36 protein-coding genes and 1 pseudogene are annotated in these 41,804 nt (G+C 73.0%); 24 read left to right on the top strand and 13 right to left on the bottom strand.

Annotated elements, in window-relative coordinates; genetic code table 11:
• Window positions 1-206: 206 nt before the first annotated feature.
• The 15 genes from ACZ6ZR_RS33340 (at window position 207) to ACZ6ZR_RS33410 (ending at window position 15,960) form a co-directional block, all read left to right on the top strand.
• On the top strand, window positions 207-1,154 hold the full coding sequence (locus ACZ6ZR_RS33340) for a Rossmann-like and DUF2520 domain-containing protein (protein ID WP_465648848.1): 948 nt from the start codon (window positions 207-209) through the stop codon (window positions 1,152-1,154).
• Window positions 1,154-2,050: a pantoate--beta-alanine ligase gene (panC, locus tag ACZ6ZR_RS33345; RefSeq protein WP_465648850.1), complete on the top strand. Its 897-nt coding sequence runs from the start codon at window positions 1,154-1,156 to the stop codon at window positions 2,048-2,050. The genes ACZ6ZR_RS33340 and panC overlap by 1 nt, the downstream gene beginning before the upstream one ends.
• Window positions 2,051-2,099: 49 nt before the next feature.
• The gene (gene panD, locus ACZ6ZR_RS33350) at window positions 2,100-2,549 is read left to right on the top strand and encodes an aspartate 1-decarboxylase (RefSeq protein ID WP_465648917.1); all 450 of its coding nucleotides are present in this window, start codon (window positions 2,100-2,102) and stop codon (window positions 2,547-2,549) included.
• A gap of 15 nt (window positions 2,550-2,564) precedes the next feature.
• A complete protein-coding gene (locus ACZ6ZR_RS33355; RefSeq protein WP_465648852.1) occupies window positions 2,565-4,226 on the top strand; it encodes an L-aspartate oxidase in 1,662 nt (553 codons plus the stop codon).
• A gap of 32 nt (window positions 4,227-4,258) precedes the next feature.
• A complete protein-coding gene (nadC, locus tag ACZ6ZR_RS33360; protein WP_465648854.1) occupies window positions 4,259-5,239 on the top strand; it encodes a carboxylating nicotinate-nucleotide diphosphorylase in 981 nt (326 codons plus the stop codon).
• 24 nt (window positions 5,240-5,263) lie between these two features.
• Window positions 5,264-6,085 (top strand): type III pantothenate kinase, encoded by an 822-nt coding sequence (locus tag ACZ6ZR_RS33365; protein ID WP_465648855.1) that lies wholly within the window; start codon window positions 5,264-5,266, stop codon window positions 6,083-6,085.
• Between the two features lie 103 nt (window positions 6,086-6,188).
• Window positions 6,189-6,863, top strand: a complete 675-nt coding sequence (locus ACZ6ZR_RS33370) for a hypothetical protein (protein ID WP_465648857.1) — start codon at window positions 6,189-6,191, stop codon at window positions 6,861-6,863.
• Between the two features lie 171 nt (window positions 6,864-7,034).
• Window positions 7,035-8,777, top strand: coding sequence for a hypothetical protein (locus ACZ6ZR_RS33375; protein WP_465648859.1), 1,743 nt, complete (start codon window positions 7,035-7,037; stop codon window positions 8,775-8,777).
• A gap of 187 nt (window positions 8,778-8,964) precedes the next feature.
• Window positions 8,965-10,695, top strand: a complete 1,731-nt coding sequence (locus ACZ6ZR_RS33380; protein WP_465648860.1) for an LPXTG cell wall anchor domain-containing protein — start codon at window positions 8,965-8,967, stop codon at window positions 10,693-10,695.
• Window positions 10,696-10,881: 186 nt separating this feature from the next.
• Window positions 10,882-12,582, top strand: coding sequence for a hypothetical protein (locus ACZ6ZR_RS33385; RefSeq protein WP_465648862.1), 1,701 nt, complete (start codon window positions 10,882-10,884; stop codon window positions 12,580-12,582).
• Between the two features lie 117 nt (window positions 12,583-12,699).
• Window positions 12,700-14,280, top strand: coding sequence for a bifunctional lysylphosphatidylglycerol synthetase/lysine--tRNA ligase LysX (lysX, locus tag ACZ6ZR_RS33390; RefSeq protein WP_465648864.1), 1,581 nt, complete (start codon window positions 12,700-12,702; stop codon window positions 14,278-14,280).
• A 4-nt stretch (window positions 14,281-14,284) separates the two neighbouring features.
• A complete protein-coding gene (locus tag ACZ6ZR_RS33395; protein WP_345289208.1) occupies window positions 14,285-14,434 on the top strand; it encodes a hypothetical protein in 150 nt (49 codons plus the stop codon).
• Window positions 14,435-14,537: 103 nt separating this feature from the next.
• Window positions 14,538-14,957, top strand: a complete 420-nt coding sequence (locus tag ACZ6ZR_RS33400; RefSeq protein WP_465648866.1) for a BlaI/MecI/CopY family transcriptional regulator — start codon at window positions 14,538-14,540, stop codon at window positions 14,955-14,957.
• A gap of 9 nt (window positions 14,958-14,966) precedes the next feature.
• On the top strand, window positions 14,967-15,494 hold the full coding sequence (locus ACZ6ZR_RS33405; RefSeq protein WP_465648867.1) for an amino-acid N-acetyltransferase: 528 nt from the start codon (window positions 14,967-14,969) through the stop codon (window positions 15,492-15,494).
• 115 nt (window positions 15,495-15,609) lie between these two features.
• Window positions 15,610-15,960 (top strand): histone-like nucleoid-structuring protein Lsr2, encoded by a 351-nt coding sequence (locus ACZ6ZR_RS33410; RefSeq protein WP_465648869.1) that lies wholly within the window; start codon window positions 15,610-15,612, stop codon window positions 15,958-15,960.
• Window positions 15,961-15,967: 7 nt separating this feature from the next.
• Here ACZ6ZR_RS33410 and ACZ6ZR_RS33415 read toward each other — a convergent pair whose 3' ends face one another.
• Complete coding sequence (locus ACZ6ZR_RS33415; protein ID WP_465648871.1) at window positions 15,968-16,447, bottom strand: hypothetical protein; 480 nt, start codon at window positions 16,445-16,447, stop codon at window positions 15,968-15,970.
• 450 nt (window positions 16,448-16,897) lie between these two features.
• Here ACZ6ZR_RS33415 and ACZ6ZR_RS33420 point away from each other — a divergent pair, with 450 nt between their 5' ends.
• Both ACZ6ZR_RS33420 and ACZ6ZR_RS33425 read left to right on the top strand, forming a co-directional pair.
• A complete protein-coding gene (locus tag ACZ6ZR_RS33420; RefSeq protein WP_465648873.1) occupies window positions 16,898-19,411 on the top strand; it encodes an ATP-dependent Clp protease ATP-binding subunit in 2,514 nt (837 codons plus the stop codon).
• Between the two features lie 361 nt (window positions 19,412-19,772).
• On the top strand, window positions 19,773-22,130 hold the full coding sequence (locus tag ACZ6ZR_RS33425) for an immune inhibitor A domain-containing protein (protein ID WP_465648875.1): 2,358 nt from the start codon (window positions 19,773-19,775) through the stop codon (window positions 22,128-22,130).
• A gap of 85 nt (window positions 22,131-22,215) precedes the next feature.
• Here ACZ6ZR_RS33425 and ACZ6ZR_RS33430 read toward each other — a convergent pair whose 3' ends face one another.
• Both ACZ6ZR_RS33430 and ACZ6ZR_RS33435 read right to left on the bottom strand, forming a co-directional pair.
• A complete protein-coding gene (locus ACZ6ZR_RS33430) occupies window positions 22,216-23,334 on the bottom strand; it encodes a threonine aldolase family protein (RefSeq protein WP_465648877.1) in 1,119 nt (372 codons plus the stop codon).
• Between the two features lie 58 nt (window positions 23,335-23,392).
• Entirely contained in the window at window positions 23,393-23,935 is a 543-nt protein-coding gene (locus ACZ6ZR_RS33435) for a hypothetical protein (protein ID WP_465648879.1), read from the bottom strand.
• A 379-nt stretch (window positions 23,936-24,314) separates the two neighbouring features.
• Between ACZ6ZR_RS33435 and ACZ6ZR_RS33440 the strand changes: the two genes are divergently transcribed.
• Entirely contained in the window at window positions 24,315-25,142 is an 828-nt protein-coding gene (locus ACZ6ZR_RS33440; protein WP_465648881.1) for a M23 family metallopeptidase, read from the top strand.
• Between the two features lie 51 nt (window positions 25,143-25,193).
• On the opposite strand, the gene ACZ6ZR_RS33445 is transcribed toward ACZ6ZR_RS33440, so the two are convergent.
• Window positions 25,194-25,808, bottom strand: a complete 615-nt coding sequence (locus tag ACZ6ZR_RS33445) for a TetR/AcrR family transcriptional regulator (RefSeq protein WP_465648883.1) — start codon at window positions 25,806-25,808, stop codon at window positions 25,194-25,196.
• Between the two features lie 133 nt (window positions 25,809-25,941).
• Here ACZ6ZR_RS33445 and ACZ6ZR_RS33450 point away from each other — a divergent pair, with 133 nt between their 5' ends.
• Complete coding sequence (locus tag ACZ6ZR_RS33450; RefSeq protein WP_465648884.1) at window positions 25,942-27,501, top strand: MDR family MFS transporter; 1,560 nt, start codon at window positions 25,942-25,944, stop codon at window positions 27,499-27,501.
• A gap of 61 nt (window positions 27,502-27,562) precedes the next feature.
• Here ACZ6ZR_RS33450 and ACZ6ZR_RS33455 read toward each other — a convergent pair whose 3' ends face one another.
• Entirely contained in the window at window positions 27,563-28,459 is an 897-nt protein-coding gene (locus ACZ6ZR_RS33455) for an HhH-GPD family protein (RefSeq protein WP_465648886.1), read from the bottom strand.
• A gap of 216 nt (window positions 28,460-28,675) precedes the next feature.
• Between ACZ6ZR_RS33455 and ACZ6ZR_RS33460 the strand changes: the two genes are divergently transcribed.
• Both ACZ6ZR_RS33460 and ACZ6ZR_RS33465 read left to right on the top strand, forming a co-directional pair.
• Entirely contained in the window at window positions 28,676-29,560 is an 885-nt protein-coding gene (locus ACZ6ZR_RS33460) for a hypothetical protein (protein ID WP_465648888.1), read from the top strand.
• A 346-nt stretch (window positions 29,561-29,906) separates the two neighbouring features.
• Window positions 29,907-31,115, top strand: a complete 1,209-nt coding sequence (locus ACZ6ZR_RS33465) for a S8 family peptidase (protein ID WP_465648890.1) — start codon at window positions 29,907-29,909, stop codon at window positions 31,113-31,115.
• Between the two features lie 56 nt (window positions 31,116-31,171).
• Here ACZ6ZR_RS33465 and ACZ6ZR_RS33470 read toward each other — a convergent pair whose 3' ends face one another.
• Window positions 31,172-31,765, bottom strand: a complete 594-nt coding sequence (locus ACZ6ZR_RS33470) for an MBL fold metallo-hydrolase (protein ID WP_465648892.1) — start codon at window positions 31,763-31,765, stop codon at window positions 31,172-31,174.
• Window positions 31,766-31,847: 82 nt separating this feature from the next.
• On the opposite strand from ACZ6ZR_RS33470, the gene ACZ6ZR_RS33475 reads away from it, so the two are divergent.
• Window positions 31,848-32,828: a GlxA family transcriptional regulator gene (locus ACZ6ZR_RS33475; protein ID WP_465648893.1), complete on the top strand. Its 981-nt coding sequence runs from the start codon at window positions 31,848-31,850 to the stop codon at window positions 32,826-32,828.
• On the opposite strand, the gene ACZ6ZR_RS33480 is transcribed toward ACZ6ZR_RS33475, so the two are convergent.
• Together ACZ6ZR_RS33480 and ACZ6ZR_RS33485 are read right to left on the bottom strand one after the other, a co-directional pair.
• Complete coding sequence (locus tag ACZ6ZR_RS33480) at window positions 32,815-33,006, bottom strand: hypothetical protein (RefSeq protein ID WP_465648895.1); 192 nt, start codon at window positions 33,004-33,006, stop codon at window positions 32,815-32,817. The two genes, ACZ6ZR_RS33475 and ACZ6ZR_RS33480, sit on opposite strands and share 14 nt — an antisense overlap.
• 207 nt (window positions 33,007-33,213) lie before the next feature.
• On the bottom strand, window positions 33,214-34,464 hold the full coding sequence (locus tag ACZ6ZR_RS33485) for an MFS transporter (protein ID WP_465648897.1): 1,251 nt from the start codon (window positions 34,462-34,464) through the stop codon (window positions 33,214-33,216).
• 121 nt (window positions 34,465-34,585) lie between these two features.
• On the opposite strand from ACZ6ZR_RS33485, the gene ACZ6ZR_RS33490 reads away from it, so the two are divergent.
• Window positions 34,586-35,203 carry a helix-turn-helix domain-containing protein gene (locus ACZ6ZR_RS33490; protein WP_465648899.1) on the top strand — a complete coding sequence of 206 codons (618 nt, stop codon included), beginning with the start codon at window positions 34,586-34,588 and terminating at the stop codon, window positions 35,201-35,203.
• Window positions 35,204-35,210: 7 nt separating this feature from the next.
• Here the strand turns inward: ACZ6ZR_RS33490 and disA are convergent, their stop codons facing one another.
• Both disA and radA read right to left on the bottom strand, forming a co-directional pair.
• On the bottom strand, window positions 35,211-36,317 hold the full coding sequence (gene disA, locus ACZ6ZR_RS33495) for a DNA integrity scanning diadenylate cyclase DisA (RefSeq protein ID WP_465648901.1): 1,107 nt from the start codon (window positions 36,315-36,317) through the stop codon (window positions 35,211-35,213).
• Window positions 36,318-36,454: 137 nt separating this feature from the next.
• Window positions 36,455-37,996: a DNA repair protein RadA gene (gene radA, locus ACZ6ZR_RS33500; RefSeq protein WP_465648903.1), complete on the bottom strand. Its 1,542-nt coding sequence runs from the start codon at window positions 37,994-37,996 to the stop codon at window positions 36,455-36,457.
• A 156-nt stretch (window positions 37,997-38,152) separates the two neighbouring features.
• Between radA and ACZ6ZR_RS33505 the strand changes: the two genes are divergently transcribed.
• Window positions 38,153-39,916: a BACON domain-containing protein gene (locus ACZ6ZR_RS33505; protein ID WP_465648905.1), complete on the top strand. Its 1,764-nt coding sequence runs from the start codon at window positions 38,153-38,155 to the stop codon at window positions 39,914-39,916.
• A gap of 16 nt (window positions 39,917-39,932) precedes the next feature.
• On the opposite strand, the gene ACZ6ZR_RS33510 is transcribed toward ACZ6ZR_RS33505, so the two are convergent.
• The 3 genes and pseudogenes from ACZ6ZR_RS33510 to ACZ6ZR_RS33520 all read right to left on the bottom strand — a co-directional run.
• Entirely contained in the window at window positions 39,933-40,598 is a 666-nt protein-coding gene (locus tag ACZ6ZR_RS33510) for a GAP family protein (protein ID WP_465648907.1), read from the bottom strand.
• A gap of 22 nt (window positions 40,599-40,620) precedes the next feature.
• Window positions 40,621-41,475 carry a DUF1254 domain-containing protein gene (locus ACZ6ZR_RS33515; protein WP_465648909.1) on the bottom strand — a complete coding sequence of 285 codons (855 nt, stop codon included), beginning with the start codon at window positions 41,473-41,475 and terminating at the stop codon, window positions 40,621-40,623.
• Window positions 41,476-41,573: 98 nt separating this feature from the next.
• Window positions 41,574-41,804 (bottom strand): annotated as a pseudogene (locus ACZ6ZR_RS33520) (polyprenyl synthetase family protein); the annotation flags it as partial.

Genomic DNA, 41,804 nt, shown 5'->3' on the forward strand with positions numbered 1-41,804 from the left:
ACCGGTTGTGCGCTCATGTCCGTCACGGCAGTCCTCCTGTCGACGCCCCGGGAAGAAGTGTCAGTCATTTGAGCAATCGAGTGTGCACTTGTCCGATTCCCGTCCGCTCACCGCCGCACACCCGCTACGGCCCCGGGGCCGTAGAATGACGCGGTACGTCTGGTACCGGCAGCGGACTGGAACGGAATCAGGGACGAGGGCGAGCCGTGAGCAGCTCCGAGGGCGACGGGTTCGGGGTGTTGGCCGATCCGTTCGGGGATCCGGCCGACCCGGGGAACCGGCCGGCCAGGTTGGCCGTGGGTGTGGTCGGGACGGGGCGGGTGGGGCCCGCGATGGGGGCCGCGCTGCAGTTGGCCGGGCACCGGGTGGTGGCCGCGTCCGGGGTGTCGGCGGTTTCGAGGCGACGGGCCGAGGCGCTGCTGCCGGGGGTGAAGCTGGTCAGCCCGCCGCAGGTGCTGGCGGCGGCGGACCTGGTGCTGCTGACCGTGCCGGACGACGTGCTGCCGGAGCTGGTGGCCGGGCTGGCGAAGACCGGGGCGGTGCGGCCGGGGCAGATCGTGGTGCACACCTCGGGTGCGCACGGCGTCGCGGTGCTGGAGCCCGCCACCCGCGCGGGTGCGCTGCCGCTGGCGCTGCACCCGGCGATGACCTTCACCGGGACGAGCGTCGACCTGGCCCGGCTGGCCGGCTGCCCGTTCGGGGTGACGGCCCCTCAGGAGCTGCGCCCGGTCGCCGAGGCGCTGGTGGTGGAGATGGGCGGCGAGCCGGAGTGGGTGCCGGAGGAGCGGCGGGCCCGCTACCACACGGCCCTCGCGCACGGCGCCAACCACCTGGTGACCCTGGTGTCCCAGTCCTTGGAACTGCTGCGCAGCGCCGGGGTCGCCGAGCCCGGCCGCCTGCTCGGCCCGCTGCTCGGCGCGGCCCTGGACAACAGCCTGCGCTCCGGCGACGCCGCGCTCACCGGCCCGGTGGCCCGGGGCGACGTCGGCACCGTCCACCGCCACCTGCGCGAACTCGGTACGGTGGCCCCCGACATCGGGCAGTCGTACCGGGCGATGGCCCGCGCCACGGCGCAGCGGGCGCTGAGGAACGGAACGATCGACGAGGCGTCGGCGGCCGCGCTGCTGGACGTACTGAACGAGGAGAACATCTGATGGCCCGTGGCAAGCAGCCGACCAAGACCCCCCAGGTCCGCAAGGCCGAGCTCACCCACTCCGTCTCCGACTTCGAGTCCGCCTTCTGGCCGGACGAGGAGCCGGTGGACAACGCCGTGGTGATGACCATGGGCGCCCTGCACGCGGGCCACGCCGGCCTGATCCGGGCCGCCCGCAAGCAGGTCGGCCAGGACGGCCGGGTCGCCGTCACCGTCTTCGTGAACCCGCTGCAGTTCGGCGCCGGCGAGGACCTGGACCGCTACCCGCGCACCCTGGCCGCCGACGTCCGGCTGGCCGAGGAGGCCGGCGCGGACGTGGTCTTCGCCCCGCTGCCGGAGGAGGTCTACCCCAACGGCACCCCGCAGGTGCGGATCACCGCGGGCCCGATGGGCGAGCGGTACGAGGGTGCCTCCCGCCCGGGCCACTTCGACGGCGTGCTGACCGTGGTGGCCAAGCTGCTCAACATCACCGACCCGGACTACGCCTTCTTCGGCGAGAAGGACGCCCAGCAGCTGGCGGTGATCCGCCGGATGGTGGCCGACCTGGACTTCGACGTCGAGGTGGTCGGCGTCCCGACCGTCCGCGAGGAGGACGGCCTGGCGCTGTCCTCCCGCAACCGCTTCCTCTCGGAGACCGAGCGGGAGCAGGCCCTCGCCCTGTCCAGGGCGCTGTTCGCCGGCCGCGAGGCGGCCGTGCGCGGTGCGAAGGCGGTCCGCGAGGCCGCCGCCACCGCCCTGGACGGCGCCGAGGGCGTCACCCTGGACTACCTCGCCCTGGTCGACCCGGACGACTTCACCGAAGCGGCCGACGACTTCCGGGGCGAGGCGGTGCTGGCGGTGGCCGCGAAGGTGGGCTCCACCCGCCTGATCGACAACGTCAGCATGCTCGTTCGCTAAGTACGGCAGGCAATCCCTCAGGCATGCACTCACAGGAGGCGTGACCCACATGCTCCGCACCATGCTCAAGTCCAAGATCCACCGGGCCACCGTGACCCAGGCCGACCTGCACTACGTCGGCTCGGTCACGGTGGACGAGGACCTGCTCGACGCCGCGGACCTGCTCCCCGGCGAGCTGGTCCACATCGTCGACATCAACAACGGCGCCCGGCTGGAGACCTACACCATCGCCGGCCCGCGCGGCACCGGCGTCATAGGCATCAACGGCGCCGCCGCCCGTCTGGTCCACCCCGGTGACCTGGTCATCCTGATCGCCTACGGGCAGATGGAGACCGCCGAGGCCAAGGCGTACGTCCCGAAGGTGGTCTTCGTGGACGGCGACAACCGGATCACCGGCTACGGCACCGACGCCGCCGACGCCCCCGAGGGCAGCGGGCTGCTGCGCGGGGACCGGGCGTACGGTGACGGGCACGGCGCGGCCACCGCCGCCGCGAGCTGAGGAGCAGTCAGAACCATGTCCGCCACGCACCGCCTCACCGCCCCCGCCCCGGGCTGGACCGCCACCACCGACGTGGTGGTGGTCGGCTCCGGCGTCGCCGGGCTGACCGTCGCGCTCAACGTCCGCAAGGCCGGCCTGCGGGCCACGGTGGTCACCAAGGCGATGCTGGACGACGGCTCGACCCGCTGGGCCCAGGGCGGCGTCGCCGCCGCCCTGGGCGAGGGCGACACCCCCGCCCAGCACCTGGACGACACCCTGGTGGCCGGGGCCGGGCTCTGCGACGAGGAGGCCGTCCGCACCCTGGTGACCGAGGGGCCGGACGCCGTCCGGCACCTGATCGCCACCGGTGCCTCCTTCGACAAGGACGCCGAGGGCGGCATCCTGCTGACCCGGGAGGGCGGCCACCACCGCCACCGGATCGCGCACGCCGGCGGCGACGCCACCGGGGCCGAGATATCGCGCGCCCTGGTGCAGGCCGTCCGCTCCGACCCGGGTCTCGAACTCATCGAGCACGCCCTGGTGCTGGACCTGCTGACCGACGCCGAGGGCCACGCGGCCGGGCTCACCCTGCACGTGATGGGCGAGGGCCAGCGGGACGGCGTCGGCGCGCTCCGGGCCCGCGCGGTGGTGCTCGCCACCGGCGGCCTGGGCCAGGTCTTCTCGGCCACCACCAACCCGGCGGTCTCCACCGGCGACGGCGTCGCGCTCGCGCTGCGGGCCGGTGCCGAGGTGACCGACCTGGAGTTCGTCCAGTTCCACCCCACCGTGCTCTGGCTCGGCCCGGAGGCCGAGGGCCAGCAGCCGCTGATCTCCGAGGCGGTCCGCGGCGAGGGCGCCCACCTGGTGGACGCCGACGGCGTGCGCTTCATGATCGGGCAGCACGAGCTGGCCGATCTGGCCCCCCGGGACATCGTCGCCAAGGCGATCACCCGGCGGATGCAGGAGCACGGCGCCGAGCACATGTACCTGGACGGGCGGCACTTCGGCGCCGAGATGTGGGCCGAGCGCTTCCCGACCATCCTGGCCTCCTGCCGGTCCCACGGGATCGACCCGGTCACCGAGTTGATCCCGATCGCGCCCGCCTCGCACCACGCCGCCGGCGGCGTCCGCACCGACCTGGCCGGCCGTTCCACGGTGCCCGGCCTGTACGCCTGTGGCGAGGTCGCCTGCACCGGCGTGCACGGCGCCAACCGGCTGGCCTCCAACTCCCTGCTGGAGGGCCTGGTCTTCGCCGAGCGGATCGCCGCCGACCTGACGGAACGTCACGCCGCCGGCGCCCTGCCCGAGCGCTCGGTGGACGTGGCCGCCGCCCAGGCCTGCCGGGCCGTGCCGCTGCTCGCCCCGGAGGCCCGGGCCGACATCCAGCGGCTGATGTCCACCGGCGCCGGCGTGCTGCGCTCGGCCGGCCTGATGGCCGCCACCGCCGAGGGCCTGGCCGCCCTCGCCGCCGAGGCGCTGGCGCACGCCGCCGAGGAGAAGCCCGCCGACCCGCGGGTGGAGACCTGGGAGGCCACCAACCTCCACCTGGTCGCCACCGCCCTGGTGGCCGCCGCCCGGCTCCGCGAGGAGACCCGGGGCGGCCACTGGCGGGAGGACTTCCCCGACCGCGACGACCAGCGGTGGCAGCGCCACCTGACCACCACCCTCGACGCCGACGGTGCCCTGCGCACCCTCTGACGCACTCTCACCTCTCCCTAGGAGCAGCACCGATGTCCCACGACCACGACGACCACGCCCACACCGAGCTGCCCATGGCCGGTGGCTGCGGGGACGGCTGCGCCTGCGGCGACGGCGAGGCGTACGAGACCGGCCTGGACCCGGCGCTGGCCGAGCTGCTGGAGGCGGCCGGTCTCGACCCGGTCGAGGTCGAGGACATCGCCACCCTGGCGCTGGCCGAGGACCTGGCCGGCGGCGACGACGTCACCTCGGTCGCCACCGTGCCCGCCGAGGCGGTCGCCACCGCCGACTTCACGGCCCGTCAGGCCGGCGTGGTGGCGGGCCTGCGGATCGCCGAGGCCGTGGTCTCGCTGGTCTGCGAGGAGGAGTTCGAGGTCGAGCGGCACGTCGAGGACGGCGACCTGGTCGAGGCCGGCCAGGTGCTGCTCTCGGTCCGCGGCCGCACCCGTGACCTGCTCACCGCCGAGCGCAGCGCGCTCAACCTGCTCTGCCACCTCTCCGGCATCGCCACCGCCACCCGGGCCTGGGCCGACGCCCTGGAGGGCACCGGCGCGGCCGTCCGGGACACCCGCAAGACCCTGCCCGGCCTGCGTGCCCTGCAGAAGTACGCGGTCCGCGCGGGCGGCGGCGTCAACCACCGGATGGCGCTCTCCGACGCCGCCCTAGTGAAGGACAACCACGTGGTGGCGGCCGGCGGCGTGGCCGAGGCGTTCAAGGCCGTCCGGGAGGCCTTCCCGCACCTGGACGTCGAGATCGAGGTCGACCGCCTGGACCAGATCCCGCCGGTGCTGGAGGCGGGCGCCGACCTGATCCTGCTGGACAACTTCACCGTCCCGCAGCTCAAGGAGGCCGTCGCGCTGGTGAACGGCCGGGCCAAGCTGGAGGCCTCCGGCGGGCTGGCCCTGGCCACCGCCCGCGAGGTCGCCCAGACTGGGGTCGACTACCTGGCCGTCGGCGCGCTCACCCACTCCTCGCCGGTGCTCGACATCGGCCTGGACCTCCGCTCCTCCTGATCCCGACTCACCAGAAGGCTCCTCGTGCTCCTCACCATCGACGTCGGCAACACCCAGACCACGCTCGGCCTGTTCGACGGCGAGGAGATCGTGGAGCACTGGCGGATCTCCACCGACCCGCGCCGCACCGCGGACGAACTCGCGGTGCTGATGCAGGGTCTGATGGGCTCCCACCCGGTCGTCTCGGCCGAGACTCGGCCTTCTGGGGGCCTCCGGCCCCTTGACCTGGTGGAGGGCCTGGCCATCTGCTCCTCCGTCCCCGCGGTGCTGCACGAGCTGCGCGAGGTGACCCGCCGCTACTACGGCGACGTCCCCGCGGTGATCGTGGAGCCCGGGGTGAAGACCGGGGTGCACGTCCTGATGGACAACCCCAAGGAGGTCGGCGCCGACCGGATCGTGAACGCGCTGGCCGCCAACCACCTCTACGGCGGCCCGTGCATCGTGGTCGACTTCGGCACCGCCACCACCTTCGACGCGATCAACGAGCGCGGCGACTACGTCGGCGGGGCGATCGCCCCCGGCATCGAGATCTCGGTGGACGCGCTCGGCGGGCGCACCGCGATGCTCCGCAAGATCGAGCTGGTCCGGCCCCGTAACGTGATCGGCAAGAACACCGTTGAGGGCATGCAGTCCGGCATCCTCTACGGCTTCGCCGGCCAGGTGGACGGCCTGGTCGACCGGATGGCCAAGGAGCTCGCCAAGGACCCGGACGACGTCCAGGTGATCGCCACCGGCGGTCTGGCCCCGCTGGTCCTCGGCGAGGCGAGCACCATCGACGTGCACGAGCCCTGGCTCACCCTGATCGGCCTGCGCCTGGTCTACGAGCGCAACAAGCCGCAGACCTGACGACCCGTCGGCCCCCCGGTCGGATCAGCCCACCATCCGCCAATCGGGCCGACCACGGGCGCCAATCGCCATAAATCGGACGTACGCCACGTACTGTCGAGCCATGCCGACGCCACACGGATCCCGCGGCGGCATGGCCTTCAGCGCCGACGAAGTCCGCGTGCTGCGCCGTGCCCTCGCCCAAGCGCTGTACCCGGTCCACCTGCCGCACAGTCCGGCGGGCGAACTCTGGGCCGAGGACGTCCAGGAGGCCCTGCGCCTCGCCGAGGCGGTGGACGAGGCCGTCCAGGAGGGCGGGCGCCTGCGCACCTTCCTCCTGGCCGACCTGGCCCGCTACCGCGCCGCCCTCCCGGGCAGCGCCGGCGGCTACCTGGAACGTCTGGAGGAGGCCATCGCCGACGGCTACCTCCCCACCGCCGAGGACCTCACCGCCCTGCGGGCGCTGACCCGGATGCCCTGCGGGGGCGGCGAACGCGCCCGCCGCTCCCGGCTGGCCGGCCGCTGCCACGCGCTGGCCGAGGCCGACGTCCGCGAGCGCCTCGCCCTGAGCACCGGCCAGCGGCACCTCGCGGCCGTACCGAGCCCCGCCGCTCCCCCGAGCGGCGGCACTCCCACCCATGTAGGAGGACGGTTCCCGATGACCGAAGCCAAGCCCCCCGCCGACGGCCGCCCGCAGCCCCGCCGGATGCCCACCCCCGCCGAACTCTTCGGCCGCCGCAGCCACCCCGAACCGTCTCCCGCCCCCACCCAGGACGACCTCGAACTCGCCACCGGCTGACGGGAATTCAGGGGAGGCCGGAATTCCGGTCTCCCCTGACGGGGTAACAATTCCGCATCCTCGCCGCACCGTTGTCCGCCATGGTCATGATCGACCGTTTTGCTCCCGCACCACCGGGTCGTGAAGAACCTATGGTGCTGGGTTGCAACACCCCATGACCTAAGGACAGCAGTGGCCTCCATACGCACGGCCCGTTCGTTCGGGCTCATCGCCGCCCTCGCGCTCGCCGCGGGCGGCGCCGCACTTCCCGCCTCGGCCGCCGACGGCGTGCAGCTGAAGCTCTGGGCACCGTCGGCGATCTCCATCGACCCGCAGGCCAAGCTCGAGCCGAACCAGGGCGGCAACATCGCGCTGAACTACGGCCGGGTGGGCAAGGAGGCGGCCAAGGACGTCGTCGTCTCCTACGACACCAAGGACCTGGCGGGCGTCGGCGAGCTGTCCCTCTTCTTCTTCGGCGACAACTGCACCACCAGCGGCACCGTGCGGAGCTGCAAGCACAACTCGCTGGAGTACGACCGCATCAACGTCACCGAGAACCCGACGGTCAACGCGGCCAAGGACGCCAAGCCCGGCACCAAGGGCACCCTCCACATCACCGCGACCAGTTCCAACGCGGCCCCGGCCAAGCTGGACGTGGACGTGTACGTCGGCGGCCCGCAGCTGAAGATCAAGGAGATCCCGGCCGCGACGAACGTCAAGCCGGGCTCCACCCTCGGCACCACCCTGGAGATCAGCAACACCGGGACGCTGCCCGCCAACCGGCTCTACCTGATGATGTACGCGGACGAGATGCTGGAGTTCAAGCAGCGCTTCGGCAACTGCGAGTTCGGCACCAGCCCGCGCGGCTCGAACCAGTACGGCACCTGGCCCGCCACCAGCGCGATGATCTGCACCGTCAACTCCCCGATCGCGCCCGGCGAGACGGTCAAGGTGGACCCGCTCCAGTTCGGCGTCACCCCGTCCGCCTACTACACCTACGTCGGCTTCACCGCGCTCGCGAACGTGGAGACCGAGACGGGCTGGATCCGGGAGGGCTACGACCTCAAGCCCGGCTCCGGCCCGCGCCTGACGATCGGCAAGCCGGAGGCCCCGGTCACCGACCCCGGCGGGCCGAGCATCAGCACCAACCGGGGTGGTGGGGACACCGCCGAGCTGGAGGTCCACGCCGACAACACCGCGGACTTCGAGGCGCTCGCCGCGTGGGCGCCGGCCGGCGGCGGCGCCACCGGCACGCTGACCGTCGGCCTGGCCAACCACGGCCCGGCCGCCGTCAACGACCGCAGTGGCGGCGAGGCGATGCCCAGCGTCGACTTCACCCTGCCGGCCGGGGTCAAGGTCACCAAGCTCCCCGAGCACTGCTACCTGGACCAGGGTCAGAACGTCAAGCCGAACACCTACCAGTGCAGCACCAGCAACTGGGCGCCGAGCGGCCTGCTGACCACCTTCGACCTCCCACTGGAGGTTCCGGTCGACGCCCGGGACAAGAAGGTCGGCGTCTCCCTGCAGAACAGCACCAGCCGCTGGGAGCCCGGCCACGCCTCGGCCGTGATGAGCTGGGACAAGAACCCGGCCAACGACCTGGTCGAGCTCGCCCTCGGCGAGAAGGCCACCGGCACCAAGCCCTCCCCGACGGCGACCGCGACCAAGGCGCCCACAGCCACACCGACCAAGGCCGCCACCAGCAACCCCCGCCCGAGCAGCACGCAGGCCAGCAAGAGCCCGACCCGGTCCGCCTCCGTCGCCCCTTCGGCCACCGCGAGCAGCGGCACCAGCGCTCCCGCCGGTCCGCTGGCCGCCACCGGCGGTGGCTCCTCGGCCGGCCCGATCGCCATGGCGGGTGGTGCGGCCGTGGCCGTCGGCCTGGCCCTGATCGTGGTCGTCGCCCGCCGCCGCAAGGCCGGCGCGCACAGCTGACCCGGCACCCCCACCGTCCCGGAGAGGCCAACTGGCCTCTCCGGGACGGCAGCTGACGGGATAACAATTCCATATCGGCGTTCACCGAATGTCCACCATGATCACAAGTGACCGTTTTAACCCCCACCGTTCGGACTTCACGGCCGCCTAGGGTGCCGAACAAATGCTCCGTGATCTAAGGACACTTGTGCGCCTCTCCCGTATGGCCGGTTCGGTCGGCCTCGCCGGCCTCCTCACCCTCACGGCGGCCGGCGCCGCGTTGCCCGCCGTCGCCGCCGACACCGTGCAGCTGAAGTTCGTGGCCACCCATCCGGTGACGGTCGGCAAGGACGCCGAGAGCACCACGCCCTGGCCGATCACCCCGTACCTCAAGATCGGCCGAGTGGGGACGGGCAGTGCCAACGACGTCGTCATCAGCTACGACGCCAAGGACCTCACCGGGATCGCCGACCTGACCCCGTCGGCCAACTGCACGACCACCGGCACCGTCCACAGCTGCAAGCAGGCGACCCCGCTGGACCAGGACGAGCGCGATCTCGCGGGGAACACCCAGCCCTCCCTCCGCGCGGCCAAGGACGCCAAGCCCGGCGCCACGGGCACCCTGCACCTCACCCTGACCGCCGCGAACGCCACCGCCCCGGTCACGGTGGACGTGCCCGTGTTCGTCGGCCGCGCGCGGCTGGAGTTCAAGCAGCCCGCGCCCGTCGAGCACGCCAAGCCGGGCGGCACCGTCGACGCCGCGGTCGAGATCACCAACGCCGGAGACGCGCCCGCCAGTCACGTGTACCTGGTCATGAGCACCAGTGAGCCGCTGACCTTCGCGCAGCGCTACGGCAACTGCGAGTACGGCTCCAAGAGCGGCTCGCCCTCGGCCGGCGCGATGTTCTGCAGCATCGACTCCCCGGTCGCACCGGGCGAGACGGTCAAGCTCGACCCGCTCCGGCTCGGGGTCTCCCCCCTCGCGTACAAGGGCCAGGTCGGCTTCACCCTGGGCGCGCGCCTGGACGCCGTGGAGAGCACGGTGAAGTCGTACCGGGAGACCTACAGCCTCAAGCCCTCGTCCGGTCCCCGCCTGACCGTCGGCAAGCCCGAGGTCCAGACCCCCGAGGTCGGTGGACCGTTCTACTCGAAGTACACCGAGCTGACCGTCGCCGCCGACAACACCGCGGACCTCGAGCCGACGGCCGCCTGGACCCCCTCGAACGGCGGCGCCAACGGCACGCTGACCGTCGGCCTGGTCAACCGCGGGCCGGCCGTTCTCTCGGGGGCCGGCTCCGAGGACCCGACCGTCGGCTTCGTCCTCCCGGACGGCGTCAAGCCGGTGCACGTCGACGGCGGGTTCTGCTACCCCCCGGACAGCAACGGCGCCAAGAACCACTACACCTGCTTCGGCAATGTCTGGATGCCGGTCGGCTCCGGGCCCACCTTCACCATGAAGCTCGACCTTCCGGAGTCCGCCCGCAACTGGCAGCTGGACGTCACGGTCCAGAACCGCGAGAGCACCTCCGACGCCCGCGGCACCTGGAACACCGACCCCGCCAACGACGTGGTCCGTCTGACGCTCGGTGACAAGCCCTCCACCGGCGCCCCGGTGACCACTCCCCCGGTCACCACCCCGGCGCCCACACCGACCAAGGACGGCTCCGCCACCCCGAAGCCGACCGCCACCAAGAGCACCCCGGCGAGCCCGACCGCGAGCGGCTCCACCACCGCCCCGGCCTCGGCCTCGGCCTCGGCCTCTGCTTCGGCCTCTGCTTCGGCGAGCAGCTCGGCCACCGCCGTCACCGGCCCGCTCGCCGCCACCGGCGGCGGCTCCAACGCCGCGCCGATCGCCGCGGCCGGCGCCGCGGCCGTCGTCCTCGGCCTGGCCCTGCTCCTGGTGGTCCGCCGCCGCAAGGCCGCCTCGCACCAGCGGTAACCTCTCCGAGCGGCCCGGGAGACGCCACCAGGCGCCTCCCGGGCCGTTTCTGACGTCATAACAATTGCGCATCCACAGGCGCCAATTGCCCGATCCTGATGTCATCTGCGCGCTTTTGGCGAAAACGGGCCGTTCGCTCCGGGGCCCTATCGTGCCGATCGAACACCCCGTGACCAAAGGACACCCGTGGGACTCGCCCGCCTGGTCGGCCCGTTCGCCCTCTCCTCCGCCCTCGCGCTGACCACGGCCGGCGGCACGACGCCCACCCCGACGGCCCCGGTCTCCCGGCTCGAACTCCGTGCCCCGGCCGCCGTCGTGGTGGCGCCGGGCGGCACCGGGAGCGTGCCGCTGAAGGTCAGGAGGGCGGACGGCGAGAGCGCCCGGGACGTGGTGGTCGCCTTCGACGCCAAGGGCCTGGCCGGGATCGCCGAGCTGCGCCTGCCGGACGGCTGCACCGTTTCGGGCACCGTCCACAGCTGCCCCGGCCCGAGCGTGACCGCCCCGGGCCCGACCGCCTCGCCCGACCCGGCCGCCACCGCCGGGGGTGTGGCCGTGACCGCCGTCCCGGGTGCCGGCCCCGGCAGCAGGGGCGTCCTGCACGTCACCGCCACCGCCGCCGGCTCCGCCCCGGCCGGGGTGGACGTGGAAGTCCTGGTCGACGGGCCCCGGCTGACGCTCGCTCAGCTCCCGGCGGCGGAGCGGGTCCGGCCGGGGAGCACCCTCGACGCCACCCTGGAGGTCACCAACTCCGGCCGGCTGGCCGCCCGCAGGCTGGTCCTGGTGATGCTGACCGAGGAGACGCTGACCTTCGACCAGCGCTTCGGCAACTGCGAGTACGGCACCCGGCCGCGCAGCACCGACGGGGCGGGCCTCCGGCCCGCCGGCACCGCCGTGGTCTGCGCCGTCGAGGCCCCGGTCACGCCGGGCGAGACCGTCCGGCTGGCCCCGGTCCGGATCGGCGTCACCGCCGCCGCGTACCGGGACCGGGTCTCCTTCACGGTGCTCGCCGACCGCGAGACCGGCACCGGACCGGTCCGCGGCGCCTACGAGTTCGTGCCCGGCTCCGGCCCCCTGCTGGCCGTCGGCGATCGTCGGACCGCGGCCACCGGTGCGGACGGGACCGCCGGTCCGGGCGGGCCCGCCCGCCCGGCCACCACCGAACTGGAGGTCCGCACCGAGAACGGCGCCGAGTTCGAGGCCGTCGGCCACTGGGCCCCGGCCGGCGACGGCCGCACCGGGACCCTCACCGTCGGCCTGCACAACAACGGCCCCGCCTCGGTCTCCGCCCGCACCGCGGGAGCGGCCCTGCCCACGGTCGAGTTCACCCTCCCCGCCGGGGTCCGTGCCACCCTGGTCCCGGCCGGCTGCCACCCGGCGGCCGACGGGCGCGGCTACAGCTGCCACCCCGGCGACTGGGCGCCGAACGGCCTGAAGGCCGACTACGACTTCCCGCTCGAACTCCTCCCCGGCGCCGGGGAGGCCCCGTTCACCGTCTCGCTGCAGGACGCGGCCAGTCGCATCGGACGGGTGCCCACCTCGGCCACCATGGACTGGGACCACGACGCGGCCGACGACGTGGTGGTGCTCCGCCTCGCCGTACCGTCCACCGCCCGGCCCTCCCCGGCCCGCACTCCGGCCGCCGGCGCCCTCTCCAGCGCCCCGGCGAGCGCCACCACCGCGACCCGCGCCGCCACGACCGGCCCGTCCCCCTCCCCGTCCGGCACCGGCCGCCCGGCCGCCGTCACCGGCCCGCTCGCCTCCACCGGCGGCGGCGCCCCGGCCGGTCCGACGGCCGCCCTCGGTGGCGCGGCCGTGGCCCTCGGCCTGGTCCTGATGGTGACGGTGGCCCGCCGCCGCAGGCGCCCGGCCCACCGCCGCCCACGCTGAGCACGACGCCCCCGGACGACCCCGGACGGCCCCGCCCGGGGCGTCCGCGCGACACCCCCGGGGCCGCTGCCGTCATCCCGGGGCCGGGCCGCCCGTAACGGTCGATACCCTGGTGTCGTGAGCGATCAGATCAGCGCCCCCGCGACCGACGACCTTCCCGAGCAGATGCGCGTCCGGCGCGAGAAGCTGGACCGGCTCCGGGCGGCCGGCATCGACCCGTACCCGGTCGGCTTCCCCCGCACCACCACCATCGCCGACCTGCGCGCCAAGCACCCCGACCTGGAGCCGGACACCGCGACCGGCGAGCGGGCCGGCGTGACCGGCCGCGTGGTGCTGGCCCGCACCGGCGGCAAGCTCTGCTTCGCCACCCTGCGGGACGGCTCCGGCGACCTCCAGGTGATGTTCTCGCTGGACAAGCTGGGCCCGGAGCGGCTGGCGTCCTGGAAGTCCGACATCGACCTGGGCGACCAGGTGGGCGTCGAGGGCGAGGTGATCACCTCCAAGCGGGGTGAGCTGAGCGTCATGGTGGACCGCTGGGAGCTGACCGCCAAGTGCCTGCGCCCGCTGCCCGACAAGCACAAGGGCCTGACCGACCCGGAGGCCCGGGTCCGCCAGCGGTACGTCGACCTGATCGTCAATCAGGAGGCCCGCGACGTCCTCTACCTGCGCTCCAAGGTGGTCCGCTCGATCCGCCGCACCTACGAGGAGCGCGGCTACATCGAGGTCGAGACCCCGATGCTGCAGCCGGTGCACGGCGGCGCCAACGCCCGTCCGTTCACCACCCACATCAACGCGTACGACATCGACCTCTTCCTGCGGATCGCCCCGGAGCTGTACCTCAAGCGCCTGGTGGTCGGCGGCGCCGAGAAGGTCTTCGAGATCAACCGCAACTTCCGCAACGAGGGCGCCGACTCCACCCACAACCCGGAGTTCACCTCGCTGGAGTCGTACGAGGCCTACGGCGACTACGACACCCAGGCCGAGCTGATCCGCGCCACCATCGTGAACGCGGCCCGGGACGCGCTGGGCGGCACCGTGGTCCGCGGCATCGGCCCGGACGGCCAGGAGCACGAGATCGACCTGGCCGAGCCGTGGGAGGAGGTCCGGGTCTACCCGGGCATCTCCGCGCACCTGGGCACCGAGGTCACCCCGGACACCACGGTGGACGAGCTGCGGGCGCTGGCCGACAAGGCCGGCATCCCGTACGAGAAGGACTGGGGCCACGGCCAGATCGTGCTGGAGATGGTCGAGCGCCTGCTCGAGCACCACGCGATCAAGCCGACCTTCATCAAGGACTACCCGACCGAGGTCTCCCCGCTGACCCGTCAGCACCGCTCGGAGCCGGGCGTGGCCGAGAAGTGGGACCTGGTCATCTTCGGCACCGAGATCGGCACCGCCTACTCGGAGCTGGTCGACCCGGTCGAGCAGCGGGCCCGGCTCACCGCGCAGTCGCTGCTGGCGGCCGGCGGCGACGTCGAGGCGATGCAGGTGGACGAGGACTTCCTGCGCGCGCTGGAGTACGCGATGCCGCCGACCGGTGGCCTCGGCCTCGGCGTGGACCGCCTGATCATGCTGCTGACCGGCAAGAACATCCGCGAGACGGTGCTCTTCCCGATCGTGAAGCCCGACCTGGGCGGGGCCGCCGCGAAGAACACCAAGGGCGCCGAGGACGACGCCGCCGGCTCTGACGAGGAGTGACCCGATGGACTACGTGAGCGCGATCGTCCCCCCGCTGGTGATGGCGATCGGCTTCGGCTTCCTGGTGCGGGCCATCATCCGCTCCCAGGGCGGCGCCCAGCGCGCCAAGGAGGACGCCGCCGCCGACGCGCTGGCGCCCCGGAACGCCGAATAACCGAGCACCCGCTGACGCGCCGTCACCCTTCGGGGTGGCGGCGCGCCGCTCTGTTCCGAATAAGCAGAATTTGTCCGGATCTCCCCCCTATCCTGGCCGGACTATGGTGCGGCAACTCGGAGAACTCGAGAACGCCATCATGACCAGGGTCTGGCGCTGGAACCGGCCGGTCACCGTTCGCGAGGTTCTGCTGGATCTGCGGGAGGAACGCGAAATCGCGTACACCACCGTCATGACGGTGCTCGACAAGCTCCACAGAAAGGGCTGGCTCCGCCGCGAGCGGGCCGGCCGGGCCTATGTGTACGAGCCGGTCTCCTCCCGGGAGGCGTACACCGCGGCCCTGATGAACGACGCCTGGGCCACCAGTGACAATCCGGCCGCCGCCCTGGTGCACTTCTTCGGCCTGATGTCGCCGGAGCAGCGCGAGGCACTCCGGGACGCCCTGAGGGTCACCGCCCCCGACACCCCGCCGACGGGGGAAGAAGGCGATACCGGGGAGACCACCGGGGCACCGGCGCGATAGCGTCCCGCCATGGAGGTCACCATCCGCCGGGCGCGGACCAGCGATGTGCGTGCCGTTCGGCGACTGATCGACGGCTACTCGCGCAACGGCATTCTGCTCGACAAGCCGACGGTCACACTGTTCGAGTCCGTCCAGGAGTTCTGGGTCGCCGAGCGCGACGAGGACGGACTGGTGGTGGCCTGCGGCGCCCTGCACGTGATGTGGGAGGACCTGGCCGAGGTGCGCACCCTCGCGGTGGACCCGGTCTGCCACGGCCGGGGCATCGGCCACCTGCTGCTGGAGAAGCTGGTGGCGACCGCCCGCTGGCTGGGCGTCCGTCGGATTTTCTGCCTGACCTTCGAGGTCTCCTTCTTCGCGAAACACGGTTTCGTGGAGATCGGCGAAACCGACGACGGTACCTCAGACCCGGCCGCCATCGCTACGGATGTCTATGAGGAGCTTCTACGTTCGTACGACGAAGGTGTCGCGGAGTTCCTCGACCTGGAGCGCGTGAAGCCCAACACGCTGGGCAACTCCCGCATGCTGCTGCGCCTCTGAACACGCACGGAACAGGCCATCGGACACCTTCGGAGCAGCCAGGGGTTTGTGTTTTCACGGAAAAGGCGCTTTCCTTTCCTCAGGCAATGGGTCGTTTACACGGAAAGGGAAGCCCGTGGCACAGAGGGTGCAGGTCATTCTTGAAGACGATCTCGACGGCGGTTCGGCGGACGAGACCGTGACGTTCGCCCTGGACGGCGTGGCCTACGAGATCGACCTGAAGAGCGCGAACGCGGACAAGCTGCGCGGCCTGCTGGCCCCGTACCTGGACAAGGGCCGCAAGCAGAGCGGGCGGCTGGCCGGTGGCCGTCGCAGTGCGGGCCGGAGCACGGGCCGCCCGGCGGCCGGCGCGCCGGACACCGCCAAGATCCGCGCCTGGGCGAAGGAGAACGGCTACGAGGTCAACGACCGCGGCCGCGTTCCGAGCAACGTGCGCGAGGCGTACGAGCGGGAGAACCCGTCCTGACCGGTCGTCAGGGCGCCAGGCCCAGCCGGGTCCGGGCGCAGGCGTCGGCCAGGCAGTCCAGCAGGCGGAGCAGGTCGGGCGAGCGCAGGTCGAGGCCCGGGCCGTGTCCGCCGTGACGCAGCCAGACCGCCCGTCGGTCATCGGGGCGCGGAGGGTCCTCCTCCGCGCCCCGCGGCCGTGAACCGGCCGGGCGCCCGCGCGGTGGCCGCGGCGGCGGCACCCTGAGCTGTCCGGCCGCCAGCGGGACCAGGTCGAGGCCCAGCCCCGGGCCCCAGCCCAGCCAGTCCAGCAGGTCCGGCACCTGCTCGGCGGTGCCGGGGGCGAGCAGGAAGGCGGCCCGGCGGCCGCGGGCCAGCACCGGCCCGGTGGTCCGGCCGAGGCGGTCCAGCCGGCCGAGCGCGGCCAGCCCCGCCGGGCGGGCCAGCTCCACCCGGTCCGACCCGAGCAGCACCCCGGCCGCCGCGGTCCGGCCCGACTGGACGGTCATGGGCTGTGCAACGCTGGAGGAGCACGGCGGTCACGCGGGTACCACCCGGACGGCCCCCGGCCCGAGCTGACCCACCGTCACCACGGGGGACTTCTCGCCAGGCGAACACCGCCACCCGGGAAACTGCGCGAAACTCGCCGGAATACCGGGTATGAATGCAGGTGGGTGGGGCAGACGGCCCCGGCCGAGCAGATCGCGGGACCGGCCGACGCGTCCACGACGGGCCTTGTTCGCCGTTGGCGTAGCGGAATCGGGTGCATGGGGCCCGACCGTGGGAACACCGTCACCCAGCATCAGGTTGGGAATGGTGTCGGCTGGTCGCGCAGCTGATAAGGGCTCCACGAGAGTGGAGCCGATCCGTGAGCCGCGCCGCTGAGCGGGACTAGCATGCGGAAGGACAGGGCGGGGACAGTCCCCGAACTGCCCGACCGCTCTGAGGAGCGATAAACGATGTTCGAGAGGTTCACCGACCGCGCGCGGCGGGTTGTCGTCCTGGCTCAGGAAGAAGCCCGGATGCTCAACCACAACTACATCGGCACCGAGCACATCCTCCTGGGCCTGATCCACGAGGGCGAGGGCGTCGCCGCCAAGGCCCTGGAGAGCCTCGGGATCTCCCTGGAGGCCGTGCGCCAGCAGGTCGAGGAGATCATCGGCCAGGGCCAGCAGGCCCCGTCCGGCCACATCCCCTTCACCCCGCGGGCCAAGAAGGTGCTGGAGCTTTCGCTCCGCGAGGCCTTGCAGCTCGGTCACAACTACATCGGCACCGAGCACATCCTGCTCGGCCTCATCCGCGAGGGCGAGGGCGTCGCCGCCCAGGTCCTGGTGAAGCTCGGCGCCGACCTCAACCGGGTGCGCCAGCAGGTCATCCAGCTGCTCTCCGGCTACCAGTCCGGCGGCAAGGAGTCGGCCACCGCCGGCGGTCCGGCCGAGGGCACCCCCTCCACCTCGCTGGTCCTGGACCAGTTCGGGCGCAACCTCACCCAGGCCGCCCGCGAGGCCAAGCTCGACCCGGTGATCGGGCGCGAGAAGGAGATCGAGCGGGTCATGCAGGTGCTGTCCCGCCGCACCAAGAACAACCCCGTGCTGATCGGTGAGCCCGGCGTCGGCAAGACGGCCGTGGTCGAGGGCCTGGCCCAGGCCATCGTCAAGGGCGAGGTTCCCGAGACGCTCAAGGACAAGCAGCTCTACACCCTGGACCTCGGCGCGCTGGTGGCGGGCTCCCGCTACCGCGGTGACTTCGAGGAGCGCCTGAAGAAGGTGCTCAAGGAGATCCGCACCCGCGGCGACATCATCCTGTTCATCGACGAGCTGCACACCCTGGTCGGCGCGGGCGCCGCCGAGGGTGCGATCGACGCCGCGTCGATCCTCAAGCCGATGCTGGCCCGCGGTGAGCTCCAGACCATCGGTGCCACCACGCTGGACGAGTACCGCAAGCACCTGGAGAAGGACGCGGCGCTCGAGCGCCGCTTCCAGCCGATCCAGGTCGCGGAGCCGTCGCTGCCGCACACCATCGAGATCCTCAAGGGCCTGCGGGACCGCTACGAGGCGCACCACCGGGTGTCCATCACCGACGCCGCGCTGGTCGCCGCCGCCACCCTGGCCGACCGCTACATCTCGGACCGCTTCCTGCCGGACAAGGCGATCGACCTGATCGACGAGGCCGGCTCCCGGATGCGCATCCGCCGGATGACCGCGCCGCCGGACCTGCGCGAGTTCGACGAGAAGATCGCCGACGTGCGCCGGGAGAAGGAGAGCGCGATCGACGCGCAGGACTTCGAGAAGGCCGCCTCGCTGCGCGACGACGAGAAGCAGCTCCTCACCGCGAAGGCGAAGCGGGAGAAGGAGTGGAAGGCCGGCGACATGGACGTCGTCGCGGAGGTGGACGAGGAGCTCATCGCCGAGGTCCTGGCCACCGCCACCGGCATCCCGGTCTTCAAGCTGACCGAGGAGGAGTCCTCCCGCCTGCTGCGCATGGAGGACGAGCTGCACAAGCGCGTCATCGGCCAGAAGGACGCCATCAAGGCGCTCTCCCAGGCGATCCGGCGCACCCGTGCGGGCCTCAAGGACCCGAAGCGTCCCGGCGGTTCGTTCATCTTCGCCGGCCCGTCCGGCGTCGGTAAGACCGAGCTGTCCAAGACGCTGGCCGAGTTCCTGTTCGGCGACGAGGACGCGCTGATCTCGCTCGACATGTCGGAGTTCTCGGAGAAGCACACCGTCTCCCGGCTCTTCGGCTCCCCGCCCGGCTACGTCGGGTACGAGGAGGGCGGCCAGCTCACCGAGAAGGTGCGCCGGAAGCCGTTCTCGGTGGTCCTCTTCGACGAGGTCGAGAAGGCGCACCCGGACATCTTCAACTCGCTGCTGCAGATCCTGGAGGACGGTCGCCTGACCGACTCCCAGGGCCGGGTGGTCGACTTCAAGAACACCGTCATCATCATGACCACCAACCTCGGCACCCGGGACATCTCCAAGGGCTTCAACCTCGGCTTCGCGGCCACGGGTGACAGCACCACCGGGTACGAGCGGATGAAGGCGAAGGTCGGCGAGGAGCTCAAGCAGCACTTCCGCCCCGAGTTCCTGAACCGCGTCGACGACATCGTGGTGTTCCACCAGCTGTCCGAGGAAGACATCATCCAGATCGTCGACCTGATGATCGACAAGGTGGACGGCCGCCTCAAGGACCGCGACATGGGCCTGGAGCTCAGCATCGAGGCCAAGAAGCTGCTGGCGAAGCGTGGTTACGACCCGCTGCTGGGTGCGCGTCCGCTGCGTCGCACGATCCAGCGCGAGATCGAGGACCACCTGTCCGAGAAGATCCTCTTCGGCGAGCTGCGCGCCGGCCACATCGTGGTCGTCGGCGTCGAGGGCGAGGGCAAGGAAGCGAAGTTCACCTTCCGCGGTGAGGAGAAGTCCCCCGTGGCCGACTCCCCCGCCACCGTGACGGCGGGTCCGGACCTCACCAAGTAAGGTTTGTTGCAGGTTCCGAAAGGGCCCCCGCACCGGTCATAACACCGGCGCGGGGGCCCTTTCGCTATGCCCGCCTCTTCATCTCCAGGTCACAATTCCTGTGATGAACCGCACCCCGATCCCCGCCGTTCGACGGATGGCGCCGGTGGTCCGTACGCGATGGACAGGCTCAGCGGCGGGGAAGGCCCCGGCAGTTGACGCATGATCAGCTGATCGGAGCGGCGGAGCATAGCGCCGTGACCATGTCATGGTCAAGGTCTTTCTTTTTCATCCACGCTTGGATCAAATGACGTCCACCTGTCTTTCATTGGTTCACCGGCGGAGCCAAGAGCTCGGCCGGTATGGGGAGGACGTCACCACGTTGAACATATCCAAGAAGGTTGCCTCGGCGACCGCTGCCGCGGCGGTCATCACCGCCCTCGGCGCGGGGCTCCTGCCGGCCTCCGCCACGGCCGCCCCGGTCGTCCCGGTCAGCAATGACCCGGCCGACGCGGTGCAGACCGCGTCCGTGGACCACAACCTTGCCGGCCCGCTGAGCGCCAAGGTCGAGGCCGAGCAGAAGGCCGCTCTGGACCAGCTGCTCGCCGGTACCGCCAAGGTCGAGAAGCACAACGGCGGCACCAGCATCAAGCTCGGCCGCGACAAGTACGTGGAGCTCGCCCGCGAGCGCACGGACAAGATCTTCACCATCCTGGTCGAGTTCTCCGACCAGGTGGACAACACCACCAAGCTGCCCGACGGCAAGCTCAAGTACGGTGGCACCCCCGGCCCGCAGCGGAACCAGATCCCGCAGCCGGACCGCGCGAAGGACAACTCCACGGACTGGCGGGCGGACTACAACCGCCAGCACTACCAGGACATGTACTTCAGCAAGACCCAGGACTCGCTCAAGACCTACTACGAGCGTCAGTCCTCCGGCCGTTACTCGGTCGACGGCCAGGTCACCGACTGGGTCAAGGTGCCGTGGAACGAGGCCCGTTACGGCTCGGACTACTGCGGCCAGCACGTCTGCAACAACGCCCAGGACCTGATCCGCGACGGCGTCAACGCCTGGGTCGCGGACCAGAAGGCCAAGGGCCAGACGGACGCCCAGGTCAAGGCCACCCTGGCCCAGTACGACCAGTGGGACCGGTACGACTTCGACCACGACGGCAACTTCAACGAGCCCGACGGTTACGTCGACCACTTCCAGATCGTGCACGCCGGTGAGGACCAGTCCGCCGGCGGCGGTGCCCAGGGCACCGACGCGCTCTGGGCCCACCGCTCGTACGCCTACGGCGCCCTCCAGGGCCAGACCGGCCCGGCGGACAACAAGCTCGGTGGCACCCAGGCCGGCGACACCGGCATCTGGGTCGGCGACTACACCATGCAGGCCGAGAACGGTGGCCTCGGTGTCTTCGCCCACGAGTACGGCCACGACCTCGGTCTGCCGGACCTCTACGACACCACCGGCTCCGGCAACGACAACTCGGTCGGCTTCTGGTCGCTGATGTCGTCCGGTTCCTGGCTCGGCACCGGCAAGAACTCGATCGGCGACAAGCCGGCCGACCTCGACGCCTGGTCCAAGCTCAAGCTGGGCTGGTTCGACTTCGAGAAGGCCAAGGCGGGCAAGCTCTCCGCCCACCTCCTCGGCCCGGCCGAGTACAACAACAAGCGCCCGCAGGGCCTCGTCGTCGACCTGCCGAGCAAGACCGTCACCACCGACATCAACACTCCCTTCCAGGGCAGTGGTGAGTGGTGGAGCGGCTCGGCCGACGACCTGAACGTCGCGCTGACCCGTGACCTCGACCTCACCGGCAAGACCTCGGCCTCGCTGACGGCCAAGGGCTGGTACGAGATCGAGCAGGACTACGACTACGCCTACGCCGAGGTCTCGACCGACGGCGGCGCCAACTGGGTCGGCCTGAACGGCACCTGGAACGGCACGGCCATCCCGCTCAACCCGGGCAACAAGGCCGGTCTGACCGGTAACTCGGGCGGCCAGTGGGGCGACCTCGCCTTCGACCTGAACCCCTACGTGGGCAAGGCCGTCAAGGTCCGCTTCCACTACACCACCGACGGCGGCGTGCACGAGAAGGGCCTGGCCCTCGACAACATCGCCATCACCGCCAACGGCACCCAGGTCTTCACCGACAACGCGGAGAGCGGCGACAACGGCTGGAAGGCCGACGGCTTCTCCCGCATCAACGGCAAGTTCTCCAAGGACTACGCCCAGCACTACCTGGTGGAGAACCGTCAGTACATCTCGTACGACGAGATGCTGAAGACCGGTCCGTACGTCTTCGGCTCCACGGTGAAGCCGGACTGGGTCGACCACTACGCCAACCAGAACGGTCTTCTGGTCTGGCTGTGGGACGAGTCGCAGACCGACAACAACGTCACCAACCACCCGGGCTCCGGCCTGATCCTGCCGGTCGACTCGCACCCGACCCCGCTGAAGTGGGCCGACGGCAGCACGATGCGCCCGCGTCTGCAGGGTTACGACTCCACCTTCGGCTTCGACCGCACCGACGGCCTGAAGCTCCACAAGGCGGACGTCCTCACCACCATCCCGTCCTCGAAGGGCGTCTCGTCCTTCAACGACGCGAAGAACAAGTACTGGGACGCCTCGACGCAGTTCTCCTCCGTCCAGGTCCCGAACACCAACACCGCGATCTCGGTCCTCTACGAGAGCTGGAACAAGCTCGAGACCCTGGTCCTGGTCAGCCCCGGCAAGTGAGCTCCGCTCAACTGACGTGGTAAGCAGGTGACTTCGGCCCCGCCGGGATTCGTCCCGGCGGGGCCGGAGTGCGTCTGACCTCCGGTCACTTCCGGAGCAGGCCGAGCAGGTCCGTGACGGCCTCCTCGATCTCCTCCGCCGTCCACTCCATCGCCTCGGCCGCCACCGTCACCTCGGTCAGCGCGCAGCCCGGCACCGGCCCGTCGATCCACAGGCCGAACAGCCCGACGCCCTGCTCCTCCGCCAGCCGGACCGTGGCCTCGTTCAACTCCCCTGCGCCGTACGGCATCCAGAGCTGGAACTGGTGGGTGTGCGGCACCTCGGGCACCACCCGGGCCCCGGCCGTCCCGGCCAGGGCGGCCGCCACCACCTTCGCGTGCGCGACGTAGGCCGGCAGCTCCGGCAGCACCCGCTCCAGCCCGGCCAGCGCGGAGAGCGCGGCCGGCCACTGCTGGAAGAGCTGGCCGCCGTACCGGTGGCGCCAGACCTTGGCCTCCCGCACGAAGGCCTCCGGCCCGGCCAGCGCGGCGCCGCTGATGCCCTCCAGGGTCTTGTAGAAGGAGACGTAGACCGAGTCGCCCAGGGCGGCGATCTCCGGTAGCGGGCGGCCCAGATGGGGCACCGACTCCCAGAGTCTGGCCCCGTCCAGGTGGACCCGAATGCCCTCCACCGCGCCGACGGCGGCGGTCAGCTCCTCCCAGGTCGGCAGGATGAACCCGGCGTCGCGGAGCGGGAGTTCGAGCATCAGGGTGCCGAACTCCTCCTCGCAGCCCAGGAGTTCCTCCGCTGTGGGCAGCCGCGGCTCCTTGGTGGGCCAGACCGCGGAGAGGCCGGTCAGGCGCTGGTAGGCGCGGCGCTCCCAGCGCTCGGGGTGGGCCAGCGGGTGCATGGCCACCACGGAGCTGCCGGTGCGGTCGGCCCAGTACCGGAGGGCGATCTGCTGGGCCATCGTGCCGGTCGGGAAGAAGGCCGCGTCGGGCTTGCCCAGCAGCTCGGCGACGCGCTGCTCAAGGGCCCGGACCACGCCGTCCCCGTACATGTCGGGGCGGACGTCCAGATCGAGTCCGACGGTCTCGGCCTCGGCGGTCAGGGCGGCCATGCGCTCCCGGAGCGACAACGGGCGGCCGCCCGAGAGCAGCCGCCCGCAGCGGCGGAAGGCGGTGAAGCGGCGGTCCCGCAGGGCCGCGAGCGAGGAATCGGTCATACGAACGATGCTGCCCCAGCGCCGGCCGGAACGACAGGCTCGCGGACGGGGCGAGCCGTCAGGCGGCGATCCAGCGGTAGACCGAACCGTCCACCTTGCAGGTGATCCACTCGCCGTTGCGGTCGTGGGTGGAGCGCCCGAGGTCGGCCTTCCGGCAGAACTGGCCGTCGTTGTAGCAGTTGCCCGCGTTGGACTTGATCTCGCAGACCTGCGCGGCGGGGGCGGTGGTCCTCGGCGCGGCGGGCGTGGCGGGCGTGGTGGCGGCCGGCTTCGGGGCGGCGGGGGCGGTGGTCCTCGGCGCGGCCGGGGCCGTGGTGGCCGGCTTCGGCGTGGCCGCCTTGGTGGTGGCCGGCGGTGCGGCAGGCGGCGGGACGGCCGCCGGGGTCACCGCCGCGGGGGCCTGCGTCGGCGTCTCCACGACCGTCGGCGTGGGCGTGGGCGTGGGCGTGGGGCTGGGCGTCGGCGAGGCGGCCGGGGTGGAGACGGCGGCCGGGCTCGGCGGCGCCTTGACCGGGGTGACGGTCCCGGGCCCGCAGGCGGCGAGGGCGGTGGCGGCCACCGCGAGCAGGGTGGTGCGGAGGGCAGTACGGAGGTGTCTCATGCGACCTGTTCCGGCTCGGTCGGGGGATGTCCCGAAGCTCTGGGTGCGCGGAGGCTACCGCGAGGTTCGCACACGAGTTCACACTTCCCGCACACCCGTCCGGCTTGCCCGGAAAGTCCCCCCGACTCCGTCAGCCCTGTGACCGCCCTCACGGTTGGCATCCCGCCGGAGGGGGTAGGGCGGTGGGCCTCGTCACAGGCCGACCGGGATTACGAGCCGCCGTAGTAGCCGACGGGGGCGCCCCCGGACCGGCGGATCCGTCAAGGGCCCGCCCGACGCACTACCCACCGTCGTACGTCACACCGTTTGGGGCTGCACCCGATGTCCGTTTAGACCTGTCTGGTCCCCATCCGTCCAGCTGCCACGAGGTGCTGCCACCATGACGACGTCCCTGCTCCACGCCGCCAAGAGCCGGCTCACCGCCCACCGCCCGGTCGTGCTCTGGACCGGCGCCCTGGCGATCGCCTCCGGCGCGCTGCTGATGCCGGGCACCGCCGCCGCGCAGACCGTGCAGCCGACCACCCCGGGCTCCTCGCTCTTCACCGCCCCGGCGTACACCGACCCGACCGCCCCGGTCGAGCTCACCCACCCGGGCAAGTACGAGCTGCCGCACTCGGCCTCCGCGCAGGCCGCCGTCTCGATCGCGGACAACCTCCTCCTGACCCCGGCGAAGGCCGAGGCCCACGAGGGCGAGCAGGCCGCCGACCGGTCGCAGGCCCGTGCGGAGGCCCCCGCGCCCGCCCAGGAGGCCGCCCCGGCCCCGCAGGCCGCCCCGGCCCCGCAGGAGGCCCCGGCCCCGTCCTGGTACTCCCCCGCCCCCGGCGCGCGGATCAGCAACCCCTACGGCGGCAAGAACGCCAGCTACGCGGCCGGCTACCACACCGGCACCGACTTCGCGGTGAGCACCGGCACCCCGCTGCTCGCGGTGGCCGACGCCACCGTGGTCTCGGCCGGCCGGGACGGCGCGTACGGCAACGAGATCGTGCTCAAGCTGCCCGACGGCAAGTTCGCCGAGTACGCGCACCTGTCCTCGCTCGGGGTGACGGCGGGTCAGACCGTGAAGGCGGGCCAGCAGATCGGCAAGGCCGGCACCACCGGCAACTCCACCGGCCCGCACCTGCACTTCGAGATCCGCTCGGCCAACCGCTACGCGGCCGTGATCGACCCGCTCGCGTACCTCAAGGGCCACGGCGCGGTCGGCTTCTGATCCGACGTCAGGCTTCTGGTCCGACATCAGGAGAACGGGCCCCCGTGACGCTCAGGCGCGCGGGGGCTCGATCCGTTCCGCGATCTCCAGCGCGACCACCAGCGCCGCGTCGGTCGCCCGCGCCAGGCTGGTCACCGTGCCGGTCTCGCAGAGCGCCTCCGGCCCCGCCGCCAGGTCCTGCTTGAGCAGGAAGAGCGCGGTGTGGAAGGCGAACAGCGCCATCGCCGCCCGGAGCCGGTCCTCGGGAGTCGCCTCCGGGCCGTGCACCAGCTTGATCATGGCGACCATGCGGTCCTTGAACTCCAGCCCGGCGGAGGAGTCCCGCAGGGCCGGCTGGTTCTCGTGGAAGAACCGCAGCAGCGGTGCCCGGTCGGCCGCCCCCGAGGCGAAGCGGCGGATCAGCTCGTCCCGGAGCTCGGGCGTCCAGGGCTTCCCCTCGCCCCAGGCGATCACCTCGTCGATCGGGGCCGCCGCCTGCTCGATGATGCCGTGGACGATGTCGTCCTTGGTCTTGAAGTGGTAGTAGAGCGCGGCCTTGGTGACACCCAGCCGGTCGGCGATCTCCCGGAGCGAGGTCTCCTGGTACCCCTGCTCGGAGAAAAGCTCCAGGGCGACCTCGACGATGCGTCCCCTGGTGCCGCTGCGCGGACTCTGCGTCGTGCTCATCGGTGGGCGGCCTCGGCTCCATCGGAAATCGGCTTGACGCCAGGACAAGGACACCTTACCGTGCCACAGGTCCATCAACTAGCCGGGCGGCAAGTAAGTAACCCGGCCGCGGTAGTGCAGGGAGTTCCCACCCATGTCGAAACAGCAGGTCGAAACCGTCGAGCCGCCCGCTCCGGCAGCCGACCCGACCCCGCGCAGCCCCCGGGAGATCCGGCTGGTGATGATCGGTCTGGTGGTCGCCATGCTGCTGGCGATGCTGGACAACCTGATCGTCGGCACCGCGATGCCGACGATCGTCGGCGACCTCGGCGGCGCCGAACACCTCTCCTGGGTGGTGACCGCCTACACCCTGGCGACCGCCGCCTCCACCCCGATCTGGGGCAAGCTCGGCGACCTCTACGGCCGCAAGGGCACCTTCGTCATCTCGATCGCGATCTTCCTGCTCGGCTCGGCGCTCTCCGGCCTCTCGCAGTCCATGGGCCAGCTGATCGCCTTCCGCGCCGTGCAGGGCCTGGGCGCCGGCGGTCTGATGGTCGGCGTCATGTCGATCATGGGCGCGCTGGTGGCCCCGCGTGACCGCGGCAAGTACCAGGGCATGTTCGCCGCCGTGATGGCGCTGGCCACCGTCGGCGGCCCGCTGATCGGCGGCTTCATCACCGACCACCTCAGCTGGCACTGGACCTTCTACATCAACCTGCCGCTCGGCGTGGTCGCGCTGGCCTTCATCGTGGTCACCCTGAAGCTGCCCACGGTCCGCTCCAAGGCGAAGATCGACTACCTGGGCGCGGCGCTGCTCACCGTCGGCATCACCTCGCTGGTGCTCATCACCACCTGGGGCGGCCAGGAGTACGCCTGGGGCTCCAAGCAGATCCTCGGCCTGGCCGCGCTGGCCGTCGCCTCGCTGATCGCCTTCGTCTACGCGGAGCAGAAGGCCGAGGAGCCGATGCTCCCGCTGACGCTCTTCCGCAACCGCAACTTCGCCATGGTCTCGGTGATCGGCTTCATCGTCGGCTTCGCGATGTTCGGCGCCGTCACCTTCCTGCCGCTGTACCAGCAGCACGTGCAGGGCGCCTCGGCCACCTCCTCCGGCCTCCAGCTGATGCCGATGATGTTCGGCATGCTGGTGGTCTCGCTGGAGGTCGGACAGGCCATCACCAAGACCGGCAAGTACCGGATCTACCCGATGATCGGCACCGCCGTGATGGCCGGTGGCTCGCTGCTGCTCTCCACCCTGGGCACCGACACCAGCCGCTTCGTCTCCTCCTGCTACATGGTGGTGCTCGGCGCGGGCATGGGCTTCCTGATGCAGGTCACCATGCTGGTCGCGCAGAACAGCGTGGAGCTCAAGGACATGGGCGTGGCCAGCTCCACCGCCACCCTGTTCCGCACCATCGGCGGCTCCTTCGGCGTGGCCCTGTTCGGCGCCCTCTTCAACGACCGGGTCACCTCGACCATGGCCGAGGCCGGCGCCGGCGCGGGTTCCAAGGGCTCTGGCAACATCGCCCAGCTCGGCCCGGAGGCCGTCCGGGCGCTGCCCGCGCCGGTCCAGGACGCCTTCCACCACGCGGTGTCCAACGGCATCCACACCGTCTTCGTCTGGGGCGCGGTGATCAGCCTGGTCGCGGTGGTCGCCTCGGTCTTCCTCCGCGAGGTGCCGCTGCGCGGCGCCGGCGAGCCGGTGCTCGCCGAGTAACGCACCGTCAGAACGGCGAGGGGCCCGGTCCGTACGGACCGGGCCCCTCCGTGTGCGGCGCCTACTGCGGCAGCCGGTAGACCCCCTGGGAGACCGGCTCCACCAGACCGTCGGCGACCAGCCCGTCCAGCGCGCGGGCCCGCTGCACGTGGTCCGGCCAGACCGCGTCCAGCCGGGCCTGCGGGACCTCCCCGTGCGCGTCCCGGAGCACCGCCAGCAGCTTGCCCCGGACCTGACGGTCCGTCCCCTCGTACGTCTGCCCGCGCCGGGCCGGGCCCTCGTACGGCGGGCACCCCGCCGCCTGCCAGGCGCACCGCCGCCGCAGCGGGCAGGCCCCGCACTCCGGGCCGCGTGCGGTGCAGACCAGCGCGCCGAGCTCCATCACCGCAACCGCCCAGACCGCCGCCGTGGCGGTGTCCTCCGGCAGCAGGCCGGTGGCGGTGCGGCGTTCGGCGGCGGTGGTGGCCTGGGCCGGGTACTCCACGCCGGTGACCGCGCGGGCGAAGACCCGGCGGACGTTGGTGTCCAGCACCACGTGGCGCTGCTTGAAGGCGAACGAGGCCACGGCGGCGGCGGTGTACTCGCCGACCCCGGGGAGGGCGAGCAGTGCGGCGTGGTCCTCGGGCACCTCGCCGCCGTACTGCTCGGTGATCGCGGTGGCGGCGGCGTGCAGCCGCAGCGCCCGGCGCGGGTAGCCGAGCCGGCCCCACATCCGGACCGCCTCGCCGGGCGCGTCGGCGGCCAGCGCGGCGGGGGTGGGCCAGCGCTCCAGCCAGGCGGCGTACGCGGGCAGGACCCGCTTCACCGGGGTCTGCTGGAGCATGAACTCGCTGACCAGGACCGCCCAGGGGCTCGCCTCGGGCGTGCGCCAGGGCAGGTCACGGGCGTTGGCCGCGTACCAGTCGAGCACGGTCGAGTGGAGCAGCGGGGCGGAGGTCTCAGTGGTGGTGGCAGCCATGGCCCGGCCATCCTCGCACCGGGCTCGCCGGGCCTCCAAACGCCCCGGTGGGGGCCGCCGGGCGGCGTCCGCGCCGGTCGGGAGGGCGCGCCGGGGCTCACCCGGGCGGCGGCGGGGGCTCACCCGGGCGGACCAAAACACGGATGATGTGAAGGAAGCGACGCCAGACCGGTGTTGATGCACCATCGGGTCCTCCGGGTCTCGTAGAGTTTGCCCGTGCCTTCTCTGCGTCAACCCGTGGGACCGCTGCCGGCGTCGATCTACTGGCGGCGGCGGATCGTCGTGCTCGTGGCCCTCGTCGTCGTGTCGGCGTTGGTCTACTGGCTGTTCCCCGGGTCCGGGGGCGACGGGAAGTCCGGCAAGCAGGGCGGCGCCCAGCCCGCCCCGGTGCAGTCGATCACCCCGGGCGCCTCGCCGACCGGCCCGGCCGTGGACAGCCGCCCCGGCGGCTCGAGCTCCGGCGGTTCGGGCTCGGGCGGTTCGGGCGGCTCCACGGGCAGCGGCGGGGTCTCCGGCTCCGGCGGCGGCGAGGTCAGCCTGACCACCGGCGGCACCGGCACGACCGGCGGCGGCAGCGGTGGCGGTACGGGCGGCGCGGCCGGCGGCAGCGCGACCGGCGGCGGAGCCGCGGGCGGCACCGGCGGCCCGGGCAGCCCCCTCCCGGTGAACACCGCCGAGGTGATGGCCCTCCCGGTCTGCGCGGCCGGGCAGCTCTCGCTGGAGCTGGCGGGCAGTCAGGACGCCTACAAGGCCAAGGAGAAGCCCCGCCTCTCCCTCACCGTCCGCAACACCTCCACCGGCGCCTGCCGGGTCAACCTCGGCCGCCTGGCCTCGACCGTCACCGTGACGCTGGCCGAGTCCAACGAGCGGGTCTGGTCCTCCGGCGACTGCCCGACGGACCGTCAGGACACCTGGGTACAGCTCGGCGCGGGCACCGGCCTGACCGAGACCTTCACCTGGGAACGCGGCCGCTCCAAGCCCCAGTGCGCCACCCCGGACGCGACCCCCGCCCCCCTCGGCCGCTACCTGGTCCAGGCCGCGCTCACCGGCCCGGCCGGCGGCCCGGTCTCGGCCCGCGCCCTGATCCGCCTCGACAACTAGTGCCGTGCCCGGCAAACCTTGCCGGGCACGGCACTAGCGGCCATCTCCTCCCCCCGTGGAGCCCCGTCGGGCCCCGGTCCGGCGGGGCTCCACCCGTTCCTCCCGACGGGTTCCGGCCAGAACGGGCCGCCGACGCGCGTCCGGGGCGTCACGTCACCGTGAACGGAGCCCTTCCCGGGTGTGTCCGGCGGCCCGCTCGGTGTGCATTCGCCCGGCTTCGCGCCAACCCCGAACTACGACTCCGTGTCCGGTACATGACGACGAGAAAGCCCCTTCGTCGGCGTACCGCCAAGACCTCAGGCTGGTCCTCACTCACCCCGCTCCACCGACGAGGAGGACCCCTCTCATGGCACAGCACACCCGCCGCCGCGCGGTCGCCGTCCTGGCCGCCGCCGTCGCCACCGCGGCCCTCTCCGGCGCCGTCACCGCCCCCGCCTTCGCGGCCCCCGCCGAGGGCGTGGTGCTCCAGGCCGGCACCCCGTCGGCGATACCCGGCAGCTACCTGGTGACCCTCAAGCCCATCTCCGGCCTCGCCTCCTCCTCGGCCAAGGCCCAGGCCCTGGCCGTCCAGCGCGGCGGCCGGATCACCCAGGTCTGGGACCGGGCGCTGAACGGCTACGCCGTCGAGGGCCTGACGGCCGTTCAGGCCCGCCGCCTGGCCGCCGACCCGTCGGTGGCCGGCGTCGAGCAGAACCAGGTCTTCACCGTCACCGCCACCCAGGCCAGCCCGCCGTCCTGGGGCCTGGACCGGATCGACCAGGCCGCGCTGCCGCTGAACCAGAGCTACACCTACCCGAACGCGGCCGGCGCCGGCGTCACCGCGTACGTGATCGACACCGGCGTCCGGGTCAGCCACACCGACCTCGCCCCGCGCGCAGCCAACGGCTGGGACTTCGTCGACAACGACGCCGTCGCCCAGGACGGCAACGGCCACGGCACCCACGTGGCCGGCACCATCGCGGGCACCAAGTACGGCGTCGCCAAGGCCGCCAAGGTGGTCGGCGTCCGGGTGCTCGACAACAACGGCTCCGGCACCACCGCCGGAGTGGTCTCCGGGGTCAACTGGGTCACCAAGAACGCGGCCAAGCCCGCCGTCGCCAACCTCAGCCTGGGCGGCGGCGTCTCCACCACCCTGGACAACGCGGTGGCCGCCTCGATCGCCTCCGGCGTCACCTACGCGGTGGCCGCCGGCAACTCCAACGCGAACGCCGACAACTACTCCCCCGCCCGCGTCCCGACCGCCCTCACCGTCGGCTCCAGCACCGCCACCGACGCCCGCTCCAGCTTCTCCAACTACGGCAGCCGGGTCGACCTCTTCGCCCCCGGCTCCTCCATCACCTCGTCCTGGGGCACCGGCGACACCGCCACCAACACCATCTCCGGCACCTCGATGGCCACCCCCCACGTGGCCGGCGCGGCCGCCGTCTACCTCTCCACCCACACCACCGCCACCCCGGCCGCGGTCTCCTCGGCCCTGGTCGCGGCGGCGACCCCGAACGTCCTCACCGGCATCGGCACCGGCAGCCCCAACAAGCTGCTCCGCGTCGTGGGCTGACGTCCCCTCACCCGCTGCCCGCCCGGCCCCCTCGGCCGCGGCGGGCGGCGTCGTGCCTAGAGCAGCGCGTCGGCCGCCCGGAACGGGGCGCCGTGGCCCGGGACGATGAGGTCGGCGGCGGCCAGCACGCGTTCGCGGGAGGCCCGCAGCACCGCCTGGTCGGGGGAGACCGGGTCCTCGACCGGGCCGTTGGGCCGCCACCAGAGGTCGCCGACGAAGGCCACCACGCCCTCCGGGGTGCCGGCCAGCAGCGTGATGTCCTCCGGGCTGTGGCCGGGGGTGCGGATCAGCCGCAGGGAGGGGGTGAGCTGGTGGCCCTCGGCGTCCCGGTCGGTCCACTGGTCGGCCCGGTACTCGGCCTTGTGGTCGTGGACGGCGGCCTCGCCGAACAGGCCGACGTTCATGGTGTTGTCCGGGTGGTGGTGGCTCAGCACCACGTCGGTGACCTGATCCGCCGTCAGGCCGAGCTCCGCCAGCGGGCCGAGGATGCGGTCGCGGTGGGCCACCATGCCCGGGTCCACCACCACGTGCCGGCCCCCGTCGGTCACGTACGAGACGGTGGCGGCCACGCCGGGGCCGGTGGAGAGGGTGTAGCCGGTGGTCAGGACGGTGAAGGAGGCGCTGCGGCCCGAAGGTGCGTCAGTGGTCATGCCGTAGAGCCTCACCGACCTGCGGCTTCCCGACGAGTGGCCGTGATGCCACCGATCGCGGGTTTCGTGCCACACTGCCCACGTGTCCGCCCCCGCTCCCTTCCGCTCCATCGCCGCCTACGCCCCGCCCGGGGTCGGACTGCTCGCGGTCGGGGTGATCGCCGAGGTCTTCGCCGAGCGCGGCGGCGGGCTGCCCCGCTTCGACTTCGCCCTCTGCACCGAGCACCCCGGCCCGGTGCCCACCGACGTCGGCGTCCCGGTCCAGGTGGCCCACGGCCTGGACCGGTTGGCCGCCGCCGACCTGGTGCTCTTCCTCCCCTGGTCCGACTTCCGCACCCCGCCGCCGCCCGCCGTGCTGGCCGCCCTCACCGCCGCCCACGCCCGCGGCGCCCTGGTCGGCGCGCACTGCGTGGGCAGCTTCGCGCTGGCCGCCGCCGGACTGCTGGACGGCCGCCGGGCCACCACCCACTGGCGCTTCGCCGAGCTGCTGACCGACCGTCACCCCGAGGTCTCCGTCCAGCCCGAGGCGCTCTACGTGGACGAGGGCAGCATCGTGACCGGCGCGGGCGCGGCGGCCGGCTTCGACCTCTGCCTGCACCTGCTGCGCCGCGAGTACGGCGCGGCCACCGCCAACGCCATCGCCCGCGACCTGGTCCTCCCCCCGCACCGGGCCGGCGGCCAGGCCCAGTACCTCGCCGCCCCCGTCCCCGCCGACACCGAGGACGAACGCCTCGCCGAGGTCCTCGCCTGGGCCCGCGCCCACCTCGACCAGCCGCTCCCCGTCACCGAACTGGCCCGCCGCGCCCTGATGAGCCGCCGCTCCTTCGCCCGCCGCTTCACCGCCGCCACCGGCACCACCCCGCACGCCTGGCTCCTCGAACTCCGCCTCTCCCGCGCCGAGGAGCTCCTGGAGACCATCACCCACCCCGTCGAGGAGATCGCCCACCTGGTCGGCTACCGCAGCGCCGCCGTCCTCCGCGAACAGTTCGTCCGCCGCCGCGGCGTCCCCCCGACGGTCTACCGGCGCACCTTCTCGGCCGGCCCGAAGCTCAGAGGGGGATGATGCGCGTGAGGAGCACGACGCGGCGGTGGGCGTCGATGACGTACTCGACCAGGCCACGCCCGTGCGGGATGGGGAGTCTGCGCCAGTCACCGGCGCCGTCCCGGGCACTACTCGCAGGAAGCCAGGGATCTTCGGCGATCCCGACGGTCAGCGCGACGACGGCACTGAAGAGGTCCACGGGCGGAGCAGGGTCGGAGAGCGCGCGTGGAGGAGACCGACTGGCCCCAGGTCCTGGCCCTCTACGACTGCTGGAGCAGCTCGACCCGGGCCCGAAGGTCAGCCTCGACCGCACCGTGCCCCTCGCCGAGGCCGCCCGCCGCACCACCAGCACCCCGGAGCCGCAGATCGGCAGAGCCCCGCGCCCCAGGGCGACCCCTCCGGGGCACTAACCCGCCGTCGGCCACTTCGCCGTGCGGAGTCGGCGGGGGGCGGCCATCGCGAGCAGGGCCACCGTCAGGGCGCCCGCCACGCCGCCGAGGACCGTACGGGCGGCGAAGTGGTCCAGCAGGGCTCCGCCCAGGAACATGCCCAGCGGGACGCCGAGCATCAGGACCGTCATCGAGGCCGCGATCACCCGGCCCCGCAGTTCGTCGGCCACCCGCTGGAAGACCAGCAGGTCGAGCATCACCCGCAGGGCCGGCACGCCCAGGGCGAGCACCACCAGCGCCGCGAACAGGGCCGCCGGGGAGGAGGTGAGGTACGGGACCAGGAGCACCGGGACCATGCCCCCGGTCACCAGCAGCGCCAGCACGCCCGGCCCGAACCACCGGTGCAGGGGCCGGACCAGCAGTGCGCCGAGCAGGCCGCCGACCGCCTCGCCCGCCAGCACCAGGCCGGTGCCGGTGGTGCTCACGCCGTGGTCCCGCAGCAGGACCATGACCGGCAGCAGGCTGGTCGAACCGGCCAGGTTGATCAGGGCGATCACGGCGAGCACCGAGCACATCAGCCGGTTCCGTCCGAGCTCGCGCAGGCCGTCCAGCATGCTGCCGCCGCCCGCTGATCCGCCGTCACCCGCCGGGCGGCCGTCGAAGCGGACCAGGCAGGCGGTGGCCAGGGCGTAGAGCGAGCCGACCGCCACGGCCAGGAACGGGACGGCCCGGCCGAGGCCGAGCAGCAGGCCGCCCAGCGGCGGGCCGAGCAGCGAGGCGCCGTTGACCCGGATCTCGTCCTGGGTGAGCGCCTGGCGCAGCTGGCTCGGCGGCACCACCGAGCGGACCGCGAGCATCCGGACCGGCCCGGCGTAGGCGATGGTGGCGCCGAGCACGGCGGCCACCGCCAGGACGTGCGGGACGGTGAGCCGGTCGAGCCAGAGGGCGGCCGGGACGCTGAGGGTGGCGAGCACCCGGACGGCGTCACTGACGATCAGGATCACCCGGCGGTCCTGACGGTCCGCCAGGGCGCCGCCGTGCAGGCCGAGCAGGAGCGAGACGGTGAACTGGACCGCGCCGAAGGCCCCGGCCAGCGTCGGGGAGCCGGTCATCGCGAGCAGCAGCAGCGGGTAGGCGGTGTCGGCGACCATCGTGCCGAGCATGGAGGCGGCGGCGCCACTCCAGAGCGCCTGGAAGCGCCAGTTGCGGCGTAGCGGCACCAGCTCCGGTTCGGCCTCCGGCTCGGTCTCCAGGTACGTACTGGTCATGCGCCCACCCCGTTCACAGATCAGCGCACGGTCACTCCCTTGCAACCATTCACGCTTGAGTGAACGATTGCAGAGACGTGACCGTTTGCACAAGGGTTGATGCCCGTGGGTTAATGACCGCATGGTGGAGCAACTGACGGAGCGTGAGGTCGACGACGTGGCGACCCTCAAGGCGCTCGCCGACCCGGTCCGGATCGCGATCATGAACGCGCTCTACCGGCGCGAGCCGCAGGAACTGACGGTCAAGGAGATCGCCGCCGCACTGGACGAGCCGCCCACCAAGCTCTACCGGCACGTCAAGCAGCTGGAGCAGGTCGGCCTGATCCTGGTGGCCGGCACCCGGCTGGTCTCGGGCATCACCGAGAGCCGCTACCTGCTCGGGCAGAAGTCGCTGCGGATCTCCCCGTCCGTGTTCACCGGGGGATCGGCCGAGCGGCCGGAGGCGCTACGGGCGCTGCTCGCCACGGTCGACTCGGTCCGGGACGAGTACCAGGCGCTCTACCAGGCCGGGCGGCTCGGGATGCCCGCCGAGACCCCGGGGCAGGTCACCCACCCGGGGCTGTTCAGCCACCTCAGTCTGCGGGTGCGCCCGGAACGCGCGCTGGTGCTGCGGGACCGGCTGCGGGCGGCCGTCGACGAGGTCCTCGCCGAGGGCAACAGCAGTGACCCGGACGCGGTGGAGATCACCCTGCTGGGCCTGTTCTACGCCGTCAAGCCCGACCCCGCGCCCGAGGACTGACCACCGGTCAGACGTAGCGCTCCAGGATGGACGATTCTGCGAGCCGGGAGAGCCCCTCGCGGACCGAGCGGGCCCGGGTCTCGCCGACGCCCTCGACGGTCTGCAGGTCGTCGATGGAGGCGGCCAGCAGCTTCTGCAGGCCGCCGAAGTGCTCGACCAGCCGCTCGATCACCGTGTTCGGCAGACGCGGCACCTTGGCGAGGAGGCGGTAGCCGCGCGGCGAGACTGCCGAGTCCAGCGACTCGGGGGTGCCGGGGTAGCCGAAGGCCTTGGCCACCGTCTGGAGGTCGAGCAGCTCCGCGTGGGTGAGCGCCTCCAGGTCGGACAGCACGTCGGTGACGGTCTTGCCGCGCTTGGCGGCCCGCTCCGGGAAGTAGTCCCGGGCGACCAGCTCGCGCTCGGGCTCGACGCCCGCGATCAGCTCGTCCAGCTGGAGCGAGAGCAGGCGGCCGTCGGTGCCGAGCTCCAGCACGTAGCCGGCGATCTCGGCGGCGATCAGGCGGACCATCTCCAGCCGCTGGGCCACCGCGGTGACGTCCCGGACGGTGACCAGGTCCTCGATCTCCAGGGCGGAGAGGGTGCCGGCCACCTCGTCCAGGCGGAGCTTGTAGCGCTCCAGGGTGGCCAGCGCCTGGTTCGCCCGGGAGAGCACGGTGGTGGAGTCCTCCAGCACCCGGCGGGTGCCGTTGACGTACATCGCGATCAGGCGCATCGAGTGCGAGACCGCGACCACCGGGTACCCGGTCTGCCGGTTCACCCGCTCGGCGGTGCGGTGCCGAGTGCCGGTCTCGTCGGTGGGGATGGTGGAGTCCGGCATCAGGTGCACGCCGGCCCGGAGGATCTTGGTGATGTCCTTGTCCAGCACCACCGCTCCGTCGAGCTTGCACAGCTCGCGCAGCCGGGTGGCGGTGAACTCCACGTCCAGCACGAACCCGCCGGTGGAGATGGCGTCGACGGTCTTGTCGAAGCCCAGCACGATCAGCCCGCCGGTGTTGGCCCGGAGCACCCGCTCCAGCCCGTCCCGGAGTCCCGTGCCCGGGGCGATGGCACTGAGGGAGGCCCGCAGCAGGGCCTCCTCGCGGGAGGACTTGTCCGCCCGGTCGCTGGCTGCCACGTGACTCCTCCGGTAGACCCGGACCGCTCGGCTTGGTGCCCGGCGGTCTTGTCTCTCGTTATTGCATTACTGCATTGATGCTTCTGCCGATTAAACAGGGGAAAGTCTAACGGCGTGCGGCAATAACGGGGCCAGGGTCAGATGAGTTCGTCGGAGTCGACCGGCTCCCACCCCTCCATCAGCTCCTCCGGATAGGCCGCGACCGGGGCCTGGCGGGCGCTCTGACGGGTGGTCTGGCGCGCGGCCGGGGCGGCGGCGGCCCCGTTGGCGGCCCCGGCGGCGTCCGATTTCGGCTTGGCCGCGGCGCGGCGGCGGCCCGGGATGGCCCGCAGCGCCTCGCCGATGTCGGAGACCTCGACCACCTTCATGCCCGGCGGCACCTTGCCCGGGTCCGGCGGCACGAGGGCGTGGGTGAAGCCCAGCCGGTGCGCCTCGGCGAGCCGCCGCTGAACGCCCGTCACCCGCCGCACCTCGCCCGCCAGGCCGACCTCGCCGATCGCCACCAGGTTGTTCGGCAGCGGGGTGTCGGTGGAGGAGGAGGCCACCGCGAGGGCGATCGCCAGGTCGGCCGAGGGCTCGGTGAGCTTCACCCCGCCGACGGTGGCGGTGTAGATGTCCTGCTTGCCGAGCTTCACCCCGCCGTGCCGCTCCACCACCGCCAGGATCATCGCGATCCGGGGCGACTCCAGACCGGAGGTGGTCCGGCGCGGGGAGGGGATCTGCGAGTCCACCATCAGCGCCTGGACCTCGGCCACCAGCGGGCGCTTGCCCTCCAGGGTGACCGTCAGACAGGTGCCGGCGACGGGCTTGTCACGGCGCGTCAGGAACAGCCCGGACGGGTCGGCCAGGCCGACGATGCCCTCGTCGTGCAGCTCGAAGCAGCCGACCTCGTCGGTGGCGCCGTAGCGGTTCTTGACGCCGCGGATCAGGCGCAGCCGGGCGTGCCTGTCCCCCTCGAAGCTCAGCACCACGTCCACCAGGTGCTCCAGCAGGCGCGGCCCGGCGATCTGGCCGTCCTTGGTGACGTGGCCGACCAGCAGGGTGGCCATGCCGCGCTCCTTGGAGACCCGGATCAGCGCGGCCGCCACCTCGCGGACCTGGGCCGGGCCGCCGGGCGCGCCGTCCAGCTCGGCGGAGGCGATGGTCTGCACCGAGTCCAGCACCAGCAGCCCGGGGTTGACGGTGTCGATGTGGCCGAGCACGGCGCCGAGGTCGGACTCGGCGGCCAGGTAGAGGTGGTCGGAGAGCGCGTTGATCCGGTCCGCGCGCAGGCGGACCTGGCCGGCCGACTCCTCGCCGGTGACGTAGAGCGTGCGGTGCTGCGCGGTGGCCGCCTTGGCCGCCACGTCCAGCAGCAGGGTGGACTTGCCGACGCCGGGCTCACCGGCCATCAGCACCACCGCGCCCGGCACCAGGCCGCCGCCGAGCACCCTGTCCAGCTCCGGGACGCCGGTGGAGCGGGCCGTCGCCACCTGCCCGTCGATCTGGCCGATCGGCATGGCCGGCGAACTGACCGGCCCGGCCGCGGTGGTGCGGATCGGCACCGCGCCGTACTCCTCGACCGTGCCCCAGGCGTTGCACTCCGGGCAGCGGCCGACCCACTTGGGCACCACGTTCCCGCACTCGGTGCAGCGGTAGGCCGGGCGCGGCTTGGCGGTGGTCTTGGTACGGGCAGCCATGGCCCACACCGTAACGGCTGCCACCGACAACCAGGGGGCGCGCGGCAGATTACGGGGGTGCGCGAAGGTGACGGTGCGGCTGGTGTTGTTACCCGAAAGAAGTACAAGGGGCCCGATTCCGCCCCGGCGCACGGGCCGGTGCCTAGCGTCGGAAGGGTGTCGACCTCCCCCACGCCCCAGGCCGCCGGCACCGGATCGACGGCCGCAGCCTACGAGCAGTACGCCGACGGGCTGTTCACCTACTGCCTCTCGGTGCTCTGCGACCACCACGCCGCCGTGGCCGCCGTCCGCGAGGTGCGCGACCTGGCGCTGCGCCACGACGCCCGGCTGGGCGCACCCGAGCTGCGCCGGGCCTGGCTGTACTCGCTGGCCCGGCACTGCTGCCTGCGTCGGCTGGCCGAGGGCCCGGGTGGCCCCGGCGAGGGCCCGGGCCGGGGCGCACCGCCCGCCGGGCGCGCCCCGGTCAGCCGGGAGCACCGCCGTGAGCTGGCCTCGCTGGCCTGGCCGGAGGGCGCCGGGACGTCCCCGGAGCAGCGCGAGGCGCTGGAGCTGGCGGTCCGTCACCGGCTGGCCCCGGCCGAGGTGGCCGCCGTGCTCGGGCTCCCGGCGGCGGAGGCGGACGGGCTGCTGGCCGCCGCCGAGGCCGAGGTCTGGCGGACCAGGGTGGCGCTGCTGGTGCTCGGTGTGGGCAGCTGCCCGGTGCTGGCCGAGCTGGGCGGGGCCGGGGCGGAGCACTGGCGGGAGTGGGTGCTCGGCCCGGCGCTGCGCCGGGAGCTGGTGCGGCACGTGGTCGAGTGCCCGACCTGCCGGGGCACCGCCGAGCGGGTCTCCGGCGAGCTGGACTCCGGGCTGGCCGCGCTGCCCGGGCTGCCGCTGCTGCGCGCGCCCGGGGTGCTGCGGGAACGGCTGGTGACGCGCCGTCAGGCCGGGCCGGAGGAGGAGACGCTCCGCTTCGACCGGCAGGGCTTCCCCCGGCACCGGGCGCCGCGCCGGCTGCGCGGCCCCGCGGTCCGTCAGCGGGTGATCACCACCGGCGTGCTGGCCGCCGTGCTGACCGCGCCCGTGGTGGCCCTCTGGGGCGCGCACCGGGGTTCGGACGACGGCTCCGGTACGGCCAGCTCGGTCTCCTCGGTCCGGGTGGAGACCCCGGCGCCCAGCTCGGCCCCGCACGCCCCCCAGCCGGCGGTGGACCGGGGCGCGGCCCCCGAGCCCGGCCTGGCGCTGGCCGGAGCGGTGACGGGGGCCGCGAACGGGGGCGCGGACGGTGCGTTGCCCGCAGGCGCAGAAACGTTGCTCCCCTCGGTGCTGGGCCCCGCCGTCCCGGTGCCCTCGCGGAACGCGGTGCGGCTGGACCACACCACGCCCCGGCTGGAGACACCCTCCCCCGCCGCCCCGGCAGCACCCCAGGGCGGTGGCCAACTGACCGTCGAAGCGCAGGAGTTCGGCGAGCGCACGGTGATCACCCTGGTCAACTCCGGCTCCACCACCCTGCACTGGCACGCCGAGAGCGACGCCCCGTGGCTGCGGCTCAGCCGGGACTCCGGCACCCTGGAGCCCTCCCAGCGGATCACCCTCACCGTGACGGTCGATCAGGACCTCGCCCCGCAGCACCCCTGGCGGGCCCGGATCGCCCTGCTCCCCTCCCAAGCCGTCGTCACCCTGGAAGGCGGCCCGTCCGACCGTGGCGTACCGACCCAGCCCACCTCCCCCGCCCCCTCGTCCTCCCCGGCCCCGACGCCTTCCCCGACACCCTCCCCGGCACCGGAGCCCAGCCGGTCCCCCACCGCCGAGCCGACTCCGACGCCCACCCCGACCCCCACACCGACGCCGACGCCGTCCGGCTCTCCATCCGCCGACCCGAGCCCCGCACCCTCCCCGTCCGGCACCCCGTCGCCGTCGGTGAGCCCGAGCCCGTCCTGACGGGTCGGCAGGCCCCTCAGGCGGTCAGGCCCGCGAGTGCGTCCCCCGCGTAGGCGGCGCCGAGGACCACCGGCACCACGGTGGCGATCGCCGCCCGGTGGGCCGAGGTCCAGGCCTTCCACTCCCCGAGCGTGGCGGCGGTCCGCGTCGCGCCGCCCGACAGGTGGACGGCGAGCGGCAGCAGGGTGCCGAGCGAACCGGTCAGGACCAGCACCGCCACCGCCGCCGCCCGGCCACCGGGGCCCGCGCCGGTGGCGGCGACGGAGACCGCGGCGCCGGCCGTCAGCGCCAGGTTCACCGGGTCGGCCACCACCCGGGCGGCCGCCCGGGCCGCCGCCCGGCCGGGGGTGAGCAGGTCCACCTCGCGCATCCAGCGGGGCGGGCGGGTCACGTGGCCCTGGCGCGGGCGGCTCCGCCACCGCCCGAGGCCGAGCAGCAGCAGGGCCAGCCCGGCCGTGAGCTTCACCCACCAGGCCCGGTCACCGCCGAGCCCCCAGGCGGACGCGGCGGTCACCGCCGCGGTGGTGACGGCGGCCAGCGCCAGCACCCAACCGGCCGCGAACGCCGCGCCGTTGGACCGCCCCCTCGGGGTGGCCAGCACCAGCACCACCGCGATCAGCGGCACCGGGCCGAAGGCGATGCCGACGGCCGAAGCCAGCACCGCCCCGATGGCCTCGCCCACGGGCGCTCCTCCCGACGGCCCGTCAGCCCGACGACCGGCCGGACAGGGCGGTGGCGGTGGCTGCGGCAGGGGCGGTGGCGATGGCGGACGGGCGGCCCTCGCGGAGGCCGGCGAGCATCTCCTCGCGGAGCTCGACCGGGAGCACGGCGGGCTCGAAGTCCCCTCCCCCGATGCCGAGTTCGGCCAGCCGTCGGCGCAGGTCACGCTCGGCCGGGCGGGCCGACGGGTCGGCCGGGAGCGGGAGGAAGCCGAGCAGGAAGTCCAGCAGCACGAAGTAGTCCGGGCCGGTCAGCACTTCGTCCCGCCAGACCGGCCAGACCGGCTCCGGCGCGGGGGCCGGCGGCTCGCCGTGGTGGGCGCTGAGCGGCAGCAGGAGCACCCCGCCCCCGCAGGGTGCCTCGGCCCGGACGGTGACCCGGACCAGCCGCCCCTCGGCGCGCAGCACCCCCTCGTACGGCTCGTCCCCGTACGCGGCACTCTCGGCGAACACCGGCGCCCCGCCGTACGGTGCCGCGGCGATCAGGTAGCGGACGGGCCGGGCGCCGCAGATGAGGGTGCCGATCAGCGAGGAGTCCAGCTCCTGCACGGTGGCCGAGACCCCGGGGCCGGCCGCCGGGAGCTCCAGGACCCAGGGCTCGGTCCGCAGGTCGAGCCAGGCCCGGGCGTACGGGCCCTCCGCCGTCCGGTGGCGCCCGAACCGGCCGAAGCCGCCGGCGTGGCCCGGGTCGGCCTCGTCCACCGCCTCCGGGTAGAGCAGGCGGTAGCCCTCCAGCAGGGGACGCCCCCAGCTCCAGGCCTCCGCCGCCGTCCGTCGGACCGTCCCGGGGTCCACCAGTGCCGGATTGCCCATGCCGCCGCGCTCCCCGTTTTCGGACATACCATCACGAACCATACGGATCGGATGCTATGCGCCCGGCCCGGCCCGGACACGCGTGACGCACCGGACGACGGCGGTCACCCCGCCGGGCCGCACCCTCAGAAGGAGCGCCTGGTCACCAGCTCGGCCAGGGCCAGCAGGTCGTCGGCGGCCGACGGGTCCGGCACGGCGTCGGCCAGGTGGCCGATGGCGGCGGCCATCCGCTCGCAGGACTCGCCCTGGGCCCAGGCCCGGCCGCCCGCCCGGTCCACCGCCTCGGCGGCCTCCAGCAGCTCCTCCTCCGTCAACGCGCGCTCCACCGCGTAGAGTTCGGCCAGCCGGGCGCCCGC

Source organism: Kitasatospora sp. NPDC088742, from assembly GCF_055584905.1.

Bases quoted from the DNA above. Each gene is read 5' to 3' on its own strand.
- ACZ6ZR_RS33515 (WP_465648909.1), bottom strand. From the start codon at position 41,475: ATGTCCGAAAACGGGGAGCGCGGCGGCATGGGCAATCCGGCACTGGTG.
- ACZ6ZR_RS33395 (WP_345289208.1), top strand. From the start codon at position 14,285: ATGGACTACGTGAGCGCGATCGTCCCCCCGCTGGTGATGGCGATCGGC.
- ACZ6ZR_RS33400 (WP_465648866.1), top strand. From the start codon at position 14,538: ATGGTGCGGCAACTCGGAGAACTCGAGAACGCCATCATGACCAGGGTC.
- ACZ6ZR_RS33445 (WP_465648883.1), bottom strand. From the start codon at position 25,808: ATGAGCACGACGCAGAGTCCGCGCAGCGGCACCAGGGGACGCATCGTC.
- ACZ6ZR_RS33440 (WP_465648881.1), top strand. From the start codon at position 24,315: ATGACGACGTCCCTGCTCCACGCCGCCAAGAGCCGGCTCACCGCCCAC.
- ACZ6ZR_RS33490 (WP_465648899.1), top strand. From the start codon at position 34,586: ATGGTGGAGCAACTGACGGAGCGTGAGGTCGACGACGTGGCGACCCTC.
- panC (WP_465648850.1), top strand. From the start codon at position 1,154: ATGGCCCGTGGCAAGCAGCCGACCAAGACCCCCCAGGTCCGCAAGGCC.
- ACZ6ZR_RS33435 (WP_465648879.1), bottom strand. From the start codon at position 23,935: ATGAGACACCTCCGTACTGCCCTCCGCACCACCCTGCTCGCGGTGGCC.
- ACZ6ZR_RS33370 (WP_465648857.1), top strand. From the start codon at position 6,189: ATGCCGACGCCACACGGATCCCGCGGCGGCATGGCCTTCAGCGCCGAC.
- ACZ6ZR_RS33485 (WP_465648897.1), bottom strand. From the start codon at position 34,464: ATGACCAGTACGTACCTGGAGACCGAGCCGGAGGCCGAACCGGAGCTG.
- ACZ6ZR_RS33405 (WP_465648867.1), top strand. From the start codon at position 14,967: ATGGAGGTCACCATCCGCCGGGCGCGGACCAGCGATGTGCGTGCCGTT.
- nadC (WP_465648854.1), top strand. From the start codon at position 4,259: ATGTCCCACGACCACGACGACCACGCCCACACCGAGCTGCCCATGGCC.
- ACZ6ZR_RS33450 (WP_465648884.1), top strand. From the start codon at position 25,942: ATGTCGAAACAGCAGGTCGAAACCGTCGAGCCGCCCGCTCCGGCAGCC.
- ACZ6ZR_RS33420 (WP_465648873.1), top strand. From the start codon at position 16,898: ATGTTCGAGAGGTTCACCGACCGCGCGCGGCGGGTTGTCGTCCTGGCT.
- ACZ6ZR_RS33465 (WP_465648890.1), top strand. From the start codon at position 29,907: ATGGCACAGCACACCCGCCGCCGCGCGGTCGCCGTCCTGGCCGCCGCC.
- ACZ6ZR_RS33415 (WP_465648871.1), bottom strand. From the start codon at position 16,447: ATGACCGTCCAGTCGGGCCGGACCGCGGCGGCCGGGGTGCTGCTCGGG.
- radA (WP_465648903.1), bottom strand. From the start codon at position 37,996: ATGGCTGCCCGTACCAAGACCACCGCCAAGCCGCGCCCGGCCTACCGC.
- ACZ6ZR_RS33430 (WP_465648877.1), bottom strand. From the start codon at position 23,334: ATGACCGATTCCTCGCTCGCGGCCCTGCGGGACCGCCGCTTCACCGCC.
- panD (WP_465648917.1), top strand. From the start codon at position 2,100: ATGCTCCGCACCATGCTCAAGTCCAAGATCCACCGGGCCACCGTGACC.
- ACZ6ZR_RS33355 (WP_465648852.1), top strand. From the start codon at position 2,565: ATGTCCGCCACGCACCGCCTCACCGCCCCCGCCCCGGGCTGGACCGCC.
- ACZ6ZR_RS33470 (WP_465648892.1), bottom strand. From the start codon at position 31,765: ATGACCACTGACGCACCTTCGGGCCGCAGCGCCTCCTTCACCGTCCTG.
- ACZ6ZR_RS33455 (WP_465648886.1), bottom strand. From the start codon at position 28,459: ATGGCTGCCACCACCACTGAGACCTCCGCCCCGCTGCTCCACTCGACC.